Origin of the sequence: Mycoplasma sp. 'Moose RK' (assembly GCF_015708155.1) — a bacterium.
In the GTDB taxonomy this organism is placed as follows: Bacteria; Bacillota_I; Bacilli_A; order Mycoplasmatales; family Metamycoplasmataceae; genus Mesomycoplasma.
Genome location: NZ_JADDYD010000001.1, coordinates 1 through 55000 on the forward strand (window position 1 = coordinate 1; position 55000 = coordinate 55000).

Here is a 55000-nt window from a genome sequence, read left to right on the forward strand (position 1 = left end):
TAATGTTGTATCAACAGTTTTTTTCTCAGCTCTTTTGGCTCTTCAATCAGCAAATTTAGAAAGATTTTTTGAGATTGTATAACCTTTACCTTCAATAATCCCCATATCTTTGCTTTCTTTAAATGCCTCTTTACCTTCTCAGGCGGAACGGATAAACCCTTTTCCTTCGCTTCTCGATTTTTCTCAACCTTGGCGAAAAGTTTGTCCTAATTGTGCTTTTTTATTTGCTAATTCATTAAGTCGTAATTTCTTTTGCGTATTGGTAATGCGCCCCGCGCGATAATCATCTTTAATTTGTGCTTTTTCAGAATCATAATAACCTGTGAGCTTAGCAAATTTGCGATATTGTTTTCTTCCAAAAGCAGGAGCAGCTGCTAAAAGTCCCGGCAGTCGCTGATACTCCTAATGCAGTTTTATGTGCTCATTCTTGTTGGCTTCTGACAAACCCTTCACCGCCAAAGTAACCTGCGAATTCTTGCGAAATTGTTTTAATTGCGAATCCGCCGCCTAAAATCATTATTAAAGAAAAAACAAAACTTAATATTCAATTCGCAATTCCGCCGTAATCCGTATCATTAGTTTTGATAAAATCTCAAGCGTTAACTGAATATTCTGTTCAAACAAAGAAAAATAAAAAGCGACTTGGTAAATAATTACTACTCAAAATTTCGCCAAAAACCATTTAAATATTTTTTAAAAAGTTTTCCGTCATCGCTAATTTGTGAAATTGAAAAAACGGGTAACAAAATAAGTTGGTAAAACATTTGGGCGATGTTCGCAACTAAACTTGTAAGCGTTGTTCCTAAAAGTCAGGCGATCGTCAAACTTGATAATAATACTAACAAAATTAGTTTTGGCCCTTGCCCTCATGACCAATTTTGATAAATTTCAAAATCTATCACATTGCCTTTTGACAAAATTGTAATTTGTTCTGGCTTTAAATTTAAATCACCGCTGGCACCGCGAATTAACGAAACATTTAAATCGTAATTGTAATTCAGACTAGATTTAATCGCCATAATTGTGATATTTGCACCAATTAAAATGATAAACAGAAATGCAACAAACAGAATTGGAAAGAAAATTGCTGAAATTGTTTTTAAAATTATGTTTTTAACTTCCCCTTCACTCGTTCTTCCTTGACTGTCCTTACCATAAAACAACCCTTTTAAAAGCCGATATAAAATCAAAAAAATTAGCGCTCCAGCAGATAAACCAACAAAAATTCAGAAAGAAACTGGGATTTTGTTAATTTCAAACCCTTCTTGGCCAAAAAAAATTCCTTTTAGTAAGCTAAAATTAATTGACCCAAATAAAGTAGTAATAACTTTAATTATTACTAAAGGAAACCAGCAGAATATATATCAACCCGCCGCGAAAAATCCATAAGCAATCTGATTAATCAGTCAACCAAACATTTTTTTACCTTAAATTATTAAAACTTAAACTTCTGAATTTCTTCGATTATTGCCTGAGTTGCGCTTGGAGCTGCGATTTTTTTGAGTCCATTACCAAAACTACTCCATAAATTTTTAAATGTTGCAGTAATTGCTGTGCCAGCAATTAGCAAAATTACAATTACCCCAATGATGACAATTCCTGTTTTTAGTCGTTTGTAAATCTGTTGTTTTTTTTCAAGTCCCGCGAATTTGGCTTGCAAGAGTAAAGTAATAACAAACACAATCATTGCCGCGCCTATAAGTCCGACTAAAGAGCCAAAAATAATTGTTAAAAAATTAAGTGTGTTTGAAGAAATATTGTCAACTGTGCTTTTTATCGTTTCAAGGCCATTTTCTTGAAAAAGACTAATTAAATCCATTTTAAATCTCCTTTATTTTGTTTTTTCATTATTTTTAATAAGCTTATCTATAAGTTCAATTTGTTGTTTACGTGTTAAGATTTCAGCTTCTAATTCAGATAAAAGTAATTTTTTTAATTCTTTTAAAGTATCAGTATCTGATTCTTGTAAAATTTTCAATTTTTCTTGCAAAATATTTAAATTATTTTCTTTTTTAATTTTCATTTATATTCCTTTTATTTTGTATATTAAAACTATTTATAGTTTTTCTAAAGTATATATAAGTCGATTTTTGGAGACAAGTTAAAAAAATTCTTAGGTCGCGGCGATTTTTCATTTTTTAGTGCATAATTTTAAATTTGAAGAACCAAGAATTTTGAAAGTGTTTTAATTTATTAAATAACTTATAAAAAGATCTTTGGCCTTGCCGCCGTATAATTAAATTTTTATCCCGATAAAAAGACTTATATTTTGGCACCTCGCGGTTTATTTCTCAGTGAATACCGTTGTTTTTGCACCAACAGGCAGAATAAATTCAGCCAGATTTTACTTTTCTCAATAAATAACAAGGTTTCTTAATAAAATACTCAAAAAATTTCTTGATTTTTTTAATAACCGTTTTTTGAACTTCTCAAATAAATTTAACTTTTGAATAAAAAGAAACTACTTTTTGATCAATTTGCCGATATAAAACTTTTTCAATATTTTTAAGTTTAATAGTAATTAACTCTTTTTGGTATTTGATTCCCTTAAAAAACTTATTTTTATCTAAATTTATATGATTAATAAATTCTTTTGAAATTGTTTTATTTTCAAATTCAATTAATAAATTATTTTTTCTAATTCACTTAAGACCAGCAATTATTGTTTCTTTATCTAATTTTAAATTTTGAAAATAAGCATAAGAATTTTCGCTTTCAAAAATTTCATTTGCATTTTTGCTAGATTTAAAATTGCTAATTGCCAAGTTCTTTAAATACTGATAAATTCTTAAATAATTTGCTGAAACTAATGTTCTCGATAGCGAACTTAATTCTAGAATTCTTTTAGGAATATAGTATTTTTTTAAGTCCAGAACAGTAGTGATTATTAATTTATTGCTAATTATTTGAGCTTCAATAATATTTTCGTGAATTAAATAATTTACAACTTTATAAATAGTTTTCATATTCCATTTATAAGACACAAAATTTGTTTGTAATTTTTCCAAAATTTGCTTAATTTCTAAAAATCTACATTTTTCCCCTTTCTTTTTAAATCAAAAATCTCTAATAGTCCAAAAAACGTAAAAAAGGTAAGATGAGTTAGAACAAAAAATTTTTCTTACTTTTTTTTTGATTTTTTTGGTTTTAATGATATAATTACTTATGTCCATATCGGGCACCTTTCTATTATAAATTTTGTTTTTGAGCCTTAATTGGCTCTTTTTTTATTTTTATTTCTTTATATAAATTTTGAATTTTGTTTTGATTTTGATTAATATAAGCATTTAAATTTTCCAAAAGCACACTATCAGTTTCTTTTTGTTTTTTTTGTTGAGCTAACTCCGTTTCTCTAACTAATTTGATTATTTCCTTTTGCAATAAGTTATTTTGTTTATTTTTTTCTAAATATTTTTCTAGAATTAGTTCTTTGCTTTTATCTAAATCTCCTTTTTCATCTTTTTTTTCACCTAATTTTGTTTTTCTTTTTAAAATTAAATTTTGTATTTTTTCTTTTCGTTTGTTATCGTTTTCTCATTTTTCCTTTCTTTTTTCATTCTCTTGTTCTTGAAAATCAGGGTTTAAAAGTTTAGAACTGTTTTCGAAATTAAACTCAATAAACTCAAAATCAAAATTGCTTTTTTTATCAAAATAGAAGCTTTCCAAACTTTTTTGCGGATTTTGCCAAATTTGATAAGCAAAATCAGATCTGATATGAATCGGTTTTAGACCAGTTATAAAGATTCAAGATTCGTCAGGGGGCATTTGGGCTAATTTATTAACAGTTACAATATCCTCTTCTATTAGTTGTTCCGAAACTGATTCGGATTTATCTTTTTTTTCAGAATTTGAATAAGATTTTTTTATTACTGGCTTTTTCCCTGCAAATTTTGCAAAAGCTTCTAAACTTTTCAAATCATTAGATCTAAAATAAATTTTTAGTGCCGAATTGGAAAGAATAGTATCAGACTCTTTTCCGTATTTTTCTAATTGTTGAATATTTTGCAAAACTAGACCAAAATAGATTCCATAAGATGCAGCAGTAGACATTTTCGTTGCCATTTGTCATATTTTTGGTAGGTTTCCGAATTCGTCTCCTAAAAATAGGAAAGGGCGAAAATTTTTCCGATTTGGTTTAGAACTTGCAATTGTGATTAAAGAAGAATAGCAATTATTTATAATTGAAGGTATCATTAATTGACCGATATTGCTGTCTAATTGGAATGTTATAAAAACTGCAAAAGGTTTGATCTTATCATTAAATTTATCTTTAAAATCAATGTCTGATTGCTGGACTAAATTATCAAAATTGGTTTCATCTTTTGAAGAAAACATTTTTAGACCAAGTGAGTTGAATTTCGAAACTGCTCCGTAAGCGTTTACCAAAATTGAGGTTAAAGTTTCTGGATTTGTGTTCACAAGCGGAGTAATTTTTTCTTGGCAAAAAGTAAATAATAATTTATCTTGTGTGTGTTTGCAGACTTCAATTCATGCTCCGCCTGTAAAAGTTTCAAACGATAAGAAATAGACAAAATTAGAAAAAACATATTTTTCCCGCGTGAAAGTCTTATCCAAATTAGAATATAAAAGTAGGTATCAGCCAACAGCATAAAGAATATTTTTCGCCTGTGAAGATCAAAAGTTATTTTTCCCATCAGTATCTCATTCGTTAACAGATTCGATTACTTTTTCCAATCAATTAGACGCAATATCATAATTTTGCAGTTTTTCGGCTTCATTTTGGTATGGTTCATGAAATTTATCCCAAATTGGTGCTAAAAAATTTATTCCACGACTTTTACCTAAATTTTGGAAGTCTAAAAGTACAACTTCATATCCTTGCTGTTCCATTTCCTGGCTTAAAGATGTAAATAATTCGCCTTTTGGGTCTACAATCATTAAATTCGGCCGTAAATCAGGATTTTCAATATGAATGTTATACTTTATCGTTGGAATGATAAATTTTTGTGTTTTCCCGGACCTTGTGTCGCCTAAAATGAACGCGTGAGAGTTAGCCAAGATGTAATATTTAATTTCCTTATTTTTCGTTTCAACTAAACTAGTTTTAATAACCCAACCTGCTTCTTGTTTTTGGTCAGTTGCTAAAAATAGTTTTTCGAATTTACCTTTTGAACCTTTTTTTTCGACTTCATCATAAAAAACAAAATCGCTATTAAGTTCACTTGAATATTTATTATTTGATAAATTAGTAAAAAATCAAACTATTGGAAAAACGATAATTTGGATTAAAAAACTTGCCGAGATAATAAAAACCATTCTCAAACTATCTTGAATTTGATTAGAAAAAGTTTTAAAAATGTTTGAAATATCGTATTTTAACAAAAAGGGTCATATAAAAAAAGTAAATCCAAAAGAAATTAAATAGGAAATTAAGCCAATAACTAAATATTGAGCCCATTTTGGTAATTTTTTGATTTTAATTTTCATTTTTACATTTTCATTTTTACATTTTCATTTTTAATTTTTTAGTTTCTTTTTGAACTTGGCTTAAAGTATCGGTTTCTGATCTAAAACCCAAAATTTCTGTTTCATTTGTTTTTAATTTTCCAGTAATGACATCAGTTGCTAGTTTTTCAAATCCGTATTCCCCGTTATTAAATTCAAAAAAGTTTGGATAATCTTTTCAGTTCTTTTGGATAATGTTGTCGACTAAATTAAAATTAGATAAAGGTTCAAGACGCGAAAATGCCGAATAGACAGTATCAATATGACCTTTGATAATTTTTTCATTACTTAACAAAATTTTTTCCAAACACTCGGCATCATTTTTGGCATATTCACCAAATTCAAAATCAAGAATACCGTTTTGAATTTTGATTCATTTATTTTTTAAGATTTTTTCTTCATTTTCTAAATTTACATCGTAATAATCAATAATTTTTTCTGATGCTTCAAAATATTCTTCAAGGGCTTTTTTAGTAGTTTCATCCATTTCTTTTTCGGGCATATTAAAATCAAATTCAGCATATTTATCATTTAGATTATCGATATCTTGTTCTTTGTAATAAATTTGCTCTTGATACTGATCTAAACTAATTCATTTACTTTCGCAACTACCATCAAAATCACAATTACTGGAGCCTAATCTATTAATTCATTTTTGAATTGTTTTACTATCTAATCTTTCTACTTCTTTTTTTTTACTTGGGAAAAATAACTTTTGATTTAAAATTGAGTAACTAGTAAAAATTGATTCTTGGGTCTGAAAGTGAAAAAAGGCATTATTTTCATTTTTTGCTAAAAACTCAGCAAAAGCGCTTGGATATTCACCATAATTTTCTGGATTACCAAATTTATATTTATAAATTTCATAAGTTTTTGTAAATTTTTTATTATGGTGTTTTTTTAAATAATTAAGTTCATTTTTGATGAAATCAATATCATATTTTTTAATTTCTTTTGAATTTACTGACATTTTTAATTCCTTATCTTGTTAGTTTATATTTTCACTTTTTAAAAACATAAAAAATTAATGGATCGTATTTTGGTTGAACATATTTTTGACTTCGTCTTGATTTGTGTGTTTTTTTATTATCTAGACCATAAAAATTCCTTATTTCTTTTAAAATAAAATTTCTACTTGATAAAAATAAGTTTTTTTCTTCTTTTCTCGAAATATTTTTTGCTTTATTAGCAACAACTTCGTTTTCACTTTTGGTAAAACTTTTAACTTGGTTTAAAACTATTTCAAAATATTTTTTCTTCGATTTCAAAATCGAATCAGAATCCAAGACCCGTTCATAAATATCATCAATAATTTTTTTTTGATTTGGTTGTAAGTATTTGTAATATTTAGCCGAATTGGAATTAAATAAAATTTCTTTTTCAGCCCGTGACAAATTAGAGATGATTTCGGTCATTTCCGAAGTAGATAACATTAAATTTGTAATTAGTTTTGCCTTTCGTGCTTTTTCAACAATTGAATATAAATCTTGGTTTTCAAATGTTAGTCCAGCAATTTTCATTTCCTTGGTTTCTTTAATTTTGTCAAGTTTAAATTTTTTAAGTTCTTCAAAATAATCTAATTTTGAAGAACGAAGATTTAAAACTTGTTTGTCAAAATTTTTCTGACTATCATCATTTTTTTCTTCGTTAGCTTTAAGTTTATTATTTTTAAACCCTTGTAAAAGTTTGGTTTCAAGTTCAAGTTCAAAATCGCGCCTATTAATATCAAATTTATCTCTTCTATCAAATCTAACTGTTTTGTCATGCTTCAAACTCGGCTTTTTTTCAGAAATTCAAAGTTGGATGTGAGGGTGGGCGGTGTCGAAATGTACTCCACCATAAATATTTAAATTGTTAATATCTAAAAAGTTTTTTTTAAGTCATTTAATTAATTCGGGAGCAATAAAATTTGCATAATCCTCTAAACTTAGCAGTTTGTTTTTTGTTATCAGTTGATAATCTTTAAAACTAACAAGGTATGGCCAGACTGCTTGGTCTTGCTTAACTTCACCAATTTGTTTTTTAGCAATTTTTAAATCAACAATTGCAGTTTTATCTTTGCCCAAAATTTGGAAAAGTTTTGGTTTAAATTTTTGCGGATTTAATTCTTGTTCTTTTAAAATTCCTTTAAGAAATTTTTTAAATCCATCTTCTTGATCTTCATAATAAACATGTAATGATCACGCTTCATGCAAAGTTGCACTATCCAAACAAATATTTGCTGATAAGCGCGCTAAATAATCAAGAAAGTTCTTGCTTTGATAAACTTTTTTAAAATCTCGAATTAAATCAGAGTTTTTCGAATCACCACGTGGTGTTTTTTTAATCAAAACATTTACAAGATTATTTCTTTGCATATTCACTCCTAATTTTGTTTTTGGATAAAAAAAAGACCCTTTTTTCAAAGGATCTTAAATCACAAATTTTTTTAGGTTACACAATTTCCTTTGATTAATTAAAAATAGTGTATAATTTATGGAAGTTATTTTTAAAATTGAGTAAAAAATGAATTTAAATTTACAGTTAATTTTTGAAAAACAAAAAATTCTTGACTCAAAATTTTCCGAATATAGTTACGGAAATAATCTAATTAGTGAAAATGATTGTCAGTGAGAAGATAAAGTAGTTATTGCTGCAATAGTTGAAATAGCTGAATTTGCTAATGAAATTGAGAGTTTTAAATACTGAAAAGTAAATAAAAAATCTAATTTTGAAAAAACAATTGAAGAATTTGTTGATGCAATTCATTTTTTAGTTTCAGCTTGTCTTCATTTTAAAACCGGACACATTTTTAAAATGAGATTTGTACCAAATGCTGATATAAATACCCAATTTAAGCAGGTTTTTATTTTGTCATCACAATTTTTACTTGAAAAAAAAGTAGAAATTTTAATAGAATTATTTGAATTTTTTCTTGGTTTTATTAAACTTTTAGGTTGGACTTTTGATCAGGTCACCAGTGCCTACTTGGAAAAATACGAAAAAAATCTTGAAAGAATTAGAAATCAATATTAATTGAATTTTATTATTGATTTCTAATTTACTATTTTTAAAAAGAATTGTTGATATGCCATTAAAATAGTTTTTTTCTAGAAATTTTTTAGTACATTTTTGCTATTTTTACCTTGATTTAACAAGATCAAATTTGATTTTTAAATTTCATTGAAAAATATAATATCACAAATATCAATATAAATTAATTGAAAGAACAATATACAACTACATAACCTTGTTAATATATAAAATAGTAAATATTTTTTTAAATATTATATTAAATTTTATTTTCAAATAATATTGAAAAATGTGACAATTTTTGACAAAGCAAAAACATGAGCTAATTACATTTATTACCATAATTTATACTAGTGAAAAAATGAATATTTTTCTTACATTATTAAAATACAAAAAAATAAGACATTTTTAATTCAATTTCTTTCTTGATAATTTAAGATTTTTTAGAAATTCTTTAAAAATCAGAATTTTGAAGTTTCTTTAAAACAAAAATTTGTTTTTGATCATATTTTTTATTAATTTCTGAAATAATTTCTTTAATTTTTGGCTTAGTTTTTAATGTGCTTTTGTCAAAATCAGAAATTTTTGACAAAATTATCCCAAAGCCACGAATTTCAGAAAATTTTCTAATTTTGTTCACTAATATGGATAAATTTAAAAAAATAAAATCGTAATTGTTGGTTGGAGCCACTAAATCTGTAAAAAAACGAAAAAGTTTATTATTTTTAGTTTTAAAAAAAATTTCCACTTTGTTAGTTGCTTTTTCATATTTGTTTAACTTTTGAACTAAATTAGGCAAAAATTTTGAAATAAAATTCAATATTTTTGCCTTTGTAAGCTCATCATTAATTAAAAAAGTTCGAAAATGAGAGACACTTTTAAAATTTTGAGTCCTATTTTCAATCTTATTGTTTCCCAAATTTGTAAGTGAATGAAAAAAATAATGCCTGCTAGCACCAAGAATTTTAATTATTTCTGGTGAATTCACACCTTTTTTGACAAAATCTGAAACTGTAATTATTCCTGCATTTTGAAGTTTTTGAGCATTCTGAGTTCCGATACCAAAAAGATTTTTTATTTTTTGTGGATAAATTAGTGTTTCAATTTCGCTTTTTGATAATAACAAAACTTTTCCCCCAAATTGTTTTGCTAAATTTGTTGCCATTTTTGCAAGTAATTTGTTATAAGAGGCGCCAATTGAAATTGGCAATTTTAGTTCTTTTTGAACTTCATTTTTTATAAAATGCAACATTTTTTCAACCGAATTGAAATTCTTGGAAAATTCAGAAAGATCAATAAAACACTCATCAATTGAATAAATTTCAATTTTTTTAGTAATTTTTTTTGCAAGAAAATTAAAAAATTGATTAGATAAAAATCTGTAATAATCTAAATTTGGTTTAATTACAATTAAATTTGGAATTGCATTTTTGATACTAGAAATTTTATCAGTAATTTTAAAACCTTTTTCCTTAACTTCCTTAGAAATAGAAACAGCCATCGCGTATTCCTGCTTTGAGGAAATTGCGATTGGCTGTCCTTTAAATTTAGGATTCAATTTTATTTCTGATGAAACAAAAAAAGTATCAATGTCAATGTGAGCGATTATTTTTGGCATTTTGATATAAAAACTTAAAATAATTATACTCTTTTTGCACTAAAATGGTAATTTTTAACTATCTTTGTAAAGAATAATTTTGTAATTGCGGTTAATTTTATTTTTTTTGTATTTCCAAAGAAATTCTATAAATATTGTTTTTTTCGCTTTGTCAATGCTATAGCGAAAACTTAGTGACCCAAAGGCAACACGAAATTTTGCTATTATTTCTTTGATTATTGCCTCTACTAAAAGTTCGTCAATAATAACTTCACCATTTTTCACTTTAATAGTGTCATAAAAATCATTGGCATAAATATTAGGAAAAACGTCATTTTCCTTGTATTCACTTTCGCTTTTTATTTCGAAATTAAGATTGTTTTTCGGAATTTGTGTTGGCTTATTAAGTCTTGTGTTGTATAAATATCGTCCACCATAAGCTGCGCCTGCAACAATCGCAGTCGCAAATAAAGTAGTAGCAATCTTGCCAATTATTGACATGCTAATCCTCTAGAGTTTGCTCGTCATCTTCCTTGAAATTAGTTGGTGAAAGATTTCTTAGCTGCTCGATGGTAAGAAAATTACTGGCAATGTATTTGAAATCACGATTTGAAAGATGAATTTGTTCTGATTTGATAAAGGGTGTTGAATAATTTATAATTTTCAACTTATAAATTCCGCTTTTCTTATCATAGTCAATCAATTTTCTCGGAATTTCCTGTGCAAATCCAACGCTTATTTGCTCATAATCATTGTTTATATTCATCTGAACTTTTGGATTTAGCGTCCCTGAAAAATTGTAAGGAACAACAAAACCCTGCTGCGAAAGTTGTGAGTTTCCCTTAAAAACAGCACGAGCATTGCCGTCATAATAGGTATTTGATTTTATTATAATATCGCCAATGATGTATTTTTTGTTAATAATTTCTGGTTTGAAATTTGGATCAGAAATATTTGGTCTAAATTGGAAAGTCAAATCCAAATCACTTGGTGTTTTAATTGGCAAATTGATCAATTTTAGACCGGAAATGTTGATTTTTCGGTCAAGGTTGCCAGAAATAAAGGTTTCATAATCCACACCAACCTTCAAAACATTTTTGTTATAACTTAGTTGATCAAATTTATAAGGAAAAAAATAAATTGTATTTTCCTCAATTTGTTCATAAGTTTTTGAATATTCAATTGAGGCATCAGCGCCTAAATTCGCCATACGGATTGACTTTAAGAATTTAAAACCGATTCCTGAATTTTGAATTGAATATTCCTTAACCACATCAGTAAAATTGCGAATTTTAACAACATTATCAAGAAGTGGTTTTTGATCATTTTCTTTGGTCAAATAAACCAAAATATTGCTAATATTTTGGAAATTTGTACCCTGTTTTTTGCCAGTTTGCGTTTTATAACTGCTTTTTCCTGTTTCCCTAGAATCACTTTTGATATCAAGGCTGCCGAAGGAAAAAACTGCCTGATTGAATTTTTCTGGTAGCAAATTCAGAACCTGAGGTGCGTTTGCAGGCATGTTATTTATTTGCACAAAAACATTGACAGTCCCAGCTATTTTTGAAAAAACTGTAACTATTACGTTAAAATGATCACTTGTTAGATCTCTTTCAATTTTAACAAACTGTCTGATCCCATTTGGTGGGTCAGTTGATGCAAAATTAAATGAAATTTGCCCGTAATTTCTAGCTATTTGAATTTCTGGTGTTTCAGTTGCCGCTAATTCTAAATGCATAAATTACAAATTTAAAATTGTGATAAATTGATCAATTGCTTTGTGCATATTTTTGTAATAAGTTGATTTTGACCAATATTTCTTGATTCACTCACGGTCATTATCAATAAACTCTTTAATTAAAAGTTTTGTGTACTTTGGTTCTAACAAAGAAAGCGCTCGTTCAATTGAAGAAATCGGTAAATCATGAGTTTTGTCAATTAAACCTAGTGATTCAAAAATTTTCTCTTTCTCAGAGTGTAATTTACTTGCTTTATGATATAAAAAAAGAAAAGAAACCATAGATTTTTTTTGAACAAAAGACCATTTTATTGGTTTTTCTTTAGACTTATTCTTTTTGTTTTTTGTAAGTTTTTTATCTACCTCATACATTTTTGTCTCCTTTTTAAAATTATATTTTATGTTATTTTAGTCCCATTGGAACTCAAAATTGTAAATTTTTACAAGGTCGCCGGACCTAATTCCGGCTTTTATTAATTGGTCTCAAAGACCAATATTTTTAATTTTTGCATTGAATCTAAAAATGTTTTCTTGTGAATTTAAAGGTATTTTTTGAATTAAACTTTTGATTAAATCACCTGTGATTTCAAAAATTCCTGGTACCTTATTATCTATAAAATACGGGGATTCTAATTTGTATTCAACAAAATCATGATCAACATTAATAGTGTTTAAATTCATTTTAGTTCTTGAAATCAAATCAAACATTTGTTTTTTAATAGTTTCAATTTCAAAATTTGAATTTTCAGCAAAACTAGCTTGAATCAGCTCAATTTTGGGGAATTTTTTTTGAAAATGGGCTAAATTTTCTTGGTAATCTGGCAAATCTTTTTTATTCGCAATTACAATTTGGCATAAATTCGCCAAATTTTCATTAAAATTCTTTAGCTCATAATTAATTTCGATAAAATCATTAACAGGATTTTTCGATTTTGAGCCAAAATCAATTACATGGACAATTGCGCGACAACGTTCAATATGTTTTAGAAAAACAATTCCCATGCCCTTTCCTTTGCTAGCTCCTGAAATTAATCCAGGTAAGTCGGCAACAACAAAAGAATTTTCATAAAATTTTACAAGACCCAATTGTGGAACTAAGGTTGTAAATTCATAGTCTGCGATTTTAGGCTTTGAATTGGAAATTAATGATAAAAGTGTTGATTTTCCGGCATTTGGCTTTCCTATCAAACCAACATCAGCCATAACTTTTAATTCCAATTTTAAGTTCAATTTTTGGCCCAAGTCGCCGTTTTCAGAAACTCGTGGTGCTTTATTTTTAGCAGTTTTGAAACGTGAATTTCCTCGTCCACCTTGACCTCCTTGAGCAATTAAATATTTTTTTTGATCAATTACATCACAAATCAAAGTATTTTGCTTGAAAACTTGTGTTCCAAGCGGTACCTTAATAAAAAGGTCCTTGCCGTTGGCACCAAAACGGTTTTTTGATCTCCCGTTTTCACCATTATTACCACTTATTTTTTTATATTTGTGAAATGGCAATAAAGTGTTGATTCCTGAGTCGCCAACAAAAAAAATTGATCCTCCGTTACCGCCGTCTCCACCATCTGGCCCACCCTTGTCGACGTGAGCTTCACGTCTAAATGAAATTATTCCATCACCACCTTTCCCTGCTTCGACTTCAATTGAAATTTTATCAATAAATTTCATCCTATTCCCTTCAATTCGCTAACTCCGAATGCAAAATTTCAAGTTTATCTTTATATGGTTTATCGTCAAAATGTTTAGTTTCTTGCACATTTACCCATAAAATTATAAGATAAAGGACTAAAATTTTATGGGTTAAAACATATTTATAATTGACTGGTCCATAAAAATCTAGAAAATTTTTTTCTTGCTCTTGGTTCAGCTTAGCTGATTCAATAAAATATGCCAAATCAAAATATTTGTCACCTTTTGACGCGTATTCTCAATCTAAAAAATAAATTTTTCGATCTTTTTCAACCATGTTCATTAACCATAAATCGTTATGAAGTGGTGTTGATTTGTCCATATTTTTGAGCACTTTATTAATAAAAGAATAAAATTTATTAATAATTTCAATTTTTATGCCCTTTTCAGATAAAATTTTTAAGTATTTTTTAATTCGGGAAGCGTGGTTTGAAGGTGGAAAATTTAGATTAGAATTGTGAATTTTTCTTAACTGATTTGCAATATTTTTAAGACTTTCGGTATTTAACTCAACTGGTTTTCCCTCAATTCACTCCCAAATAATCTTATTTTCTGAATTTGATATTAATTTTGGAACAAACTTAAAATTAGATAAAATTTGATAGTCGATTTTATGATTCATTCCATTGTAGTTTTTATTTTGAATAAAATTTGAACCGCAACGAAAGGATTCATTAGTAAATCCAATTAAAATTTTTTTCATATGTTTAAAATTTTAATTGATTTTGCGATTTTACAATGAAAAAAATCAAATCTGCTAGGGCAGCTTTTATTCACCACCCTAGCACAATATTTTAAGAAAAAAATGAAAATTTTGCAAAAAAAAGGAAAAATCGGCGATTTTTCCTAAATTTTTCCCTTTTTTTGGCAAAAATTGAAAAAAAATTTAAATTAAAATATATGCATGTCTCTTTAAAAACATGTTTATATTTTTAGAAGGAGCTACCATGGCTGAAATCAACAACAAAATATTATTAAAACAGGCGCTTGCTGACATAAAAAAGAAATTCGGGAATGAGTCGATTATGGTTTTGGGCGAAAAACCACCGATTGACACAGAGGTTTTCACCTCTGGAAGTATGGCAATTGACGCTGCTCTAGGAATTGGTGGTTTTCCAAAAGGTAGAATTATTGAAATTTTTGGTCCTGAATCTTCTGGAAAAACAACAATCACCTTACATGCAATTGCTGAGATTCAAAAGCAAGGTGGAATTGCGGCTTTCATTGATGCAGAGCATTCAATCGATCCTCAATATGCAAAAAATTTAGGAATTGATGTCGACAATTTAATTCTTTCCCAACCTGATTCAGGTGAGCAAGCCCTTGATATTGTTGATACTTTGGCAAAAACCAAAGCAATAGACTTAATTGTTGTAGATTCAGTTGCTGCTTTGGTTCCCATGGCCGAGCTTCAAGGTGAAATGAAAGATCAAGTAATTGGTGCGCAAGCCAGACTAATGTCAAAAGCGCTTAGGAAAATCACAGCATCGCTTAATAAAAATGGTACGACTGTAATTTTCATTAACCAAATTCGTGAAAAAGTTGGTGTGATTTTTGGAAACCCTGAAACAACTCCAGGCGGTCGTGGACTTAAATTTTATTCATCAATTAGGCTTGATGTGCGAAAAGTTCAACAAATAACTTCAGGCGGCGACATAACCGGGAACAGCGTGCGAGTGAAGGTTGTCAAAAATAAATTAGCGATTCCTTTTAAAACTGCAATGGTTGAAATTATTTTTGCAAAAGGGATTTCAAAATCAGCTGAAATTGTTCAGATGGGTGAAGAATTAGGAATTCTTGAAAGAAAAGGTTCATGATTTGCTTATAAGGGAGAGAATATTGCTCAAGGTAAGTTGAATTTGAAACTTCTTTTGGAAAATAACACTAAATTATTTGCTGAATTAAAAGAAAAAATTATTGAAAAACTTAAAGAAAATCAAGTACAAACTGAAACATTATAGTAAAATTATCAACTGAAATGTTTAAATATCGTTGAATTTTTTACTACATTTTTATTTTTCTGTTTTTAGTTTTCTTTGGAATAACAATTTATTTAATTCATTTTTTTGTGATAAAAAACCAAATTTGGTATTCAATTGGTGCGATTTTGATTGTTTTTTTCTCAACTTCTTCATTCAATTTATTTTTGTTATTTCAAAAAAGAAGACAGGAAGCAAAAATTTCTTGACTCATTGCATGCTCAATTTTTCCCATAATTGGTCCTATTTTGTATGTTTTTCTGGGTAGAAAATACTTAAGTAGTCAAAAAATGGATCAATATTTTTTCCAATACCGACACTTTATTTCTTATGAAAAAAATAGTGAAATAGTTCAAAAGATTCCAAAATTAAGCCGCAATTTGCTGCTTTTTTCAAGTAATTATTTTCTTTCACCTATCAAAGAATTTGAAGGCGAACTACTTGTTGATGGTCACAAATTTTTTCAAAAACTTTTTGAAGATATCAAAAAAGCAAAAAAGTTCATTTTTATTGACATTTATGTCATAAAAAATGACTTTGTTTGGCAAAAATTAAAAAAATTATTGATAAAAAAAACTGCTCAGGGCGTAAAGGTAAGAATTTTGGTTGACTCTTTTGGCGCCTATTTAATAAAATCAAGGCAATGATTGGAACTAAGACGAAAAAAAATTGAAGTTATTTTCTTTAATATTTTTAAAGTCCCTTTCATTTCAGGCGATAGTTTCTACCGAAACCACCGCAAAATGTACCTGATCGATGGAGAAATTGTCTACACAGGCGGAAATAATATTTCCGAGGAATACACTGGTTTTGACAAATATTATGGTTACTGGATGGATTTGAACCTTAGACTTGAAGGTGAAATTGTCAAAACTTATTGTGAAAATTTTATTTTTCACTGATCAAAATGAGGAAAAAAATCTATTTCTAAAGCTGAAATAGCCAGTTTTTGTCAAATTAAGAAACCTGAAATTAAAAGTGAAAAAATCAAAAACCGTGGCGTTGTTATCCAAAGTGGTCCAAATATTGATGTTTCGCTAATTGAGGGTTTTATTTTAAAACAAATTTACTCAGCGCGAAGAAATATTAAAATTTTTACCCCTTATTTTGTTCCGACTCAAAAAATTGTTGACAGTCTCAGGGACGTTTTGCTTGCGGAAATAGAAGTAGAAATTTATCTTCCTGGGCGCGCTGATTCAAAAATTATTAACAATTTCAATAATTTTTTTGCAAAGAAATTATTGAAAAAAGGTGCAAAAATTTACTATTTTAATGAAATTTTTTTCCATGGAAAATCAATAATAATTGATAATAGTGTTGGTATGATCGGGTCTGCAAACCTCGATGCGCGTTCACTTTTTTTTCAATATGAAATAAATCTATTTTTTAGTGGCCGAATTTTGGACCACTTTTTGCAACACATTCAAGTCTTAAAACAACAAAAAGTAATTATCGAAACAAAAAAAATCCAAAAAGTTTTTTTTGTTTTCAGATTTTTTATTTTTTTTCTGAAAACTATTGTTTAAAAAAATTTTTATGGTAAAATTTACAAATTAAAACTAGCAGGTTTGTTATGTTAAAAACTATTGTTGCTGTCTTGATAGCCATTTTTGGGCTAATTATTGTTTTGATTTCGATATTAATGTCACCACATTCTAATTCTTTTTCGGGGGCATTAATTGGTTCAAGTGACCTAGATTTATTTCAGGTTTCAAAAGAACGCGGTTTTAAAAAATTCACAAAATGGTCAATGTTCATTTTTGGTTTTATCTTTTTGTTGCTCTCGTTGTTGATTAGGTTGTTGTAGAATTTATGAACATTATTCCTGAAAATCAGCTTAAAGAATTTCTTAAAATTGAAAGAACATTTTTGGAAATTGCAAAAAAATTTAAAATTCCTTTTGATTTAAACCCATATTTGACGAGTCGAATTGGACGCCTTATTGAAAATTTTTCGATTTTCAAAACACATGAAGGAAAATATTACTGACCTGAATTAGTTGGCACACACATTGGAATTTTCCGAGCAACACAATCGACTTTTGGTTTTGTTGAACTAAAAGAAAGTACAAATGAGGACAAAAAAATTTTCATTCCGGGAAAATACAATGCCTGTGCGCTTGATAACGACGAAGTCAGAATTAATGTCTATGTTGATAGGCTAAAAAAGGACAGTTTTTACGGTGTTGTTACCAAAATTTTGCAAAGAAATACAAAATTTTTAATTGGAAAAGTTCTTAAAAATGGAAAATTCTGGAATTTTGAACCTGTTAATTTCAAAGGTAGGTTTTTTTTTCGTTGAAGTTCAACTACAAATTTAGTTGAAGGTGATTTTTTGAAAGTTAAAATTGTTGACTATCAACAGCAGATTCTCAAAATTTCTGTTATTCAAAAAATTGGTAATGAAAACGAACCTTTTTTAAACATAAAAATCCCCATAATTGAATCAGAAGTTTCTGTGGATTTTGACAAAAATGTCCTTAGTGAAGCTGCAAAAATTGATCAAAAAATTGGAAAAATTGATCAAAATCGTATTGATTTGCGGAGCGAATTAGTTGTCACAATTGACGGTGAGGACACTAAAGACTTTGATGATGCAATTTCTGTTCAAAAAAATAAAAATGGCGATTTTGTTCTTAAAGTTCATATTGCTGATGTCGCAAATTATGTAAAACAAAATTCAGCTATCGATTTAGAAGCGCAAAAACGGGGAACTTCAATTTACTTGCCGCAGCTTGTCATACCAATGCTTCCTGAAGAATTATCGAATGGAATTTGCTCATTGAAACCAAATGTTGACCGTTTTACCGTCACAATGGAGGCATTAATTAATTCAAAAGGTGAAAATTTAGCTGTTAAAGTTTACCCTTCGGTAATTAATTCTCATCGTCGTTTGACGTATGATGAAGTCAATGATTTTTTTGCTGGAAAAAACATTTTTTCTAATGAAAATCTTGAAAAAATGCTAATAAATGCAAGAGAACTTGATGAAATTCTTGCAAATTTCAAAAAAAATCAAGGTTATATTGATTTTGCAATTGATGAAGTGAAAATTATCTTGGATTCAGAAGGTTACACTGAGGCTTTAAAAATAAAAAAGCACGGAATTTCTGAAAATTTAATAGAAAATTTTATGGTTCGAGCAAATGAAAATGTTGCTGAACTTTTAGCAAAAAATGGTATTTCCTTTTTATATAGAATTCACAATAAGCCAGATCCAGAAAAAGTGCTATTTTTCAATAAGATTTTAAAAAGTTTGGGAATTAATCAATCGCTGAAATTGAACTCTAGCTCAAAGGATTTTGCGGAAATTGTTGAAAAAATTAAAGCAGAAAATAATGACAATTTTTTGAAATATTTAATTTTAAGGACTATGCAAAAAGCAATTTATAGTACGAAAAATGAAGGACACTTTGGCCTAGCAGCAAAATTTTACACTCATTTTACAAGCCCGATCCGCCGCTATCCTGATTTGCTTTTGCACAGAATTATTGAGCATTTTTTGTTTAAAAAAAATGATAATATTGATTTTTTTGATCAAGTTTTGGCAAAAAATTCCTACACAACGAGCGAGCTTGAGCAACGAGCTTTTAATTTAGAACGCAAAATTTGTTCATTAAAAAAAGCTGAATATGCACAAAAATTTGTCGGAAAAAAGTACAAGGCGCAAATAATTTCAATTATAAAAGTTGGATTCTTCGTCGAAATTGAAGGTGTTTTTGACGCAATGGTTAATACGAAAACTCTGCCCGATTGAAAAGATGATTCTTATGTTTTGTCTGATGATGGTTTTTGCATCTATAACAAAAAAAATAGCTTTAGATTAGGGCAATTTGTTGATATTTTGATTGAAAATGTTAATATTTGGGATGGGAAAATTAGCGCGCTTTTAGTTGAAAATTTTTAAAATTCAATAAATAAATTTAAATACTTTGATATTCACTAAATGAAAAACATAAACTAGTATAAAAAAATTAAATACTAGTTTATTGACAAATTCTTCTGAAAATAATGAATTTTAAGAAGAAGATAAAGATTATTTGCTAGATTTTTCCACTTTTTTAATTAAGGGTTTTCAAATCAAAAAATACCTAATTCAAATGTTTTTTATTCCTTGGAAAAATTTTTATCTAATTAAAGTTTTTCTAGTCAATCAATTACAAATTTACTAATTTGTTTTGGATCTGCAGAGCCTTTTGTCGTTTGTACTAATTTACCAATTAAAAATTTAACTAATTTTTCCTTATTTTGTTTATTTTTTTCAATTTGCTCAGATTCTGATAAAAGAATTTGATTAAAAATTTGGTTTAATTCATTATCGGAAATTTTCGATTTTGAAATTTTTTCCACAATTTCATCAAAAAATAATTTAGAATTTTCTTGCTTTAATTTAATTACTTCCCTAAAATCAGTGTTTGAAATTTCATTTTTGATTTTTTTTGAAACTAAATTAGAAAAAAAACTGAAATCAATGTTTAAATTTTGCATACCAACTTTATTGATTATTGGGACAATTTCTGCAAAAAATAATTTCACAGATTCAACTCAGTTAGTAGGGTTTGAGTTCTTCAAGAAATTTCAAAAGTCGACATTATTTAGAATTTGATTTGCATAAAAGTCTGTAACACCTTTACTTTTTAGCAACTCAAAAATTTCTGTGGGAGTCAGGGGAAGAATTATTTCATCAACAAAATCTTTTTCCAATTCAATGTAAGGTAAATTTGGCTCTGGAAAATATTTGTAATCAATTGAATCAGTCTTTACTCGCAAAACCTGATTTTTAATAAGTTTGTCATTAAATTTTTTAGTAACTTGCTCAACTTTCTCATTATTTTCATAAGTTTTTATTTGTTCTTTAATTTCAATTTCAGCTGATTTTTGAATATTTGAAATTGAATTAATATTTTTAATCTCAACTTTTGGATTAAATTCACTCTGATTTTTCTCTCGAACTGAAATATTTATGTCAGCACGGAGTGAGCCATTTTCCATTTTTGCATCAGAAATACCCAAAAATAAAGCTAATTTTCGAATTTCTTCAACATATTGTGATGCTTGCTTTGCTGAACTTAAAACTGGTTTTGTAACTATTTCGATTAACGGAACGCCGCATCGATTGTAATCAAAAAATGTTGAATTTTCAATGTGAATTTGTTTTGCAGTGTCTTCTTCAAGGTGGATTCTTTCAATTTCAACAAAAAAATCACCAACTTTTATGGTGCCATTTTTGCCAATTGGGTAAAATTGTTGTGTAATTTGATACCCTTTTGGCAAATCAGGATAAAAATAATTTTTTCGGTCAAAAGCCAAGACTGGTGAAATTTCCATTTTAAGCGCTTTTGCTAACAAAATTGCCTTTTTTACAGCAGATTTGTTAATTTTTGGCAAGGTGCCAAGATAACCTAAATCAAAAAGATTGAAAAATTTGTTCGCTTCACCTCTTAAATTTGGCGAATTCGAAAACATTTTACTTTTTGTGTTGAGCTCAAGATGAATTTCCACACCGATTGTAACCAAATAATTATGATTTTCCATCATTTTTCCCTATTTTTTCTTCAATGTAAAGCGCAAAACCCAACAATTTTTCATCTGAGTTTATTACAGAATCAAGTGCTAAATTGAAAGGCATATTTTCATATTTTCCCATGGGAATACTAATTGAAGGGTTTCCAACTAAGTTGGAAATTGCCAAAATTGAATTAGTAATTTTGTCACTTTTTTCAGTGTTTTCACCAGAAATGTCAGGCGCGATCCCATAAAATGCAGGAAAAATTACAAGATCATATTTTTGCAAAAGACTTTCATAATATTCTTTAATTAAGGTGCGCATTTTTTTTGCCTTAACAAAAAAATAATCTTGATTTTCTTTTTCAAGAAAAAAAGAACCTCAAATCAGCCTTTTTTGTAACATAAAACCAAATCCATCAGTTCTGGTTTTTAAGAAAATTTTTTCTCAATCCAAATTTTTATCTGTTTTTCCAAAAGTAATCCCATTAATTGCTGATAGATTTGATGTCGCTTCTGAATAGGAAATTATTTCATAAACTGGCAAAATTGCCTTAAAAATTTCCAAATTTGGCAAAACAGTATCAACTTGAACTCCATCAGCTTGCAAAATATCTCTTATTTCATGGACTTTTTTCGCAACATAAGGTTCAATTTCAAAATCAAAATCAAGAATTGCAATTTTTTTCGGCTTTTCTTTTTTTACAAATTCAATTTTAACATCAACTGATGTTAAATCATTTTCATCAGCCGCAAAAACTGCTTGCGCTACCAAAATCGCATCAGAAACATTATGAGTCATCCAGGCAACAGTATCAAGTGAAGTCGCGTACGCAAAAAGTCCATACCGTGAAACGGCGCCATAGGAAGGTTTAAAGCCCACTTTCCCTACAAAACTTGCTGGTCGGCGGATGGAATCGCCGGTGTCAGAACCAATTGCAAAACTGACAGAGCTAATGGTAGCTGCGCTTCCTGAGGATGAGCCGCCAACCAATTTTTTGGGATCAATCGGGTTGGAAATTTTGCCGAAGGCAGAAAAAAGACCCTTCCCACCGAGTCCAAGTTCATCGTTGTGAACCTTAACAAGTGGTTGTGCTCCGGCATTGAGCAATTTTTCAAAAACAGTTGAATTATAACCAGGGTGAAAATTTAGAAGCGAAATTGATGAGCCGTGGGAAGGACCTTCTCTGGTTGCAAAGTTGGATTTAATGCTAAAAAAGTAGCCCGTGAGAGGGCCATTTTTTTCATTTTTTTCAAGAAAAAAATAGGCTACAGAGTTGTTTTTGTCTTTTTTTAAATTTTCAATTGCCTCGTTGATTCCAATTTTAAAATTAGTCATCAATCACCTTTTTAATTTCAATTTTTTCTTGATTTGCATGGACAGAATTTTTAAAAAGTTGTTGTGAAAAGTCAGTAAAATCAGGCGTGTCTTCACGTAAAATTTCAATATTTTTTGGTATTGAATTAATTTTTTCAAGTGGCAAAACATTTTTTGTATCAAATTTTTGTAAATAATTAATATTTGCAAAAATTTGATCTTTTTCGCCCAAAATTGCGTCAATAACTTTTTCGCTTGGAACAAAATACAAAGATTTTGCTAGTTTTATTATTTTTTCTCTATCCATTTTCACCTCAAATATTAAAATCTGAATTCCATTTTACCACCATTTTGGTTTAGAAACAAATTTTTTGCCATTTAGGTATTGCAAAAACCCCTCTAATTCTTGCATTTTTAATGAAAAACTATGTAAAAAAAGTTGATCATCTTTTTTTCCGCCATATTTTTTATCCCCAAAAATAGGAAATCCAAGTGCGGCTAAACTAACGCGAATTTGGTGCTTTTTCCCTGAATGCAAAATTGCAAATTTATGTTTATTTTTTGCATAAAAAGTAGTTGAAATTACTGAACTTTCAATTGCAGATTCAGTAATTTCCATTTTCTTTTTTTCATTATTTTTTTTAACAAAAAAATTAGTTTTTAAAGGTTTTTTTAGTTCAATATCAGACTTAAAAGTATAAATTTTTTCAAAAAATCGCTGTTTTTTGTTAAGTTCAACAACACTTTGATAATTAAGACCATATAAAATAATTCCAGATGTTTTTTTATCAAGACGCCCAACATGACTAGGTAAAAAAAGTGCATATTGCTTAATTTTTAGGTAGTTCCAAACCGCCAAATCAAGGTTAAATTTATCTCCATGAACTGGGAGGTTTGCTGGTTTATTGACAATTAAAATGTTTTTGTCTTGATAAATTACCTCTAGTCTTAAGGAAAATTCAGTAATTTTTTCCACTAAATTTTTCGTTTTTGCATTTGCAAAAACTAAAATTTTATCACCTAAACAAACTGAATAATTTTTCGCAACAAAAGAATTATTAACTTTTATTTTTTTGTTGCGAAATAACTTTTGAATTTCATTATAACTGAAATTCAAAAGTAATTTTTTTACTAATTGAATTAATTTTTGACCTTGCTGATTTTCATTTGCCACAAATTCAATCATTGCAAATTAGGCCTGATTTGCAGATCCAAATTCCTCAATTTTGCTCTCAACTAATTCTTGCATTGCTTTTGTTCCGGGTGCTAACAATTTTCTTGGATCAAAATTTTTACCTTCTTTTATTTTTCCAGAAAGGACAAAATCAGTAATTGCCTTTGCATTTGCTTGCTGCAATTCAGTATTGACATTTATTTTTGCAATTCCTAATTTAATTGCTTTTTGAATTTGATCCTGTGGGAGGCCGCTTCCACCATGAAGAACCAAAGGAAGTTTAGTTTTTTCAGAAATTTCTGCTAAAACTTCAAAATTTAAAGATTTTCAACTTGATGGATAAGGACCATGAATATTTCCAATCCCTGCTGCAAGGCAAGTTATACCTGTTTTTGCAATCTGAATTGCTTCATTAACATCGGCAATTTCACCATTTCCAATAATCCCATCTTCTTCACCGCCAATTTGGCCGACTTCGGCCTCGACAGTGACATTTTTTTCACGGGCCAAATTAACAATTTCTTGTGTTTTTTCCAAATTTTTGGAAAAAACTTCTGCAGAACCGTCATACATAACTGAAGTATAACCAGCTAAAATTGCCTCTTTACAAGTTTCAAAACTACCATGGTCTAAATGCAGAGCAACTGGAATGTCAATTTTGAGAAAATCAATTAAATTTGTGACCAAATTATAAACAGTTTTTAGGCCACCCATGTAACGGAGCGCGCCTTCAGAAGTTGCTAAAATTAAGGGCGATTTTTTATTTTGACCTGCTAACAAAACTGCCTTAACTCATTCGAGATTGTTGATATTTATGTGTGGAACTGCGTAATTATTTTTTCGCGCCTTATCCAAAATTATTTTAGTATTAACAAGTTTCATGATTCTCCTTTTTTATTTTAATTTTATGAAACTAAATCGCTGCGAAGAGCTCATGTGTTGTCTCCTAGTGCAACGAAATTGCCATCAATTGTGAGTAATTTGTAAAGTTCACCACGTTTTAATGTTAAAATTTTTTCAGGTGATGATTTTGGCAATTGAGTTTCTCATTTTGACATTAATTGAGTTTGAACTTCTAAAAAAATGTCATTAAAATGGGCATTTTCACGAGTTTTTAAAAATTCAACTGCGATTGAAATAATGGTTTTCATATTTAAATCCTTTCTTTGGGTTCAATTCCAAGCAAATTTAATCCGATTTTTAAGACAATTGTTACTGCTTTTGTTAAGCACAAAAGATCATTGCTGTTATTAGACCCAATTATTCTTGAATTTGAATAAAAAAAGTTAAAAAGATTTGCTAATTCAAGAAGATATTTGTTTAATAGATTAATTTTATAATTTTTTGAAATTTTTTGAACAATTTCCTCAAATTGTTTTAATTTTGAGATAATTTTAATTTCAATTTCTGAACTAAATGTTGTAATTTTTTCAGCATTTAGTTCGCTTTTTGTTAACAACTGGCACCCTCTTGCATATGCATATTGTATTAAAAATAAAGGATTTTGGTTACCAACTGAACTTGCAAGATCAATGTCAAATTCGACAAGGGAATTGAAACTTCTTTCACTAATAAAGTAACGAATTGAATCAACTTTTGCAATTTCCAAAAACTCTTTTACAGTGAAAGTTTGTCCCTTGCGTTTTGACATTTTGAACTCTTTGTTGTTTTTTATCAATTTGACAAGTTGATAAAGGATGATCTCAAGTTTGTTGTCAAATTTTACAATTTTCATGGCCGCTTTCATTCTATCGACATAGCCAATGTGGTCAGCGCCTCAGATATTTATTAATTTTTGTGGTTTGAATTTATCATTGATTTTTTCTAGATGATATGCAATATCTGATGAAAAATATGTGAAAGATCCATCTTTTTTTACTAAAACACGATCTTTTTGATCGCCAAATTCAGATGTTTTTAATCATGTTGCGCCTTGATTTTTATAAACAAAGGGTAGTTTTTGAATATTTTTTGTCACTTTTTCATCTTTAAAAAGCTGACTTTCATAACTAAATTTATCAATTTTTATTGATAAATTTAGCAAATCAGTTTTTATTTCATTAAGAAAAAAATTTAATGAGTTTTCACGAAAAATTGTATAAATTTCTTGGTCTTCAAGGTTTGAAAATTGGAATTTTTTCCCAAAAATGTCATAAATTTTTCTAGCAGCAATAACAATATCAGCGCCTAAATATGCATCTTCTGGAAGTAAAAAATCGCCAAATATTTTTTGATATTGTGCGAAAACTGACCTTGTCAATTTATCAATTTGATTTCCAAAATCATTAACATAATATTCTCGCAAGACTTCATTTCCACAAAATGCAAGAATATTTGCCAAAACATCACCAATTATTGCGCTTCGCAAATGGCCTAAGTGTAAAAATCCGGTCGGATTTGCGGAGACAAATTCAATATTTATTTTTTGACCTTCAAAAATACGACCATAATTTTCACCTTTATCCAAAATTGTTTTGATAACATTCGTAAACTCAGTTTTTGTAACATAAAAATTTATAAAACCAGGCGGAATTACCTCGATTTTTTCAATTTCTGTTAATTCTGAACTCAAAGAATCTTTAATAAGATTTGCTAATTCAAGTGGTTTTAAGTTATTTTTTTTTGCCAAAACTAAGGCAATATTTGTTGAAAAATCACCAAAATTTTTTGATTTTTCAACAAATATTTGATTTTCCACAAAATCTAATTGTTTTTTGTGGAAAAATTCAATGATTTTCTGTTTAATTTTTCTGTTCATTCAATTTACCAACCACAACAAGGGCAGTTTTTATAGTTCTATCATGCAATTTGTAGCCAGGAGTGGTCACGTTAAGGATTCTATCAGGTTCACCTTCTGAAAGTTGATAAACTTCATGGATTGATGAATCAAAAACATCACCTATTTCAGGCTCTATTTTTGTTATTCCAAAATTTTCCAAAATATTCTCAACTTGCACGACAAGCATTTCAAAACCTTTAACATATGCTAAAATTTCGTGATTTTCCGATTTAGAACCAAATGAAACTGCTTTTTTTAAATTTAAAAAAGGCGAACTAAATGCTTCAAAAAAAGGTTGTAAACTATATTTTTTTATCAAATTAACTTCATCTTCAAGTTTTTTTTGCAACTCGACTTTCAAATCATTAACTTTTTGTGCTGCTTTTTCTTCAAAATTTTTTACTTGAATTTTGAAATCTTCTTCCATTTTTTTGATTTTTTCCCGCAATTTAGCTGATTCAATTTCCAAAGTTATGTTTTTTGTGGTTAAATTTTGAATTTGATTTTCCAAATTTTTAATTTGAGATTTGTTTTCTTTTTTGAAAAAACGTTTTGATTTTTCAGAATTTTCATTCTCACTAAAATTGGTGGTCTCTTGGGTTTTATCTTCAACAACTTTTTTTATTTTTTGGTCTAAATTGTCTGGATTTTTAGCTTTATTTTCAAAAAAGCTATCGTTTTTATCTTGTTTTTTTTCAAAATTCATTATTACTCCTTATTAATTTCTTTTCTTGTAATTAAAAAATCTTCTAAAAGTTTTATGCCAGTACGAGCGGCTGAATAATTTATTTTTTTTGTTGAGCCAATCATGCTAATTTCATTAAGTGCCAAGGATTTTTCAAATTTTTTCGAAATAAAGGAAGTTTCCGAGGACTCAATACTAATCTTGAGAGTTTCGTCATCACTAGTGGTTTTTTCATCAAGCATTTCTCAAATCGACTTTTTTTCGATTATGTTTAAGAGTTCAACAAGTCTAGTTCGGGAAATTTCCTTGTCTAAAATTAATGAATTTTTATTGAAAACATTTGATTTATTTTGGATTTGAAAATTGAAAATTTTCTCCATAAAATGGTGTAACAATTCATCGCTATATTTGATTTGTTTTTCTAATTCCTGTTTTAAAAACATCAGTTTTGCAGGAATTTCCACCAAAAGTGTATTAATTAATCTTTCCTGAAAAAGTCGAATCGCAATCTTGACATCACGCTGCAAAATTTGCGAGGAAAAAGTGATTTTTTTGTTTTCAACACTTCCACCTGAACAAACAACCACAATTATGGCCTCGTTTTGTGAAATTGGAGTCAGATTTATTGACATTAATCGCTCAGTCAAATTGTTTGTGGTTGCAATTAATGTTGTACCCACTGATTCAGAAATTAATTTCACCGCTTCTATTATGGTGTTTTCAATGCCAACCCTTCTTCGAGCAAACAAATCGTTCAATTTATTTGCTAAAATTTTATTTTCATCAAAAGATAGAAATTCTGCATAGTACTGAAAGCCGCGCAAAGTGGGGATTCTACCACTAGAACAATGTGATTTTTCCAAGAAACCTTCCTTTTCCAGCTGATTCATAATGTTTCTTAGATATGAAGAAGATTTTTTTATCCCGTAACTTTGTTTGAAATTAAGCGATCCAATTGACTCGCCAGTCTTGATGAAATTTTCAACAATATGCTTTAGATATTTTTCTTTTTTAACATCTAATCTCAACATTATGCAAAGAATTATAACAAAATTTGGCCTAATTTCAAAGAAAATTGGCACTTTTTCCATCAAAGTGCCATGAAAAAAATTGAATTTTAAAGGGTTTTAATTAAAGTTTTTTCAAATTTAAATAAGGTTCTAGAATTTAAATATTCTTTATACTATTTTTGAATTAATTTTGGCGAAATTACCGTGAAAAATAAGGATTTAGTATGAAAAATAGATTGATTTTTTAGGCTAAAACACATAAAAAAGAAAAGTTCACTCTAAAATAGGAATCAAATTACGGCATTTTTTTAGATGAAGTGTGCTAGTTTTTAAAATTTCTGCAAAATTGCAAAATAAAATGACTCAAAATTTAAGAAATTAAGATTTAAGTGCTTTTTCGATTTCAGCAATTAATGTTTCAGCAGGTACATAATTAAATTCTTTAAATAAAACTTTGCCGTTTTTAAAAATAAAGTGTGTTGGTACGAAAAGAACCTCGTACTCAGTGTTTTTTTTTCGAAAAAGTCCTGATTCTTCTGCATCAACTTTAATTAATTTTACATCACTACGATTCTTAAAATATTCAACTAGCTCAGTGTTTACAGGTTCTTGCATTTTACAATCCCCACACCAATCAGCGGCAAACTCAAGGTAAACAACACCAGTTTTTAGTTCAATTTCTGCCTGTTTTCAAGGTAATTTTTTCATTTTGTTCCTCTCAGAATAAATATTATGAATCACAATGGAGACACTTGGTTCCTTATCAAAAATTCTAAAAAGCTTTCTTTTGATATTTTTTTGAGTTTTTGACTGCAATTCTCTAATTATTTTATCATTTATTTTTTTAAGGTTAGAGAAATTGCTAAAAATAATTTTTCTAATAATTTCTCTAAAATGTTCACGATTTTCTTTACTTAGAATTCCATAATCGGTTATTTCTGGAGTTGAAACAATTTTTTTAGCATTTGGATCAAACAAAAAAGTAATAATAATCAGGCCGTTTCGTGATAAAAGTTCACGTTCTCTTAAAACTTCAAAAGAAACATCACCCACTCCATAGCCAGCAATATAAATTTCATCCTGTCCTTTTGTCAATTTATTTCGTGAAAATAAATTACCATTTAAAAAGTTAACAATTCTTTTGTTTTGCAAAATGATACTATTTTGTCTATTAATTTTTGCCTGAAAGGCAATGTTTGAGGCAACAACTAAATAGCGGTAAAGACCCTGAATTGGGACAAAAAATTTTGGTTTTAATGTTTGAATTGTCTCAAAAATATCTTCCTTATATGGCCTCGCAAGTCCGAATTCTGTTTCTGAAATGTCGGCGATACTTGTTGTGGATTTTGCGATTTGATCTAAAACCTTCGCGTACTGCTGTTCCATTCCATTTATTGGAGGAGTCAGCATTATCACATAATCTGATTTTTTTAACTTAAAAAAAGTATCATCGTTTTCTAAAATTCGATTAAAACGATGGCAAATTCTTTCTGGACTTGATGTTATTAAAACAACAGAATTTTTTTGCTTGTTTGCTAATTTATAATCAAAAAAAATTGGCCTTTTATTAAGTTGATTTGTGGTTACTTTGTCCAATTTATAAATCATGTCATATAATCTGTCATATCTTTTACCGTATGCTGTTATTTTTCGGTTAAATTTGATGGCAAGATCAATAATTTGCTGAATTGAGACCATTTCTTCATCATATGCTGAAACAACGATTCGGGAATTAGTGTCAGCTTTTAGAAAACTTTTTTCCAGAAAAGTTCTAGCGAAAAGTTTGTCAATTGCCTTTCCTGGCAAATTTGATTTTCCTGAATCTGAAATTAGCATCAAAATTCCCTTTGGGTTTTCAGCTATTTTTTTAATTAATTCAAGATCAGTGACCCCATAAACACCCAAGTTTCCAACAATGTAATTTGACATGAAAATGATGGAGCCGTCTTCGGTTTTGAAACAAAAACCAAGCATTCCCGGCATTGAACCAGCAACTGGGATTGGAAAAATTGATAATTTTTCATTAATTTTTAATTCAGGTGGAAAAATAACTATTTCAAATTCAGTGCTAGTAATTTTATACTTGTTAATCCTATCTTGTACAAAAGCTTTTGTAAAAAAAGAAGTGTAAATTTTGAGATTTTTTACCTTCATGATCAATCATGGTAAAGCAGAAAATGACTCATTTTTGGCATCAGTTATGAAAACACCCTTAATTCTTTCGTTGTTTTCAGCAATATATGTAAAATCTGAAATTACAGTGTCAACACCGACTGAACTATCAAGTGGAATTTTTGCACCAGCATTTATTACAAAAATGTCATCATTTATTTCTAAAATGTAACAATTTTTGCCATTTTCATCCTGTCCGCCAAGGGCAAATAAACTGATTTTTGCCATTATTTTCCTTTATTTTTTACTTTTTTTTATAAAAGTCAATACTTTAAATCAAAAAATGGACCTAATTGATTAATTTTTGAATAAATTTTAACAATAATTTTCCAATATTTTAATTATTATATTGTTTTTTCAATTCTTTTGTAATCGCAAAAATGAACATGTCTAGATTGAAGGGTTGCAAATCGTCAATTTGTTCACCAAGACCGACTAATTTTACATCAATATTTAGTTGATCTTTTATGGAAAAAATGATCCCACCCTTGCTTGTTCCATCGACTTTTGTCAAAATTATCCCAGAAATAGGAGTTATTTTTGCAAAATTTGCGGCCTGAGAAATCCCATTTTGGCCGGTTGTTGCATCAATGACCAAAAGCGATTCGTGCGGTGCTGAAGGAACTTTTTGTGAAATTATTTTGTTAATTTTCCCTAATTCTGCCATTAAATTGACTTTATTTTGTAATCTTCCTGCAGTGTCAATTAAAACTAAATCAAATTTTTCACGAATTGCATAATCTAAACCGCGAAAAACTACAGATCCAGGATCTTTTTCGTTTGATTCAGGTTTTAAAATTGCAGCGCCAGCCCGTTTTGCTCATGTCTCAAGTTGCTCAACTGCTGCAGCCCGAAAAGTGTCAGCTGCAATTATTAAAACTTTTTTACCATCTGAAACAAATTTATGTGCGATTTTGGAAATTGATGTTGTTTTTCCAGACCCATTGACTCCAGAAATAAGAAAAACATTCAATCTATCAGCTTTAATGTTTAAATTTGTGTTCACAATTGAATGATTTGAATAAATTGTGTACATTTTATCAACAATAATTTCAGGAATCAAGTCCAAATTATTGACATTATGATGGCGAACTTCACGTTTAAGAGAGTCAATTATTATGCTAACAAAATTAGGAGAAATATCTGCCATTATTAAAAGTTCTTCTAATTCTTCAAAATAATCCTCATCAATTTTAACATATTTTTTTTGAAGTTCAATTATTTGTTGAGAAAAAGATAAACTTGATTTTGAAAGACCGGCAATGTACTTGTCTAAATTTGCATTTTCTTTCTTTTTTTGACCAAAAATTTTTTCTTTAATTTTTTTAAAAAAGGACATTTTTGCTCTTTATCTCCACAATTTTGCCAATTAAATATTATAAATTATAATTCAGAAAAGCAATTTTTTAGGTAGATTTATTTGGTTCTTTTAGATAAACTCCCAAAATTTAATGATTTTAGGATTATACAATTTAAATTTAACTTGCTAGAATTTGAATTTCATCATCATCTAAAATTGTTTCATTCAAAATTACTTTAGAATTCGGGTTTGCAACAGCAATTTTGAATGATTTTTGCGTATGTGTTAGATTAATTAATTCATGTGGACGCATTTTTTTTAAACGTTGGAAAACAAAAACAAAGCATTCCCACTTTAAAATTAAATCATTTTCCTTTTCTGTTTGGTCAAAATCGTAATAATCTTCATTGAAATCATTAAGAAAATCTGTTTTTATGATTTTTTTAAATTCATCAATTCTATTTTCTTTGTAAAATTGCATGATTTCATCGAAATCATAACTTAGTTCTTGAAATTTATTAGAACCAAAAAATTGAGTTTTTAGAACAGCCCAGGAAACTGGACCATATTTATAGGATTGAAAATTTTCAGAAAAAAATGGAAACTGGTGCATTCTATAAAATTTTCAATGCGTAAATCAAAGAACTTTTTGTATCCAAGTTCGATAAATTTGTTTGTTACCTGTGTCAATATAATAAAAAGCAATTAAATATCTTAAAAATTTAGTTATATCTATTCCGTTCATTTTTTTCTCCTTTTCCAAACAGTGTTAAAATTTTTCCTGAAAAAAATCTAAAAAAAATAAAAATTAGCATTTTTTAATAAATTTTTCCGCTTTTATTGAATTTAAATTGCTTTTTCAATTTTCATATGCTTCTTGACAGTCTTTTAAAATAAAATTTAAATTTTCAAGATTTTCAACAACCGCGCCTGAAGCGTTTAGGTGGCCGCCGCCGCCGTATTTTTTTGCAACTTTTTGAACATCAGGACCTGCAGAGCGGAATTCCAATCTCCAGGAATTTTCAGTTTCTTGAACAAAACAGAGCCAAATTTTAAAATTTTCAATATTTGCAAGCAAATTTGGTTTGACTGAATTTAAAGGATTTCTTCCAATTTTTTTTTGCTCTTCTAAACTCAAAGTGTAAAAAATTACATTTTTAAAAATCTTTTTGTTTGCGAAAATATAACTATCGAATTCAAGATCTTTTAGTTTTTTTGAATTCATTTTTTCATGAATTAAAGAAAAATTGAATTCAGTTTCAAACAAAATTCCGGCCAAAAAATGCGTTCTTGCAGATGTATTTTTGTAAAGAAAACGACCTGAATCTGTGTAAATTCCAAGGTAAATTAGTTCTGCAGCACGCTGGGAAATTTTCCACTTTTGCGAATAAGCCAAATATGCAATTTGCTCACAAGTTGCAACATAGGTTGAATCAACTCAGCGATGAATATCAAAAAAGTCGTCATCATTTGGATGGTGGTCAATTCTTAAAATTTCAGGAAAATTTATTTTCTCAAAAAGGTAGGCAAATTCAATTCGATTTTTGAAATTTGCATCAACTATTATTGCAAGCGAATTTACCAAAATCACATCGCTAGGTACTGAATCTAATTCTAATTTTAGGAATGAAAAAGATTTTTTGTGATCCCCAATTGCAAAAACTTGCTTATTAGGAAAGTTGTCCAAAATTAAAGTTTTTAATCCAAGTTGTGCGCCGATGCAATCGCCGTCAGGTCTGATGTGGTGAAAAATAACAATCGAATCGTATTTTTCAATAACTTTTGCAATATCAGAAATGTTAAAATGTTTCATTTTTTTCAAATTTATTTGCTAGAATTGCTAATTTTTCAATAATTTCTGCAACTTTTCCATCATTTTCAAGGTTAATTCCAGCTGCAAATGCATGGCCGCCGCCGCCGTATTCAGTGGCAATTTTATTCACAACTGGACCATTCGAGCGCAACCTAACTCTAATTTTACCATTTTCATCCGCAATAAAAAAGGCTCAAATTCGAGCATCGCCAATATTTGCTAAAATATTGACAGAGGATGTCTGTTCACGAGTTAATTGAAACTTTTCTTGCTCATCTTTTGTGACAAAATATCATAAAAACTTACCTTTTTTTTGGTAATTACCAAGGACATTAGCACAAAAAGCGACCTCTTTTTCACTTCTTTTTGCAAGCATTCAATTTAATTTTGCAAAATCAAAATTTGCTTTTAACAAAAAGGCAGCCACTAAAAAAGTTCGTGGTGACGTTGATACAAAAGCAAATCTTCCTGAATCAGTCAAAATTCCTAGATAAATCAACTCAGCAATTTTTGAATCAATTTGCCAATTTTCACTTTGAATCAAAAATCCAATCATTTCTGAGGCTGCTGAAAAAGTTGTATCCACTCAAGATTCTTGAAAAATTGACTCAGAAATCTCAGGATGATGGTCAATTTTGATTCGAGTTTTAATTCTTGGATCAAGAAAAAAGTCCACTTTTTCTATTCTTTTCAAACTGGCAGTATCAACTGTAATTGCCAGTGAATTTTCAAAAAATTCGCTGGCAATTGAATTTTCATCATCAAAATGAAAATTCAAAAAATCAAAAACTTTTTGATTGTTTCCAATCAAAAAAACTCTCTTATCACGATATTTTTTTTGAATTGCCAAGCCAAGGCCTTGTTGCGCACCGAGGCAATCACCGTCAGGTCTGATGTGGTGAAAAATAAAAATATTACTATGTTTTTCAATATTTTCAATAATTTTTAAATATGGTTTTTCAGTCATTTTTTCCTTTTTTTTTTTTTTTTTAATCTTTATGGTGGTATTTTCTGTTGAATTTGATGGAAAGTCCGCGATAAATTTGCTCAAGAACAACAAGTTTGAAAATTTTATGAGGAAAAATAATTTTCCCGAGTGATAAAAATTTTATTTCTGGTTTTTTTAAGCGAATTTTTTCCTCATCAACGCCTTGTGAACCGCCAATTATAAAACAAATATTGGCAGAATCAAAAAACGTTGCAAAATCTTCACTTGAAATCATTTTTCCACGATCTGTAAAAAGATAGCAAGTAAAATTTTTAGGAATTTTTGCCAAAATCTTCTCAGTTTCAACCGATTTTTTTAGTTTAAGATTTTCAGAAGCAAATTCTGGCAAATTCAAGAAATCAACATTATAATTAAACTCCTTAATTTTGTTAATTTCTTTTTTGTAAAGTGGTAAGTAATCGCGAGAATTTATCCCAAAATGTAAAATTAAAATCCTCATTAAATCTTAACATCTTTTTCATTTTTTGTAGCTTTTAAATAAAATAAAAGCATTTGAATGTCTGCGGGGCTTATGCCGCTAATTCTTGATGCTTGCCCAATTGTTTTAGGTTTAATTTTTGCAAATTTATCTAAAGCCTCAGTTGATAAATTTGCAACCTTTTTATAATTCAAATCAGTTGGGATTAATAAATTTTCAAGTCTAATCATTTTTTCGGCTTCAGAATTTTGCTTTTGTATGTAACCTTTCAAACGAGAAATCACCATGAGTTCATAACCGTACTCAAAATCAGGAATTATGTCTCTAAAATCGACGTTTGGGCGAGAAATTAACCTTAATTTTGAAATACCGTTTTCAATTTTATACTTTTTTGCAAGTTGGTCATTTGATGAAATAAATTCACAAGAAAGCTGTTCAATTTTTTTGTCAATTTTACGATATTTTTGAACAACTTTTTGGTATTCAGATTTTAAAATCATTCCTGATTTCAGGGCATATTTTGCCATTCGCAAATCAGCATTATCATTTCTTAGAATAAGACGATATTCCGCTCTTGAGGTCAACATTCTGTAAGGTTCTTTTGTCCCTTTTGTAACTAAATCATCAATTAAAACACCGATGTAACCGTCATTTCGCAAGATTTCAATTGGTTTTTTGCGCTGCAAAAATTGACCAGCATTAATTCCAGCGATTAAACCTTGCGCTGCCGCCTCTTCATATCCACTGGTTCCATTGATTTGACCAGCCAAAAAAAGACCTTTAATTTTCTTAGTTTCAAGGCTTTTTTTCAATTCAAGTGGATTAATTGCATCATATTCGATGGCATAACCAAACTTTGCAATTTCCGCATTTTCAAGTCCTGGAATCGACCTTACCATCTCGATTTGAACATCCTCAGGCATTGAAGTCGAAAGTCCGTTAATATACATGATATCTTGTTTTCTTGTTTCTGGTTCAAAGAAAATTTGGTGACGGGACTTATCAGCGAAACGAACTATTTTATCCTCAACTGAGGGACAATAGCGTGGGCCTATTCCGGAAATTTTCCCGGAATACATTGAAGATTTTCCTAAATTTTTATTAATAATTTCATGGGTTTTTGCTGTTGTATAAGTCAAGTAGCAAGAAATCTGTTTTTTTAATTTTCGCTCTGATTTAAAAGAAAAATTGATGTTGACATGTGGTAAAACTTCTTTTTCTACTTTTGAAAAATCAATTGAGGAAGTGAAAATTCGTGGTGGAGTTCCAGTTTTTAATCTTTGAAGTTCAAAACCAAGTTCTTGAAGATTTTTTGAAAGTAAATTTGAAGTTTTTTGACCATCTGGACCGCTTGAAATTGCAATTTCACCACGTAAAATTTTTGAATCAAGGTAAGTTCCAGTTGTAATTATCACTGTTTTTGCAAAAAAACAAATGTTTTTTAAGGTTTTTACACCTATAATTTGTTTTTTTGCAACTAAAAGTTCTGAAACTAAATCTTCAAAAATATGCAAATTTTCCTGTTTTTTCAGGTCTTTTAAAATTATTTTTGAAAATTTTTCTTTGTCAATTTGTGCTCGCATTGCCAAAACTGCTGGCCCTTTTGACTTGTTTAAATATTTAATTTGGATCATTGCAGCATCAGAAAATTTTGCCTGAACACCACCAAGAGCATCAATTTCACGAGTTATTATACCTTTTGCAGGGCCGCCAATTGCAGGATTACAAGGCATTGAAGCAATTTTTTTTTTATCAAGCGTGATTAAGGCGACTTTAAAACCTTTTTTTAAAAGTGCATAAACTGCTTCGACGCCGGCATGGCCGCCGCCGACAATAACAGCATCAAAAATAAACTTTTTTTCTTGATTTTTTTTCATTAAATTTACTTTCATTTTCTAAATTAAGATCAATCCAACAAGTTGCCTAGTTTCTGGTTTTTCCTTTGAACTTACTACTATTTTTGTCATTTTTGTGTTAATTTGGATACAAATTTCGTTGTCAAAAACCGAAATTGCGTCCTTTAAATAGCGATAATTGATGTTGATTTCTGCCTGATCTGAGCTAAAATCGTTACTATTTGCGAATTCAGGATTAATTTGAAAATCGATCACTTTTGTAGTTAAAACATTTGATTTACCTGATTCATGATGAGAAATGACAGCTTTTAGGTACTTTTTTGACATTAAAAGGTTGATCACATTATCTTTTCCAGGCGTGATTATTGTTGCTTTATCAATTAATTCGATAATTTCTCTTTTATTAATCGAAAAAGTGTACAAAATTTCGTTACTTTTAGGTAAAATATTGGAAATATCTTTGTAAGGTACAGATAAAATTTTTGATTGAATTGTCAAACCTTCATAAATATAACTAATTTTTGTTTCATCAACATTTAATTCAATGTCCTGATCCAATTCAGGCGGGATAAAATCCTTTAAATTCTTAGCATTTACTGAAATATTTATTTGTGCAAAGTCATAAAATTTAATTTTTTCTGAGGCAAAACGGTTTGTATCTGTTGCTGAAAAAAAGAGAAAGTTATCAGCTGAACTCAAATTAATTGCCGCTAAAACTGGTTGTGAAGGGTTGTTTGTTGTTGCAAAAGCCGTATTTTTTACGGCTTTTTTGAAATCCTTCGTATTAATTTTTAATTTTGTGCCAGTTTGTTCAAAATTAATCTCTGGAAAAATCGAATAATCTCTTAACCCTTTTGAAAAAACGGCATTTTCTCAAGAAACAATTAATTCATTTCCCTTGATTTCAAAAGTTATTTTTGACTCACTTTTTCTAATAACATCACGTAAAAAAAATCCATCAATTAGGCAAATTCCAACTTCATTTATTTCAATTATTTCATCAATAGTAATAAAAACCTTGTAAGAAAGTTCGCTGTTTGTTGAAATAATAAATAAACCGCCTCGAGTTAATTTCATGAAAAATGAACTTAAAGGTGAATTATTATGATTTAAAATCGCGGTTTGCATTCTTTCAATTTGACGCTCAATCACATTTTTCGCAATTGTAAATTTCATGTTTTCTCACTTATATTTTGGCAGTCTCAATTCTAAAATTATAACCTATTTACCAATATTCTTATAATTATGTTATTTTTAGATATTATTAATAATATATAGCAACAAAAATGTTAATTATTTCAAAAAACACCGTAATTAATGATCTTTTTAACAAATTTAATAGTCAATAACTTTTATTTTTTTTGTTTAAAACTCCAATTTAATTGTTTATAAATTTTGTCTAAAGCAATATTTAATTCACTATTTCCGCTCTGTTTTAATATGTCGATTTTTTTGAGTGTGGAAATAATTGTCGAATGTTTGCGGCTATTGAAAAATTCACCAACCTTAGTGTGAGTTAGGTTTAAAATATTTTTTATGAGTCAAATTGCAAGATCACGTGCATGCACAAATTCTTTCTTTCTTTTCTCGCTTTTCAAGTCAAGAACAGAAATTCCATAATATTTTGCAACAGTTTCGATTATTAGTTCTGGTGAAATTTTTTGTTCAATTTCGTACTTTTCATCAAAAATTTCAAACATTTTTTTCTTGTCAAAGTGAATCTCATTTTCTGTATTTTTTTCGCTAGTTTCAATAAAAAAAACGATTGATTTTAGGGCGCCTTCAAGATCGCGGATTGAATTTTGAAAATGCTTTGCTAAAAAATCAAGCGCATCATTTGTTCAAGTGCATTTTTCTAGTTTTTTTTCGTTTAATTTGTACTTAAAAATACGTAAAAAGTCCTCTTTTTTCGGTCTATTCAACCTAATTTGTAGACCTGAACTAAATCTTGTAATAAATCTTTCCTCAAAACCACCAAGCAAAGTCGGCGACTTGTCGGAAGTAATCAAAACAATTTTATTTTCGTCAGTAAATTTGTTTAAAACTTCAAGTGCAACTATTGAGGTTTGGAATTTGTTTCCCAAACCTTGGATGTCATCAAACAATAAAATGTCGATTTTAGAGAGTCATTCCATGAAATCTCTGATTTTTTCACCTTGTCCTTTTTGCATCCAAGCTGTTATGCAACTTATGAACTTGTAGTCATTTATGTAGAAAACTTTTTTGTTTTTTTCAATAAATAAGTTTCCAATTGCATTCAAAAAGTGCGTTTTTCCAATACCGGAGGGCCCTGAAATAAAAACTGGTGAAAATTTGAAATTGGAGTCAGCAACAATTTTGTCATAAATATTGAAAATTTGGTTATTGTAATTAGATTTTACATAGTTTTTAAAAGTAAATTTGTTCAAAACATTGTTGATTTTAAAGTTACAGTATCCACTTTCAATCGCAAAATTTTGATTTGTTTCTAATTTATTAACAGAATTATTGACATTTGCAAAAGTTAAAACTTTTGAAATTTCAAGGTTTGCAATAGCCCTTTCAATTGTGTTAATCCAACGTGAAATAACTTCATTTTTTGCAGTTGTATCACTAAAATCCACCACAATTTCAGTGTTTGTTTCTTTAATGACAAAAATTGTACTAAAGAAATTATGAAACAACATTTTGTCATTCAAAAGAGTCTCAATTTGCTGACGAAGTTGCTGTGTTCGAACTTCAAGAACATTTTGTTTTGTTTTCATTTTTTTAGAATTTCCTGTAAAACATTGTATCTTTGCACATTTAGTGTATATAAAATTTATTTCAATAAACCAAAAAAAATGTTAAAATTAATAACATAATTTTATTTGAAATTTTAACAATTTATCTAATTTTTTGTAAAAAATAAATATAGATTGGAGCCAAAATGAAACGAACTTATCAACCCAATAAATTAAAACATGCAAAAACTCATGGTTTTCGAGCTAGAATGGCAACCTCTGATGGCAGAAAAATTCTTGCTGCGCGACGGGCTAAGGGCAGAAAAAAATTAACTGTTTCTAGTAATTAAGTTTTGAGATTGACTTGCAAAAGATCCAAACTATTAAAAAAAATTGGCAATTCCAGGCAATTATTTCTCCTAAATCAGATCAAATTGTTACAAACGAATTAGTTATTTATTATGAGAAATTTGATTTTTTTGAAATTGGAATATCAATCCCAAAAAAATTTGTAAACGCGGTTAAGCGAAATTATTTCAAAAGGCAAATTAGAAATATACTTAGCGATTTTTCAAAAAAAAGCAAATTTCCAAAAATTCGTATAGTTTTAATCTCTCGTCGCCCATTTTTGAACCTTAGCTTTGCCAAGAAAAAGGAAAAACTTGAAAAGATCTTTGAGCAATTAAAAAAAAATGAAAAATAAACAAAATCGCCCAAAAGCCTTCGAATATTTTCAGAGCAACAATAGCAACAATAATAAGAAAACCTTTAATTTTAAGTGGGTTTTAAAGTTTTTAAAGTTCTTTGTTTATGCAGTAATTTTTTCACTTTCTCTAACAGGTTGCATTCAATCAATAGTGATAAAAACTTCATACAATGTTGGTGAGGCACTTGAATTCTATAATTCAAAAGATGATATAACTCCGAATTATACAATTTTCAAACCTTCTGAAAATGCTGATTTACCCGGAATCACAACTGCTTCAAAAAGTAATAATTTTTTGATTTCTGCTGATACAAAAAAGGTAAATCAGGTTCAAATTTTGGAAAATTTGCGTCAACAAATTGCGCAAGAAAACAACGGAAACCGCGATTTTGGTGAGTTTAATTCTTTAATTATTTTTCAAAATAACAAAAATGAGTACGAATATTTAACAGGCGATAAAAAAAGCGACTTTATTTTTTTTAGTTCTTCACAAAATTCTTATTCACAAAAAACAAATTGAACGCCAATTAAAATTCCTTCGCCAAGGTATTATAGCTTAAAATCAGACAAATCCTACTTCGAAAAGTTAGCGACTGCCAAAAGTTTACCAGTAAATTTGTTTGATTTTAATAATTCACAATCGAAAAATGCGGCGAATATTAGTAGCAGAATCAAGAACTTTTTCTATAAAATTGATGATAAATTGCCACCAGTAAATCGTTCTTATGCAATTTTTGCCCGTGACGTTTTCCAGGCACTTTATAATAAAATCTTGACTTTACCGCAATTTTCTGGCGGTAAACTTGAAAAAGCAATCAAAGATTTTGAAACTGGAAACGGTGAGGTTTCCGTTGAAACTCAGAAAATTATTGCAGGCTACGCTGAAACGGTAAAAAACCTTATTTTCCCGACTAATTTTTCAAGAATTGACATTCAAAATGGAACTTATAATTGAAATAATATTGACGAAGCCAGTGCAGGAAAAATCGCTTTTCAGAACTCAATCGCTTCGTCGCCTGTTGTTTCATGAGGTGAATCTTGAGGATTTGGTCCTTTCTACTCCTTATTTGTTTATCCACTTTCGAAAATTATTTTGCTAATTACTGAGTCGCAATCCCTGTATGAGTGGTCCGGATGAATTACTATTTTAGCAATTATTGTGGTTGTTGCGATTACAAAAATTTTGTCCTTTATTTTTCGGTTTAAAACAATTTTTAGCCAGAACAAGCAAATGGAATTGCAACTTAAGAAAGCAAAAATTGATGCAAAATACGAAGCATATAAGAAGAATAAGGTGATGCAGCAACGCCATCGACAAGAAGTTGCTGATTTGTACAAGAAAAATAATTTTTCACCTTTTGCGCCATTTTCTCAAGTTTTGGTCACAATGCCAATTTTTATAGCGGTTTGGCGTGCTTTACAGGGAATCCCGAGTTTTAAGGTTACCTATTTTTTAGGTTTAGAACTTTCGGCGACATCGTATCAAAAATTATTTGCAGGAGATTTGATTTATCTTCCGATAATCATCATTGTCGTTTTAGTTCAAGCTCTTCAACAATTTATTCCAAAATTTTTAAACAAAAAGAAAACGCAGCGAATTATGAATGTTTCGGAAAATGAAACAATGAAAAAACAGCAAAAAACACAAAAAATTGTATCAATAATCTTTATATTTTTTGGTGTTATTTTTCAATCCTCACTCCAAATTTATTGGATTATCGGTGGAATTTGGGAAATTTCGCAAACATTAGGAATTTTTTACCTTCAAAAATCAAAATTTTATCGTGAGCGAATGCAGCCTTGAATGAAAAAGAAAAAGTGAATATAATTTAAAAATCTTTTAAAGTGTTTTTTCAAACTTGGAAAAATTTAGTAAAATATAAATATTGAAACTACAACTTGTTTAAAAATTCGGAGTGTAGACGTTATGGAAAATAAAAAAAACCCTTGTGTTTGAACACTAATTTCAAATACTCACTTAAAAAAGGCCGAAAGTTTAGAAATAGTAATTCGAGCACTTTTTTTAAATAATGAAGAAATTAATTATGATTTTAAAAATAAATGATTAAAATTGTACAAAGCCCGGAATTGAAAACCGATCGGTGACTTAGGCGAACATTTAAAATTGGCGTCTCAACTTGGAATTACAAAAACGGATGTTCTGATTTCCGGAAAGCAAAAAGTCAATCTTTTAGCTAGGCTTGTAAACACAAATGAAATTAAAATAAGCGAATATATGAGCATTATTTTATTTAATTTGGTTACTTTTATTAGTTTTAAGTTTTGTCATATTTTCAAAAAAACCCTTGAATTGCTGAAGAAAAATAATAATTCACCCGTTACGGTTGATCAAGTTTTTAAAAATTTGGAATTGGATTCGTCAACTTGTAAACAATTTGACCAAAGGTTATTGCGATACCATTTAAAACAAAAAGATCATATTTTTTACATTTTGATTTCGGGGATTTTCTTTGAAGTGATATCATCAAGGGGGAAAAATAATCAATTTAGTACTAATTTTTTCCAAATTAAGCTTTTTGACCACTGATTTTCTGAAATCGACAACTTAATTTCAAGATGTAATACTGATTTTAAAAATTTTAGTTTTGAAAAAGCAACCGAAATTCGTGTGAATTCTGATGCCTGATCAAGTTATTTGACCAAAAATTCACAATCAAATTATGATTATATAACCGAAGTTATTAGAAAATCAAAACTTTTTAAAGAAAAAAAGGAAGAAATTCTTGAAATTGAAACTCAAAAAAGTGAAATTGATGAAAATTTTTCACCTTCACCTTCACCTTCTAATGAAAATTATGATTTTGAATTAGAAAATAACCTTGAAAAAAAAATAAATATTCAATCATCCTTTACGAAAAAAATATCTTTTTTACCTTCATCAACTCAATCAAAATTAGATTTAACCAATGAATTCTCAAGAAATGCAATTGCAAAATTTAATGAATCTTGAGAAATTTATTTTAATCAGTTTTCACTAAATTTATGCAAATTATTCAGCTTAAATTTAGAAAATTGACTCAACCAATCAGCTTTTAAACAAAATTTTTTTAATCTTCTTAGTTTTCAAAAAAATACACACAATTTAGTAAGGCCAGCAGATTCTTTTTTGAAAGAAAGCCAAAATTTGCTCCTGATTTCAGATTCTCTAAAACAAATTCAGCTAAAAATTAGAAATGAAATATGTAAGTCCGAAATTGATGCTGGAAATTATGAAAATGTCGTGTTTCATGATGGTTTTTCAGAAAATGATTTTATCGGATATAACGATTTTTCTCTTGAAAATAGGAATTCAAACACTTTTGTTCCAGGTATTTTTGCAAAAATTTTGTCAAAAGCTCATTGAAATCCAGGGCAAAATTTTTGTTTAATCATTCAAAATATTAACAATCAAAACGCATTCGAAGTTATTAAACCTTTTTTGCCAATTTTTTTTCGTGGTAAAAATCGCAAAAGTCTACTTGGAATTTCGCACCCTGTTTTGTCATCCTATATTTTTTCAAATGATGATCAAAAAATCTTTTTACCACCAAATCTTTCAATTATAGGCACAATTATAGGAAATTTGAACCACAAGAGCCCGAAAGTACTGTCATATTTGGCAGAAAATTGAGATATAAATTATTTAGATAGCAATTTTGATAATTTCTTGATGAATCATCCTGTTGTTGACACTGGTTTACTTTGAAAAGATTTTATTGAAACCATCAATTTTGCACTAGAATCAGAAAATTTAAGTGCAAGACTTTCACCATTTTTTGTTGAAGAAAAAGTTTTGAAAGATCCAAAACTTTTCGCAAATAAAGTTGTTTTATTACTTTGAACCTTCACTTTTAGAGAAAAGCGTTCCAAATTTTTTAAATTCGAAACTTTAGATGAGTTAATTAAAAATTTTGTTTCAAATAAAAATTCTGATCGTTTAAACATTTTTAATTTAGATTTTTTTGTTCAAAAGAGGAAAAATTAAGATTTTTTTAAAAAAATTAATTTGTGGCTTTGAATTTAAAGGAATAAATTATGAATTTTGCAAAAAAATCTAAAATTTATTTTTTATTTGGCAAGGTGATTTTAACCCCATTTTTCATGATTTCGTTTATTTCTTGTACTTATAATCTTTCTGAAATCAAGTCAGTGGAAAATAAAATTGGTGAGTTAAATGCAATAAGGCTGAAAAATTTTGTAAATTCAGATAATTTATTTGAACTTAGTCCTGAAAACAGTGGGAAAATTTACGAAAATAAGCAAGCAAAATTTTATTTATTTGACTTAGATTCAATACCTGAAAACCAAAGTTGAACTAAGATTTTGCCAGAATATCAAACCAATTTTGATCCACAAACTAGGATAGGTTACCTTAGTTTAATAAATCGTTATTACAATACAAAACAGCTTCAAAATTTGAAAAAAACTAAATTAAAGCAGAACATTAATTCAATTTATGTTCCAAATGTGGGCAAAAATTCATTGAATTTTTGATACCTTTACATGATGCCAATTTCAATTGGCTTTTCTGAAATTAAAATTAATGGCAAAAGTTTTAGTATTCCACCAACAATTCCAAAAAAATTGTCACCTTATTCTTCAATTGAAATGAAATTATTGAAGAAAAATTCAATTTTTAATGATAATAAAAATTATATCCAAATTAACGTTAATCAGATGATAAATTCATTTGCTTTAAAAGTTCCAAATCCAGATTGCATTGGATGTGAAAAGGTAGTTTTTGGACTCCTTGATTCTGAAAAATACCCTAATTTCAAGCTAAATTTTGAAAGCTTGGATTTTAAAAATAAAATTATTAGATTTAAAATTGACAAAAAATTTGATAATTTTGATGTTGAAAAATCAGAAACTAATTCATTGAATTCCAACATTTCAACATTAAATTTTTTGCTTAAAACTAAAAATTATCAGCAGGATTTAAATCCAGATAATTATTTTGAAAAAAATACTGAAAAGATATCCGAAAATATTGATTTTCCATTTGTTAGGTTTTTTACAAAGACTTTTGTCGTTCCTTTTGAGGGTTCAAATCAGGATTTTGATGCCCATTTTAAGGTAGAAATTAGTAATCTCAATGACGATTTTAAAAATTAATTAAACTAAAAATTTTTGATTTTTACACATAATTTTGTATTTTAATTTGCTTGTTGGTAAAAGTAAAAAAAATTTGTTTAAAAAACTTTGTTTTTGCGCCAAATTCGATATTTTAATATGGATTTGAATAAATTTAGTTTTAAAATAAAATTAGTAACAAATTCTAAATTTGATTAAATTTTGCTATTTTTTTGATAAAAGCTTAATTTTTCCTTAAATTTTTCTAATTTTTCTTTTTCCAAATTAATTTTTTCTGCAGGCGCCTTGTTTAAAAAATTTTGATTTGCTAATATATTTTCTGCGCGCAATATTTCTTTTTTCAAAAATTCAATTTTTTGATCAATTTCTTTTTTCTCTTTTTCGATTATTTCTTGTGGTACCTTGAGAGAAATATTGAAGTTATTAGTTTTAATTATTAACCCTTGATTTTCGTTTCATTTTCCAAAAGAAAGCCTATCTATTGTCTCAATTTGCTCTTTCTTAAACTCTTTTCCGATTACATAATATTCCAAAATAATTTTTTTAGAAATTTTAAATTTTTCACGATAGGCACGCAGACTATCAATAATTTCCAATAAATTTTCAACCTGATTTACATCAGGAAACCTACGGATTAATGGTTTTTTTTGATCTAAAATCTCAATTTTAAAAATTTTTTCCATCAAGAAATCTGTTAAAAAAGGGATGAAAGGGTGCAGGATTACTAAAATTTTTTGAAATAATAGCCTTGCTTGGTATCCATTTTTTCGATTTTTAATTAATTCAATATATCTTGATGAAAAATCGCCAAAAATAAAGTTTTGAATAAGTGAACCAATTACACTGAAATTATATTTTTTAGTATTTTTTGTGATTTCTCGTTTAAAAAGGAAAATTTTATTTTCCATTCACCGGTCAATTAGATCTGGATTAGTCGCTTTTTCGCCCAAACCACTAATATATTTTGCAATATTTCAAATTTTATTATTTAAATTTCAAGCTGAATTTAACTTTTCTATACTAAATTTAATGTCCTTCCCTGGTGTAGAATTAAAAATAAGTGTTTGTCTGAGGACATCAGAGCCATATTTTTCAATAATTTCCATTGGATCAACACCATTTCCTAAGGATTTCGACATCTTTTTGCCGTTTTCATCCCGAATTAATCCATGGATTAAAACCTTTTCAAAAGGTTTCTGTTTTAAAACAGAAAGTGATGAAAAATACATTCTTGCAACTCAAAAAAACAAAATGTCCCAACCAGTCACAAGCAAACTTGACGGAAAATAGGACTTAAAAAGCTCTAAATTTTGTGGCCAACCAAGAAAAACAAAGGCACTAATTCCTGAAGAAAATCAGGTGTCTAGGACGTCTTCGTCCTGAATCCAATCCTTCCCTGGTGATTCAATTTGCACTTTAATTTCATTATTTTTGTACCAAACAGGAATTCTGTGCCCCCATCAGAGTTGACGTGAAATTGTTCAATCATGGACATTTTCCATCCATTTTCTCAATTTTTTTTCATAATTTCTTGGATAAAAAAGTACCTTATCTTTTGAATTTAGGTGTTCAATTAAATCTTTTGCAAGTTGATCCATTTTCACAAATCATTGTGGTTGTTGAAGAATTTCAACAATTTCATCGCTTCGTTGTGAAAAACCAACATTAGAAACAATATCCTTAGTTTTAATTAAAAAACCTTCTTTTTCCAGCTTTTTTGCGATTAAATCTCTTGCTAAAAAGCGATTTAATCCATTAAAATCAGGAACATTTTCATTTAAATTTCCATAAATGTCAATGCAATCCGAAGATGAAAAACCATGTTTTTCCATGATTTCAAAATCCAAAAGTGAGTGACTAGAAATTTTCATAACTCCTGAACCAAAATTGATGTTAACATTGGAATCAGAAATTATTTTGATTAATTTTTTGGTTAAAGGATGAACAACTTTTTTACCAACCAGGTGCAAAAAACGCTTGTCTTTTGGGTTGACAGCAAGTGCAACATCTGAACTTATGGTCTCAATTCTTGTTGTAGCGACAGTCAAAAATGAACTTGAATTTTCAAGAAAATACTTGATATAGTACATTTTTTGTTTGACAGGTTTGTTAATAACTTCAATATTTGAAATTGCAGTTTGCAATTTCACATCTCAATTTATTGCTCGATTGCCGCGATAAATTAGTCCTTTTTTTCATAAATCAATGAAAAAAAGGGAAACGGCTTCTTTTGCTTGATCATCAAGAGTGAATCTTTCTTTGGAAAAATCATAGCAAATTCCCAATTTATTTCATTGTTCCTTGATTTTTTTGTATTGCTGATCTTTCCATTCAAAACATTTTTTGATAAATTTTTCGCGGCCAAGATCAAATTTAGTCAAATTTTCTGCTGCCAAAAGTGATTCCACTTTTGCTTGCGTTGCAATTCCGGCGTGGTCAACGGCTGGCAGAAAAAGTGTGTCAAAACCTTCCAACTTGTGAAATCTAATTAAAGTGTCCTGAATAAAAATGTTTCAGGCGTGGCCAAGGTGAAGTTGCCCAGTTACATTTGGCGGCGGCGTGATTATTGAAAAAGGTTTTTTGACATTCGTTTTAGCAAAAAAGCGCCCCTTTTTTTGTCATTTTTCGTTGCGATTTTTTTCAACAAGATTAAAATCATACTTATTTTCCATGGTTTTCCTTACATTATTTAAGGTCGACAATTAAAATGTCACTTGTCAGTCATTCTTTTTTGATGCTAAAGTTAAGCTTAAATTTTCCACTTTTTGAGGGATTTCATTGATTTACAAAAAGTTCAAAATTATTATGAATTCCACCTTGGTTTTTGACAAAAACATTATTTTGTAACTGCCGATAAAGTTGTGTTTCTAGCAAATGTAAATTTGCAGTGTCGAAACCACTATTTTGGTAAAAAAATTTTGCATAAGTGGTTTTTGGAGTCAAAGGCAAATCAATTTCGCTAATATATTCAACCAAAACACCTTTTTCAATGAAAATAATACTGAAATCCCGTATTGGTTTTATAGGCCGTCGCGAAAAAACAAAAAGTTGCACAGGATTTTTAGCTGCAGTAAAGCAATGTTGAAGTAATTTTTGTTTGAAAGCATTTTCCAAAAAAAATGAACTTTCATCAAACAAAATTCTAGTGTAGTTCCCCATTTTAAGCTTTTTTGTTTCAAGAAAAAACAAAATTTCATTACTTAAATTGCCATAATTTTGGTAAAGAAGGTCAAAATCAATTCCATTTTCAAAGCAAAAAATCAAAAATTGATTTTTTTTGTGAAACAAATCAATTTTATTCAAATTATACAAAACAAAAAAATATTTTAAATCATTTATTGCATCTTTTAGAAAAATAAAGTCGTTTTTATGAGTTAATTTTGAAATTTTGTCCTGTAATTTTTTGAGTTTGTTTTCGATTGAAATCAGTCAAACTCTTTTGCTCAAAAAGGAATTTTCAATTTTTTTTTTGTACTGTTTCTTTTTAATTCTAATAATTTCTTGTTGTCACAAAATATTAGCACGAACGACGGTTTTGTTGTTAGATTTAAGGTTTTGATAATACGGATTTTCGCGACGGAAATTGTGATTTTTTTTGATTTTAAAGTGTTTTTGAGTTTTTTTGTTACGATTTTCAAGGATTTTTTGGTCTCGATTTTGTTGTCAAAAAATTCAAAATTTGTCAGCAAAAGTTTTGCTAAAATGATTTTTTACACTTGACAAACTTTCCAAGGTTTTTTGATTAAGAAGTTTACCAAGCCAAGATTCAAATTCATAATAGGTTTCATAAATTTGCTGCGAACTTAGTCATCGAAAATTGCTTGATTCCTTTATTAGACTGGAAAAACAGCTGTAACCTGCAAGAAAAATTTTAATTTTATAGGGGTCAACATCAAATGAATTTAACAAAGAATTATGGTGATTTACGATGTTTTTAATGTCGTTTTTAATCAAAATAACAGCATTTTCTGCATTAATTTCACTGTTTTTTGAATTGTCAATTTCAAAATCAAAGAAAAATGAGTTTGCCTTTGAAATTTCAGTACAATTTTCCTGTTCATTAATCGGATTAATTTCTGCTTTTGTGTACAAATTGTGAAAATTTTGATTCAAAATCTTGTATTTTTCTTTGATTTGCTTGATGGATTCAAGCAAATCAAAATTTTGAGCTTGGTTTTCAATTAAAAAATTAATTTCTGATTCAACCAGTTGCAAAAAATTATTTGCGTGCTCAATCATTGACGACAGAATATATTTTCTGGTGGTGTTTGTTTTTATTTGCGATGAATTAATTTTTCAATATGAAAAAAGTACTTCAATGACAAGCTTATTTTTGCTTTCTTCGAATACTTTTTTTGTCAAAAAGTCCGAAAAACATGACTTTTTTTCAAAATCATAAGGTTTGTTTTCTTCGATAATAAAGCCATTATAGGAATTTTCTTGTTCAAGAATTTTTTTAAATTCATTAAAAAAATTCAAATCAGAGGAGTACAAAAAACTATTTTGATTAGATCTAATTTTGAGACTAAAATAGTTTCAATAATTATTTTTGATGTTATGAAAAACTAATTCTTTTTTTTCTTCTCTGTCAAAATTTGTCATATTTTCCTAATTTTTTATGTTACAGAATAAGAAAATCTTTTTTGGACAAGCGGCAAAATTGCTCTTGTTGCAAAATAAACAACAGAAAGATTGATCCAAATTTTTACTGGCGAAGTAATTATGTGAGTTAACAACGCGGTTTCGAAATTATTAAGAGCGCCTGACTGAACATCGCCACTAGCCGCAATAACACTGGATAAAGGTTCGTGGAGAGCAGAAAACGCAACAATTGGCGCTATTGTTAGGTATCTACCAAATTTTCTAAAAAATTTAATAAATCTTGCAAAAACAAGAAAGAAAATCATTGTGACAGTTCCTGACATCACAAAAATTACAAATGATAATTTGCTTGAAATAAATTTTGATTGACTAAAATCAATCGAAGAATTAAACATCACAATTGAAATTACAGTTGTAACAACTGCTATTAAAATCAAGTTGCTGGCAATTCAGTAAAAATTAAGAAGCGCTTTTTCTTCAGGTCAATTTTTGATTTTTGTAACTTTTTTTTGTAAGAAAAAAAGTCTCTTTTTCAGATTTTTTTCCTGTTTTTCATCTCTTATATTTGCGCTAATTGCGTAAAAAGTGTAATTATAAATTTTCACTTTTTGATTAAAAATTTTTTGATTCAAACGGGAAATTAGCGCATCTTTTGCAAACCATTTTTCACCTTTTTTGATAAAAAATCAGAAAAAAAGACCCGGAATGAATCCTGTAAGTGAAAGATAAATTGTGTAATATCAAGAATAAACGCCCGGAATGAACAAAAAAGTTAACAAATCTGCAAGTAAACCCGTCAAAAATCCGACAACGGGGCCGAAAATAAACCCTGTAATTTTGATAGGTAGGCCTATAATTGAAAGTCGAAAATTTGGTAAAATTGCAAAAGGAGCCAATCTGACTCCAATTATCAACATAATTACCGCAATTGAAATAAAAATTGCAACAAAGGAAATTTTCATGTTAGTCAATTTTGCCATTTTACCCCTCCGCTACTTTTATTTATAACAGAAATTATTAAAATTATAACCAAAAAAGACTAAAAAAAGATAAATTAATTTAATTTTTCCTTTGAATTTTCAGTAGTCAAATTTATTGCCCACTTTGTTTTTAAATATAAAAATTCAAAAACTACCCATTTTACGATGTCAGAAAAATAAAAAAGTGAGGTCGATAAAAGTAATTTAAGACTTGTGTCTTGGATTAAAGGGAGAAAAACAAAAACGATAATTACCTGTCATGAAAGTTGTAAAATTGCTATGAAAAAATCTCAGGAACTTGCAAAATTAGACCTACCACCAGACTTAATTATGCTTAGTGAGGCATTAATTTGCACCCAAATTGGGTTGATTAAAATGATGATAATTGAGACAAGAAAAATTTGTTGAAGATAAAAAGAAACTGCCAAATTTTGCTGTTTTTGCACAAGTTCTTGACTAATTGGCAGATTGTTTTTTTGAAAATAAGTTTCTAAACCTTTGGCAACTTGGTCTTCAATTCCTTTTGTGATTAAGTTAGTTTGAGTTGTAATTAGCACGGCAAAAAGAGTTAAAAGTGATATGAAAACTGAAACAACTAGCAAAAAACCTTTGAGCATTGCAGCGTTTTTTTTGGCCTCTTCAATTTTATTTTGTCCCAAATTTTGGCCAACTACAATTGAAACACTAATTTGAATTGAGGCAAAGGTTGTGAACAAAATATTGGCAATTGTCATCGTAATTCCGGCAATTGCCAGGTAACCAATCCCTCAATAATGGTGCAAATTTTTTTCATCACTAATTCCTAGCGATCCCGAAGGCATGCCTTGTGATCACAAAATTGCGCGAGTAGAGATAATTATTGAGGAAATTATCGTCAAAGACATTCCAAAAAAACGTTTGAAAAATTGAGATCAAATTTTTTTCTTGATGTTAAAAATTTTGAAAATTTCTAATCTAATTTCTTTTTTGTAAAAAAATTGGTAAAAATACAAAAGAATACTCGTGACTAAGCGAGAAATTACTGTCGCAAGTGCCGATCCCGAGACCCCCATATAGGGAATTAGGACTAAATTTAGGGTTACGTTTGTGATTAAAGTAAGTGCAGTGAAGAAAAGCGAGATTTTCATTGTCCCTATTTCACGCAAAATTCCAGATGCTGTGAGAATGTAGGCGAATAAAATTCAGGAAAATGAAATTATAAAAAGGTAATTCTTTGCTTCGCTAAAAGTAATAGCATCCTGAGCAGTAAAGTTGTTTTGTTTTTGCACAACTTTTAGCATATTTTCTGGAATTATTCAGGAAAAAATTGCAAAAATCAGAATTGTTGAAATGCATAAAATATAGCGAATATTGTTAATCTGACGCGCCAAAAGATAATCTTTTTTGCCCCAATATTGGCTAAAAATTACTGAACCAATCATGTTAATTGCAACAATAAAGGAAAAAATTATTCCTGTTCAAATGTTGGCAATTCCGACGGCTGTGACTCCGCCGCTGATTTGTGAAACCATAAAATTGTCAACAAAATTATTAATTGAGATAAAAAATGTTGCAAGAATTACAGGAACTGTAATTTTAGTGTAATTTTTCCACTTTTGGATTGAGTCAGGAAAAAATTTTCTAATTGAAAACGACATTAGTCGTTAATTACCTCCAAAATTCTTACTGAATATTTTTCATTAACATCAATTTCGACTTCGTCGCCGCGGTTTTGGCCAATAAGAACTTGTGCAACTGGTGATAAATTTGATATTTTATTTTGTAAAGGATCGGCGTCAATCGAGCTAACAATTTGGAAGGTTTGAATTTCTTTTGTTTCAAGATTCTCGAAGGTTACTTTTGAGCCAATTGAAATGCGGCTGCTTCCTGAATTTGTAGCGATAATTTTTGCTTTTGAAATAATTGTTTCTAATTCTCGGATTTTTGATTCAATTATTCCTTGTTTTTCACGAGCAACATCATATTCAGCATTTTCAGATAGATCGCCTTGTGAACGAGCTTCTTTAATTTCCTGAATAACATTAATGCGTTCAACATTGACAAGATGTTTAAGTTCTTTTTTGATTTCATCAAGTTTCTGTTGAGTTAAAAGAATTTCATCGTTTAATAATTTTTTCATTAGCGCTCCTTTTTATAATATTAGCAAAATTTTAATTTATTTTATAAGAATTACCAAAAAACCATAATAAAAATATTCACTGAAGGTGATTTTTTGGGATTCTAGAAATTTAATTATTGTTTTGCGTTGCTTTTTTTGGTACTTTCAGATAAGACACCCTTCTTTTTTAATTAATTCAAAAAAAAATGTTATTTCAGAGGGATGTATTGCTGTTGAAATGAGGATGAAATCAAAAAAAGGTTCAAAATTAGAGACTAAATTAATATTTTTAGTTTCTAATTTTTCACTGTTAAATTGAAATTTTTCTTGATCAAGGTGCAAAATTGAGACTGATGTTTCAAGGTTGGGAATATTTTTTTTGCTAAGACAGGCGACTAAACCGTCGTTTTCAAGGAAAAGTGTTTTTTTAAAATTAGAACTATTAATTTTATTAACAACAAATTCAAGGCTTTCAAGTAGTCAAGTCTCGCTTTTTAACTCAAAAATTTGTGTTTTGAGGCTAATTTTTTCATTTTCTGAAATATTTTCAAGTGATTCAGTCTCTAATTTAAATTTTTTTATTAGTTGTTTTTTTTTATATGAGGTGAAAAAAAGGGAAACAAACGCCAAAACAAAGGCAAAAGCGCCTGTTGCCAGCAAAATTGTTTTTCACGTTGCCATTTTCCCTCTTTCAATTTTATTTTTTTGAACTAATTATCCATACAAAAATTAAATCTTTTAAAAATCAGCAAAATTTTAACATACATTTTGCAAAACTTTTTGTAACTTTATTTAAGATTATATTATTTAATTAAAATTTTTTTTCAAAAAAAGAAAAAAATAGGAAACACCCTTGTTTAATTTCTGAATTTTTCACTTTTATAATTTTGTTTGATGAAAAACACCATATGATGCCATTTTTCTTGATTTTTGAATAATTGCACAAGAAAATGTTGTTTCATGCTCGGTAAATTGTGCAAATTTTCCTAAATTTTTCCACTTTTTTAGTTATATTTTTTTACCTTTTAGGGCTCATTAGTGTCGTTTTTCGCTTGCATAATTAAATTTGTGTTTTGAGTTTAAAATTTAGTATAAAAAAAATTGAAAAAAAGTGGAAAAATTTATAAAAAAAAATTCTTTTTTCCAATTTTTTTAATTTGAAAAAATGATAAAGTAAAAATTTTTTTTGCCAAAATATGCCCTAATTACAGGTTTTTTTTGCTTAGAAAAAAAATTTTTAAAAAAAAATTTATTTTTTTCTTTTTTAATGCTATAATTATTTTCACGCTGCGCAAAACAGCGAATTAGATCTTTCAAAACTAGGTATATATTCAAAACCATTTTCAATTAGACGCAATCATGAGAGTTTGATCCTAGCTCAGGATGAACGCTAGCTGTGTGCTTAATACATGCATGTTGAACGGAACATCTTAGCTTGCTAAGATGTTTAGTAGCAAATGGGTGAGTAACACGTACCTAACCTACCTTTAGGACTGGGATAACTATTGGAAACAGTAGCTAATACCGGATATAGTAATTTTCCGCATGGCAAATTACAGAAAGGAGCTCCAAAGCTCCACCTCGAAGATGGGGGTGCGCAACATTAGTTAGTTGGTGAGGTAATGGCTCACCAAGACGATGATGTTTAGCGGGGCCAAGAGGTTGTACCGCCACACTGGGACTGAGATACGGCCCAGACTCCTACGGGAGGCAGCAGTAAGGAATATTCCACAATGAGCGAAAGCTTGATGGAGCGACACAGCGTGCAGGATGAAGTCTTTAGGGATGTAAACTGCTGTTGTAAAGGAAGAAAAAACTAGGTAGGAAATGACCTAGTCTTGACGGTACTTTATTAGAAAGCGACGGCAAACTATGTGCCAGCAGCCGCGGTAATACATAGGTCGCAAGCGTTATCCGGATTTATTGGGCGTAAAGCGTCCGTAGGTTTTTTGTTAAGTTTAAGGTTAAATGTTAAAGCTCAACTTTAGCTCGCTTTAGATACTGGCAGAATAGAATTATGAAGAGGTTAGCGGAATTCCTAGTGGAGCGGTGGAATGCGTAGATATTAGGAAGAACACCAATAGGCGAAGGCAGCTAACTGGTCATATATTGACACTAAGGGACGAAAGCGTGGGGAGCAAACAGGATTAGATACCCTGGTAGTCCACGCCGTAAACGATGATCATTAGTTGGTGGCAAGAGTCACTAACACAGCTAACGCGTTAAATGATCCGCCTGAGTAGTATGCTCGCAAGAGTGAAACTTAAAGGAATTGACGGGAACCCGCACAAGCGGTGGA

The 55000-nt window shown here is 28.8% G+C and carries 48 protein-coding genes and 1 rRNA gene (1 of these 49 cut by a window edge); 11 read left to right on the forward strand and 38 right to left on the reverse strand.

Translation table 4 applies throughout. From position 1 onward, the window contains the following. Window positions 1–328: 328 nt before the first annotated feature. The 8 genes from IM807_RS00005 to IM807_RS00040 form a co-directional block, all read right to left on the reverse strand. Complete coding sequence (locus IM807_RS00005; protein ID WP_196362544.1) at window positions 329–682, reverse strand: hypothetical protein; 354 nt, start codon at window positions 680–682, stop codon at window positions 329–331. Further along, the gene (locus IM807_RS00010) at window positions 657–1418 is read right to left on the reverse strand and encodes an Mbov_0396 family ICE element transmembrane protein (RefSeq protein WP_196362545.1); all 762 of its coding nucleotides are present in this window, start codon (window positions 1416–1418) and stop codon (window positions 657–659) included. The genes IM807_RS00005 and IM807_RS00010 overlap by 26 nt, the downstream gene beginning before the upstream one ends. A 17-nt stretch (window positions 1419–1435) precedes the next feature. Beyond that, on the reverse strand, window positions 1436–1819 hold the full coding sequence (locus tag IM807_RS00015; RefSeq protein ID WP_196362546.1) for a hypothetical protein: 384 nt from the start codon (window positions 1817–1819) through the stop codon (window positions 1436–1438). Between the two features lie 12 nt (window positions 1820–1831). Beyond that, window positions 1832–2023: a hypothetical protein gene (locus IM807_RS00020; RefSeq protein ID WP_196362547.1), complete on the reverse strand. Its 192-nt coding sequence runs from the start codon at window positions 2021–2023 to the stop codon at window positions 1832–1834. Between the two features lie 115 nt (window positions 2024–2138). Further along, on the reverse strand, window positions 2139–2966 hold the full coding sequence (locus tag IM807_RS00025; protein WP_230861136.1) for a hypothetical protein: 828 nt from the start codon (window positions 2964–2966) through the stop codon (window positions 2139–2141). A 223-nt stretch (window positions 2967–3189) separates the two neighbouring features. Beyond that, window positions 3190–5448 (reverse strand): type IV secretory system conjugative DNA transfer family protein, encoded by a 2259-nt coding sequence (locus IM807_RS04060; protein WP_196362548.1) that lies wholly within the window; start codon window positions 5446–5448, stop codon window positions 3190–3192. A gap of 16 nt (window positions 5449–5464) precedes the next feature. After that, window positions 5465–6436, reverse strand: coding sequence for a hypothetical protein (locus IM807_RS00035; RefSeq protein WP_230861137.1), 972 nt, complete (start codon window positions 6434–6436; stop codon window positions 5465–5467). A gap of 10 nt (window positions 6437–6446) precedes the next feature. Continuing rightward, window positions 6447–7823 (reverse strand): hypothetical protein, encoded by a 1377-nt coding sequence (locus IM807_RS00040; RefSeq protein ID WP_196362549.1) that lies wholly within the window; start codon window positions 7821–7823, stop codon window positions 6447–6449. 148 nt (window positions 7824–7971) lie between these two features. On the opposite strand from IM807_RS00040, the gene IM807_RS00045 reads away from it, so the two are divergent. Continuing rightward, window positions 7972–8481, forward strand: coding sequence for a dUTP diphosphatase (locus tag IM807_RS00045; protein WP_196362550.1), 510 nt, complete (start codon window positions 7972–7974; stop codon window positions 8479–8481). A 451-nt stretch (window positions 8482–8932) separates the two neighbouring features. Here the strand turns inward: IM807_RS00045 and IM807_RS00050 are convergent, their stop codons facing one another. Genes IM807_RS00050 through IM807_RS00075 form a run of 6 tightly spaced genes read right to left on the reverse strand, consistent with a single transcriptional unit; the run spans window position 8933 to window position 14205 of the window. Then, complete coding sequence (locus tag IM807_RS00050; protein ID WP_196362551.1) at window positions 8933–10096, reverse strand: DNA polymerase IV; 1164 nt, start codon at window positions 10094–10096, stop codon at window positions 8933–8935. Between the two features lie 54 nt (window positions 10097–10150). Continuing rightward, complete coding sequence (locus IM807_RS00055) at window positions 10151–10576, reverse strand: MHO_1590 family protein (protein ID WP_196362552.1); 426 nt, start codon at window positions 10574–10576, stop codon at window positions 10151–10153. Between the two features lies 1 nt (window position 10577). Next, window positions 10578–11813: an MHO_1580 family protein gene (locus tag IM807_RS00060; protein ID WP_196362553.1), complete on the reverse strand. Its 1236-nt coding sequence runs from the start codon at window positions 11811–11813 to the stop codon at window positions 10578–10580. 3 nt (window positions 11814–11816) lie between these two features. After that, window positions 11817–12185, reverse strand: a complete 369-nt coding sequence (locus IM807_RS00065) for an MG284/MPN403 family protein (RefSeq protein WP_196362554.1) — start codon at window positions 12183–12185, stop codon at window positions 11817–11819. Between the two features lie 36 nt (window positions 12186–12221). After that, window positions 12222–13481, reverse strand: a complete 1260-nt coding sequence (gene obgE, locus IM807_RS00070) for a GTPase ObgE (RefSeq protein ID WP_196362555.1) — start codon at window positions 13479–13481, stop codon at window positions 12222–12224. Window position 13482: 1 nt separating this feature from the next. Further along, the gene (locus tag IM807_RS00075; protein ID WP_196362556.1) at window positions 13483–14205 is read right to left on the reverse strand and encodes a phosphotransferase; all 723 of its coding nucleotides are present in this window, start codon (window positions 14203–14205) and stop codon (window positions 13483–13485) included. 244 nt (window positions 14206–14449) lie between these two features. On the opposite strand from IM807_RS00075, the gene recA reads away from it, so the two are divergent. From recA to rnr, 4 genes are all read left to right on the forward strand, one after another. After that, the gene (gene recA, locus IM807_RS00080) at window positions 14450–15463 is read left to right on the forward strand and encodes a recombinase RecA (protein ID WP_196362557.1); all 1014 of its coding nucleotides are present in this window, start codon (window positions 14450–14452) and stop codon (window positions 15461–15463) included. Window positions 15464–15480: 17 nt separating this feature from the next. Beyond that, the gene (locus IM807_RS04065; protein WP_196362558.1) at window positions 15481–17007 is read left to right on the forward strand and encodes a phospholipase D-like domain-containing protein; all 1527 of its coding nucleotides are present in this window, start codon (window positions 15481–15483) and stop codon (window positions 17005–17007) included. A gap of 116 nt (window positions 17008–17123) precedes the next feature. Next, a complete protein-coding gene (gene secG / locus IM807_RS00090; protein WP_374958962.1) occupies window positions 17124–17288 on the forward strand; it encodes a preprotein translocase subunit SecG in 165 nt (54 codons plus the stop codon). A 5-nt stretch (window positions 17289–17293) separates the two neighbouring features. Then, window positions 17294–19387 (forward strand): ribonuclease R, encoded by a 2094-nt coding sequence (gene rnr / locus IM807_RS00095; protein WP_196362560.1) that lies wholly within the window; start codon window positions 17294–17296, stop codon window positions 19385–19387. A gap of 227 nt (window positions 19388–19614) precedes the next feature. Here rnr and gatB read toward each other — a convergent pair whose 3' ends face one another. From gatB to dnaA, 18 genes are all read right to left on the reverse strand, one after another. Next, entirely contained in the window at window positions 19615–21015 is a 1401-nt protein-coding gene (gene gatB, locus IM807_RS00100) for an Asp-tRNA(Asn)/Glu-tRNA(Gln) amidotransferase subunit GatB (protein WP_196362561.1), read from the reverse strand. Then, the gene (locus tag IM807_RS00105; protein WP_196362562.1) at window positions 21002–22324 is read right to left on the reverse strand and encodes an amidase family protein; all 1323 of its coding nucleotides are present in this window, start codon (window positions 22322–22324) and stop codon (window positions 21002–21004) included. Before IM807_RS00105 ends, gatB begins: the two co-directional genes overlap by 14 nt. After that, window positions 22317–22610, reverse strand: a complete 294-nt coding sequence (locus IM807_RS00110; RefSeq protein ID WP_196362563.1) for a glutamyl-tRNA amidotransferase — start codon at window positions 22608–22610, stop codon at window positions 22317–22319. Before IM807_RS00110 ends, IM807_RS00105 begins: the two co-directional genes overlap by 8 nt. 33 nt (window positions 22611–22643) lie before the next feature. Then, on the reverse strand, window positions 22644–23489 hold the full coding sequence (locus tag IM807_RS00115) for an RNA pseudouridine synthase (protein WP_196362564.1): 846 nt from the start codon (window positions 23487–23489) through the stop codon (window positions 22644–22646). Between the two features lie 6 nt (window positions 23490–23495). After that, window positions 23496–24359: a class II fructose-1,6-bisphosphate aldolase gene (gene fba / locus IM807_RS00120; RefSeq protein ID WP_196362565.1), complete on the reverse strand. Its 864-nt coding sequence runs from the start codon at window positions 24357–24359 to the stop codon at window positions 23496–23498. 23 nt (window positions 24360–24382) lie between these two features. Beyond that, window positions 24383–24628: a DNA-directed RNA polymerase subunit delta gene (rpoE, locus tag IM807_RS00125; protein WP_196362566.1), complete on the reverse strand. Its 246-nt coding sequence runs from the start codon at window positions 24626–24628 to the stop codon at window positions 24383–24385. A 2-nt stretch (window positions 24629–24630) separates the two neighbouring features. Beyond that, the gene (gene argS / locus IM807_RS00130; RefSeq protein WP_196362567.1) at window positions 24631–26235 is read right to left on the reverse strand and encodes an arginine--tRNA ligase; all 1605 of its coding nucleotides are present in this window, start codon (window positions 26233–26235) and stop codon (window positions 24631–24633) included. Then, window positions 26219–26962 carry a nucleotide exchange factor GrpE gene (gene grpE, locus IM807_RS00135; protein ID WP_196362568.1) on the reverse strand — a complete coding sequence of 248 codons (744 nt, stop codon included), beginning with the start codon at window positions 26960–26962 and terminating at the stop codon, window positions 26219–26221. The genes argS and grpE overlap by 17 nt, the downstream gene beginning before the upstream one ends. 2 nt (window positions 26963–26964) lie before the next feature. After that, the gene (locus IM807_RS00140; RefSeq protein WP_374958952.1) at window positions 26965–28032 is read right to left on the reverse strand and encodes a hypothetical protein; all 1068 of its coding nucleotides are present in this window, start codon (window positions 28030–28032) and stop codon (window positions 26965–26967) included. A gap of 297 nt (window positions 28033–28329) precedes the next feature. Beyond that, window positions 28330–30351 carry a thioredoxin domain-containing protein gene (locus tag IM807_RS00145; protein WP_196362569.1) on the reverse strand — a complete coding sequence of 674 codons (2022 nt, stop codon included), beginning with the start codon at window positions 30349–30351 and terminating at the stop codon, window positions 28330–28332. Between the two features lie 109 nt (window positions 30352–30460). Continuing rightward, the gene (gene ftsY / locus IM807_RS00150) at window positions 30461–31462 is read right to left on the reverse strand and encodes a signal recognition particle-docking protein FtsY (protein WP_196362570.1); all 1002 of its coding nucleotides are present in this window, start codon (window positions 31460–31462) and stop codon (window positions 30461–30463) included. 139 nt (window positions 31463–31601) lie between these two features. Continuing rightward, on the reverse strand, window positions 31602–32168 hold the full coding sequence (locus IM807_RS00155; protein WP_196362571.1) for a Panacea domain-containing protein: 567 nt from the start codon (window positions 32166–32168) through the stop codon (window positions 31602–31604). Window positions 32169–32231: 63 nt separating this feature from the next. Then, entirely contained in the window at window positions 32232–33236 is a 1005-nt protein-coding gene (locus IM807_RS00160; protein WP_196362572.1) for a bifunctional oligoribonuclease/PAP phosphatase NrnA, read from the reverse strand. Then, window positions 33223–34203: a bifunctional oligoribonuclease/PAP phosphatase NrnA gene (locus IM807_RS04070; protein WP_196362573.1), complete on the reverse strand. Its 981-nt coding sequence runs from the start codon at window positions 34201–34203 to the stop codon at window positions 33223–33225. The genes IM807_RS00160 and IM807_RS04070 overlap by 14 nt, the downstream gene beginning before the upstream one ends. Before the next feature lie 22 nt (window positions 34204–34225). Next, complete coding sequence (locus IM807_RS00170; protein WP_196362574.1) at window positions 34226–34684, reverse strand: 23S rRNA (pseudouridine(1915)-N(3))-methyltransferase RlmH; 459 nt, start codon at window positions 34682–34684, stop codon at window positions 34226–34228. Next, window positions 34684–36540, reverse strand: coding sequence for a tRNA uridine-5-carboxymethylaminomethyl(34) synthesis enzyme MnmG (gene mnmG / locus IM807_RS00175; RefSeq protein ID WP_196362575.1), 1857 nt, complete (start codon window positions 36538–36540; stop codon window positions 34684–34686). Before mnmG ends, IM807_RS00170 begins: the two co-directional genes overlap by 1 nt. 18 nt (window positions 36541–36558) lie before the next feature. Further along, the gene (locus IM807_RS00180; RefSeq protein ID WP_196362576.1) at window positions 36559–37695 is read right to left on the reverse strand and encodes a DNA polymerase III subunit beta; all 1137 of its coding nucleotides are present in this window, start codon (window positions 37693–37695) and stop codon (window positions 36559–36561) included. A gap of 176 nt (window positions 37696–37871) precedes the next feature. Further along, entirely contained in the window at window positions 37872–39263 is a 1392-nt protein-coding gene (gene dnaA, locus IM807_RS00185; RefSeq protein WP_196362577.1) for a chromosomal replication initiator protein DnaA, read from the reverse strand. A gap of 164 nt (window positions 39264–39427) precedes the next feature. Here dnaA and rpmH point away from each other — a divergent pair, with 164 nt between their 5' ends. The 5 genes from rpmH to IM807_RS00210 all read left to right on the forward strand — a co-directional run bounded on the left by rpmH (window position 39428) and on the right by IM807_RS00210 (window position 45042). Next, on the forward strand, window positions 39428–39571 hold the full coding sequence (rpmH, locus tag IM807_RS00190) for a 50S ribosomal protein L34 (RefSeq protein ID WP_196362578.1): 144 nt from the start codon (window positions 39428–39430) through the stop codon (window positions 39569–39571). A 14-nt stretch (window positions 39572–39585) separates the two neighbouring features. Further along, window positions 39586–39924 carry a ribonuclease P protein component gene (gene rnpA / locus IM807_RS00195; RefSeq protein ID WP_196362579.1) on the forward strand — a complete coding sequence of 113 codons (339 nt, stop codon included), beginning with the start codon at window positions 39586–39588 and terminating at the stop codon, window positions 39922–39924. Beyond that, entirely contained in the window at window positions 39914–41755 is a 1842-nt protein-coding gene (yidC, locus tag IM807_RS00200) for a membrane protein insertase YidC (protein WP_196362580.1), read from the forward strand. Before rnpA ends, yidC begins: the two co-directional genes overlap by 11 nt. A 99-nt stretch (window positions 41756–41854) precedes the next feature. Then, window positions 41855–43912, forward strand: a complete 2058-nt coding sequence (locus IM807_RS00205) for a hypothetical protein (protein WP_196362581.1) — start codon at window positions 41855–41857, stop codon at window positions 43910–43912. Window positions 43913–43962: 50 nt separating this feature from the next. Then, window positions 43963–45042, forward strand: coding sequence for a hypothetical protein (locus IM807_RS00210; protein ID WP_230861138.1), 1080 nt, complete (start codon window positions 43963–43965; stop codon window positions 45040–45042). A 173-nt stretch (window positions 45043–45215) separates the two neighbouring features. Here the strand turns inward: IM807_RS00210 and IM807_RS00215 are convergent, their stop codons facing one another. The 6 genes from IM807_RS00215 to IM807_RS00240 form a co-directional block, all read right to left on the reverse strand. Beyond that, window positions 45216–47693: a valine--tRNA ligase gene (locus IM807_RS00215; RefSeq protein WP_196362582.1), complete on the reverse strand. Its 2478-nt coding sequence runs from the start codon at window positions 47691–47693 to the stop codon at window positions 45216–45218. 13 nt (window positions 47694–47706) lie between these two features. Further along, a complete protein-coding gene (locus IM807_RS00220) occupies window positions 47707–49623 on the reverse strand; it encodes a hypothetical protein (protein ID WP_196362583.1) in 1917 nt (638 codons plus the stop codon). Window positions 49624–49637: 14 nt separating this feature from the next. Continuing rightward, on the reverse strand, window positions 49638–50603 hold the full coding sequence (locus tag IM807_RS00225; RefSeq protein WP_196362584.1) for a substrate-specific component FolT of folate ECF transporter: 966 nt from the start codon (window positions 50601–50603) through the stop codon (window positions 49638–49640). Window positions 50604–50677: 74 nt separating this feature from the next. Beyond that, on the reverse strand, window positions 50678–52240 hold the full coding sequence (locus tag IM807_RS04075; protein ID WP_196362585.1) for an MATE family efflux transporter: 1563 nt from the start codon (window positions 52238–52240) through the stop codon (window positions 50678–50680). Next, window positions 52240–52722 (reverse strand): transcription elongation factor GreA, encoded by a 483-nt coding sequence (gene greA / locus IM807_RS00235; protein ID WP_196362586.1) that lies wholly within the window; start codon window positions 52720–52722, stop codon window positions 52240–52242. Before greA ends, IM807_RS04075 begins: the two co-directional genes overlap by 1 nt. 36 nt (window positions 52723–52758) lie before the next feature. Beyond that, window positions 52759–53382 carry a BC85_0335 family putative methyltransferase gene (locus IM807_RS00240; RefSeq protein WP_196362587.1) on the reverse strand — a complete coding sequence of 208 codons (624 nt, stop codon included), beginning with the start codon at window positions 53380–53382 and terminating at the stop codon, window positions 52759–52761. Between the two features lie 674 nt (window positions 53383–54056). Between IM807_RS00240 and IM807_RS00245 the strand changes: the two genes are divergently transcribed. Beyond that, a 16S ribosomal RNA gene (locus tag IM807_RS00245) occupies window positions 54057–55000 on the forward strand (it continues 588 nt past the right edge of the window).